The organism is Streptomyces sp. NPDC048481, from assembly GCF_043200075.1.
Lineage (GTDB): Bacteria > Actinomycetota > Actinomycetes > Streptomycetales > Streptomycetaceae > Streptomyces.
The window spans coordinates 706890-753438 of the sequence record NZ_JBICXC010000003.1 but is presented as its reverse complement, the minus strand read 5'-3'; the positions used below and the strand labels follow the sequence as shown (position 1 = coordinate 753438).

Sequence of the window (46549 nt, the reverse complement as noted above, 5' to 3'; positions counted from 1 at the left end):
GAACGGACGCTTCCTTTGTACTCACCCGAACTTCTCGGGCTTTCCTCCGGGCGCTTCCCTTCGGTCTTGCGTTTCCGACTCTATCAGATCTTTTCTCGATCCGATTTCCTCGGTGCTTTCCAGGTTCCCGCTTTTGTTTCGCGGTTTCCCTTTCCGGCGGTTCCGACTCTATCAGATCCTTTCGGGCCTGATTCCCAGTCAGAGTGGGCTTGTCTTCCCGGCTGTTGGGCCGTTCCGACGTCTCAAACCTTAGCGGATCCGTTCGGCAGTTCCTAATCGGGCTGCCGACCCCTATTCGAATTGAATTCGGGCACGCCCAAATACAACCCCGTCGGGAGATCCTGCTGTGGTTTGTGTGCCGCTGCTGCGGCGGAGGCGCTGCGAAGAACCGTTACGGCTCCGTGGCAACCCGAAGAACTCTACTGACCCTGCCAGGCAGTGTCAAGCACCCCCTGTCAAGATCTTTTCCTGCTGGTCAGTCGAGGTCGCTGAGCCTGCCGCCGGCGTCAGGCTGGGCGTGTTCCACCCGGCGCAGCAGCCTGGTCAGGACCTCGCCGAGGGCGGTGCGCTCGTCGGCGGTGAGGTCCTGGAGGAGGTCCTCCTCGAAGACCGTCGCCATCCGCATCGCCTGCAGCCACTTCTCGCGGCCCTCGCTCGTCAGCTCCACGATCACGCGCACCCGGTTGGTCTCGTCCCTCTCCCGGGTCACCAGTCCCTCACCGACCATGCGGTCGATCCGGTGGGTCATCGCGGCCGGCGTCAGGCCGAGGCGCTTGGCCAGGTCGCTGGGGCCCAGGCGATAGGGGGCGCCGGAGAGGACGAGGGCCTTGAGGACCTCCCACTCGGCGTTGCTGATGCCGAGGTCGGCGGTCTGGCGGCCGTACGCGACGTTCATGCGGCGGTTGAGGCGGGAGAGCGCCGAGACGATCTTCTCGACCTGCGGGTCGAGGTCCTGGAACTCGCGCTGATAGGCGGCGATCTGCTCTTCCAGGGTCGGCTCGCCGCCGAGGCCGGTGCCGGTCGTGCCGGGGGTGTCGCCCATGGGCGCAAGTATCGCACGCGGTCCATTCGCATTGAAGTGCTTCGAGGTGTACTGTTCAACCTCGAACTTTAGCTTTGAAGTCTTCGGTGCTAAGTCCTGAGGACGTAGAAGCATCACATCGAGGGCCGCGCGCCGGGCGTGCGTCGGCGCCGTCTGAGAGAGGTGAACGTGACCAGGGCGATGGGCGCAGCGATGCGCCGGATCCACGTGGGCAACGCGCTCAGCGCGTTCGGGCTGGGCTTCACGGTCCCCTACCTGTACGTCTATGTGGCGCAGGTGCGGGATCTGGGGTCCATGACGGCGGGGCTCGTCCTCGCCGTCTTCGCCGTGGCCGCGCTGATCGTGCTGCCGTTCGCCGGCCGCGCGATCGTGTGGCGCGGTCCGCTGCCGGTCCTGCTCGCCGCCCTGGTCACCGCCGCCGTCGGCTCGCTGGGCCTGGGGCTCGCCGGGAACGCCGCCGCCGTCCTGACGGCCGCGGCCGGTCTCGGCGCCGGACAGGCCGTGATGCAGCCGGCGCTGGCGACGATGATCGTGGACAGCTCGACGTCGGAGACCCGCTCGCGGGCGTTCGCCACGCAGTTCTTCCTTCAGAACCTGGGGCTCGGCGTGGGCGGGCTGATCGGCGGGCACCTCGTCGACGCCACGCGCGTGTCCTCCTTCACCCTGCTGTTCGCCATCGAGGCGGCGATGTTCCTGCTGCTGGCCGTGGTGATGTCCACGGTGCGGCTGCCGCACGCCCCGCGTGTGGGGGACGTCCGGCGGTCCGCTCGGGGCAGCTGGAAGCAGATGCTGCACAACCGGGCCATGGTGCAGCTGTGCGTGCTCGGGTTCGTGCTCTTCTTCGCCTGTTACGGACAGTTCGAGTCGGGGCTGAGCGCGTACGGGGTCGAGGCCGCCGGGATCTCGACGTCCGCCCTCGGGACCGCGCTGGCCGCCAACACGGCGATGATCGTGGTCGCGCAGTTCGCGGTGCTGAAGTTCGTCGAGCGGCAGAAGCGGTCGCGGGTGATCGCGGCGGTCGGGCTGATCTGGGCGGTGGCCTGGGTCGTGGCCGGTTACGCCGGGCTCGGACACGGCAGCCGGACGATGGCGACGGCCGCGTTCGTGTCCACGTACGCCCTGTTCGGGCTGGGTGAGGCGATGCTGTCGCCGACCGTCGCCCCGCTGGTGGCGGATCTCGCGCCGGACGGTCTGGCAGGTCAGTACAACTCGGCGTTCGCCCTGGTGAAGCAGCTCGCGCTGGCCGTCGGTCCGGCGGTGGGCGGGCCGTTGGCGGCTTCCCTGGCCGCCCCGTACATCGTGACGTTCCTGCTGTTCTCGCTCGGGATCACCTACCTGGCGCTGCGGCTGGGGCGGCGGCTCACCGCCGTCCAGGATCAGCCGTGGCTGGTGCGGAACCGGGTCGTGGCCCGGGGCGGGACCCCCGTGGAGCCGGTGGCGGCCGAGGTCTGAGGTCCAGGGCCCGCGGTCTGAGGTCTGGCGCCTCCGGGGTCTGGGGGCAGTCCACTGGCCCCCGTGGAGAGGCGGCCGTCGTTCTCAGGAACGACGGCCGCCTCTCCGTGCCGTGGGTCAGCGGGTCGCGGTCACGAGGGTCGAGGTGAAGGGGAACGTCGTCGTCGATGCGGGGAGGTGGGCGCGGATCGTCGCGGCTGCCCGGTCGAGTGCCTCGTCGCCGCCGTTGTCGATGAGCGAGCGTCCCCAGGGGATGGCGGAGAGATGGCCGGCGACGTACTCCTCCAGGGGCGGGAGGTCGATGGCGAAGGTGAGGTCGCGGCGGGTCGTGGAGTGGAAGCCGGCACGGTCGAGGGCGGCGGTCAGGCGGTCGGCGGCGTCGAAGGCGGCCCGGAAGGTCGCGGCCGCGTCGGGGCCGTCGAACTGTTCGAGGGCGCGGAGCTGGGCGAGGAAGTACGGGGAGTCGTCGAGGCGGGCCCAGAGGGTGGCGGCGAAGCGGCCTCCGGGGCGGGTCACGCGGGCGGTCTCCGCCATGGCCGCGTCGAGGTCGGGGAAGAACTGGACGCCCTGCTGGCAGAGGACGGCGTCGAAGGCGGCGTCGGGGTAGGGGAGGTCGTCGGCGGGGGCGGGGGTGAACTCGATGTCCGGGTAGAGGCGTGGGTGGCATGCCTCGGCGATCTTGAGCATGCCCTCGTTGAGGTCCGTGCCGGCGACCCGGCCGGCGGGGCCGGCCTGTGCGGCGGCGGCGCGTGCCGCGAAGCCCGTGCCGCAGGCGAGGTCGAGGACGGTGGCGCCGGGACAGAGGTCCACGGAGTCCACGAGTGCGGTGACGAAGGGCGCCATGAGGGGCGCGACGTAGTGTTCGTAGCGCTCGGGAGCGCTTCCCTTGAGGTCAAAGCCCGTTGCGTCTGCCATGGGGAGCTACTAGCACCGGGGGGCGGGTTCGCCTAGGTGCCGCGCGCGGGGGAATGGACGTTCGGGGCTGTTCCCGGCCCTTTTTCGCTCCCCTCGGACCGGTCGCTGTCCGGTCCGGCCGGCCGTGCCCGGCCTGGCGGTCGGCGGGCGGTCTCAGTCGGCCGGTTTCGGCAGGACGAATTCGCACCACACGGCCTTTCCGCCGCCCGGGGTGCTTCTGCTGCCCCAGTTCGAGGCGATCGTGGCGACGATGGCGATGCCCCGGCCGGACTCGTCGCCCGGTTCCGCCCGGCGGCGGCGCGGGAGGTGGTCGTCGCCGTCGGTGACCTCGATGATCAGGCGGCGGTCGGTGCGGCGCAGGCGCAGCCGCATCGGCGGGACGCCGTGCTGGAGCGAGTTGGCGACGAGTTCACTGGCGGCGAGGACGCCGAGGTCGTGCAGGTCGGCCGGGAAGCGCCAGCTGGTCAGGACGCCGGAGGCGAAGGCACGCGCGCGGGGGGCGGCTTCCACCCCGCCGAGGAGGTCGAGGGCCGCGTTGCGGAACAGCTCGCCGTCGGGGCCGGTGCGGGCCGGGTGCTGCAGGACGAGGACGGCGACGTCGTCGTCGTGGTCGGCGGTGACGCCGGCCGAGCGGACCAGGCGGTCGCAGACGACCTGGGGGGTGCCGGTCGCGCCGGCCAGGGCGCGTTCGAGGGCGGCGATGCCCTCGTCGAGGTCCTCGTTCCGGCGCTCGACGAGGCCGTCGGTGTAGAGGACGGCCGTCGAGCCGGGACCGAGGGGGATCGAGCCGGAGGCGTGCATCCAGCCGCCGGTGCCGAGCGGGGGGCCGGTGGGCTCATCGGCGCGCAGGACGGTGCCGTTGTCGTCGCGGACGAGGATGGGCAGGTGGCCCGCGGACGCGTACACCAGGCGGCCCTCGTTGGGGTCGTGGATGGCGTACACGCAGGTGGCGATCTGGTTGGCGTCGATCTCCGTGGCGAGGCCGTCGAGGAGCTGGAGGACCTCGTGCGGGGGCAGGTCGAGGCGGGCGTAGGCCCGTACGGCCGTGCGGAGCTGGCCCATGACGGCGGCGGCGCGGACGCCTCGTCCCATGACGTCGCCGATGACGAGGGCGGTGCGGCCGCCGCCCAGGGTGATGACGTCGTACCAGTCGCCGCCGACGGCGGCCTCGGTGCCGCCGGGCTGGTAGGTGGCGGCGATGCGCAGGTCGTCGGGCTCCTCGAGCTCCTGGGGCAGCAGGGAGCGCTGGAGGGTGACGGCGGTCTCGCGTTGGCGTCGTTCGCTGGTTCTGAGGCGTTCGGCGGCCTCGGCGTGGTCGGTGACGTCGGTGGCGAAGATCAGGACGGCGCCCTTGCCGTTGTCCTCGGCGGCCGGGGTGCAGGTGAACGTGTAGTGGCGGCCGTCGGGGGCCTTGCGGGACTTCAGGGTGCGGGGCCTGCCGCTGCGCAGGGCCTGGTCGAGGAGGGGCAGCAGGCCGAGGTCGCGGAGTTCGGGGAGGGCGTCGGCGGCGGGCTCGCCGCAGGGGCGGGCGCCGAAGGCCGCGGTGTAGGCGTCGTTGACGTAGGCGAGGCGGTGGTCGGGGCCGTGGACGAGCGCGACGAGGGCCGGGACGCGGTCGAGGACCTCACGGACGGGGAGTTCGTCGACGGCGGGCACCGGGGGCGGTTCGTCGCCGAGTCGTTCGGCGCGGGCCGCCGGCACGGAGCCCTCGCTCCGCCGGTCCGTGGTGGTGACCGGGTGCTCGGCTCGCGCTGCGGCGCGGCGCTGCGTTCCGGGGAGCCGGGCGCTCCAGCGCGTGAAGTTCACGGATCCTTGCCTCGTGTAGTCGTCGTCGGCCGGCTCCGGGCCCGGCCTGGGCTCCGGGGGCCGCGCGGCGGTGGCCGCACATTGTTGCAGCACCCGGGGTGTGGGGCACGTGGGGACGGCTCGGTGGGTCTGGCGGGGACGGGTGGTGGTCCGCCCCGGCTCGGGAGGGGGCTCGGGAGGGGCTGTGAGCAGGGAGCAGTCTGGCAGGGTGGCCGCCGTCCGGGCCGACATTCGTCAGACGTGGGAGCGGCCGGTGGAGTTCCTGGATCGGGTCAGGACGACCCCTTCGGGTCGCCGGAAGACTCGTCAGAAGGCTTTCCACCGGCAGCGAGTTCGAACTCCGCGCGAGGATGTTCGAGTGATCCCAGGGAGACGATCTCCCGTTTGAAGAGGCCGGAGAGGGTCCATTCGGCGAGCACGCGCGCCTTGCGGTTGAAGGTGGGCACGCGGCTGAGGTGGTAGGCGCGGTGCATGAACCAGGCGGGGTAGCCCTTGAGCTTGCGTCCGTAGACGTGGGCGACGCCCTTGTGCAGGCCGAGCGAGGCGACCGAGCCGGCGTACTTGTGGGAGTACGTCTGCAGGGGTTCGCCGCGCAGGGAGCGGACGATGTTGTCGGCGAGCACCTTGGCCTGGCGGACGGCGTGCTGGGCGTTGGGGGCGGTCTGGCTGCCGGGTTCGGCGGCCGTGACGTCGGGGACGGCCGCCGCGTCTCCGGCCGCCCACGCGTGCGTGACGCCGTCGACGGTCAGCTCGGGGGTGCATTTCAGCCGGCCTCGTCCGGTGAGCGGGAGGTCGGTGGCGGCGAGCAGCGGGTGGGGTTTGACGCCGGCGGTCCACACGACCGTGCGGGTCGGGAAGCGGGCGCCGTCGCTGAGGACGGCGACGCGGTCGGCGCAGGACTCCAGGCGGGTGTTCAGGCGGACGTCGATGTTGCGGCGGCGCAGCTCGCTGACGGTGTAGCGGCCCAGGTCGGGGCCGACCTCGGGCAGGATCCGGTCGGAGGCCTCGACGAGGATCCACTTCAGGTCGTCGGCCTGGATGTTGTGGTAGTAGCGGGTGGTGTAGCGGGCCATGTCCTCCAGCTCGCCGAGGGCCTCCACGCCCGCGTAGCCGCCGCCGACGAAGACGAAGGTGAGGGCGGCGTCGCGGATGGCGGGGTCGCGGGTGGAGGAGGCGATGTCCATCTGCTCGATGACGTGGTTGCGCAGTCCGATGGCCTCTTCGACGGTCTTGAAGCCGATGGCGAAGTCGGCGAGGCCCGGGACGGGCAGGGTGCGGGAGATCGAGCCGGGCGCGAGGACGAGTTCGTCGTACGTGAGCTGCCGGGGGCCGGTGCCCTCCTCCTCGGTGGCGAGGGTGGTGAGGGTGGCGGTGCGTTTTGCGTGGTCGACGGCGGAGACCTCGCCGACCACGATCCGGCAGTGGGGCAGGACGCGGCGCAGTGGCACGACGACGTGCCGGGGGGAGATGTTCCCCGCGGCCGCCTCGGGCAGGAAGGGCTGGTAGGTCATGTACGGGTCGGGAGAGACGACGGTGATCTCGGCCTCGCCCCGGCCGAGTTCCTGTCTGAGCTGCCGCTGGAGCCGCAGCGCCGTGTACATCCCGACGTAGCCGCCGCCGACAACGAGAATGCGCGCACGTTCCTTCACCATCCCATGACGCACCGGGCGACGGAGTTTGTCCACAGCCTCGACAATTTGTGTGACCGCGAGTCGCGGGGGACCGGTGTTGGCCGAAACTCCGGAACGAGGGGCGTTTTAGCAGATCAGAGGGCGTGCGCCGGGGTGCGGGAAGGGGCGCAATCGGGACGTATGCGACCCGTACTCCGATCGGGGGGCGCTCCGTGCGGAACGTGCCCCTTCTGAATTGACTCCCACTCAACTATGTTCGTGTGTCGACGGGGTGTCAGGGGGAAGCGCTCCGCGGGTCTGCGACGGGCGGGTCCACGGAGACCGTCCCCTGTGCTGTACGCCCCGGCTTTCGATTGCGGGGAGAGTCTCCGGGGGGAGACGTCATTACCGGGGGATCAATCATGACGGTTCAGAACTCGCATTGGTCGACAGCGTCGGCCCTCGCACCGAGTGGCGCGATCGGCGCCGCGGTGGGCGGCGCACGAGGAGACAGCGCGCGGACGGCACCGCTGCGCGTGGACGCACAGCGCAATCTGGAGCACGTGCTGCGAGCGGCACGTGAGGTGTTCGGCGAGCTGGGTTACGGCGCGCCGATGGAGGACGTGGCGCGGCGCGCGCGGGTCGGCGTCGGCACCGTGTACCGGCGCTTCCCGAGCAAGGACGTCCTGGTGCGCCGGATAGCCGAGGAGGAGACCTCCCGGCTGACCGACCAGGCGCGGGCGGCGCTGGGCCAGGAGGACGAGCCGTGGTCGGCGCTGTCGCGCTTCCTGCGCACGTCCGTGGCGTCCGGCGCCGGGCGGCTGCTGCCGCCGCAGGTGCTGCGCGTCGGGGTCGCCGAGGACGACGCCGAGGCGGCGCGGACGGACGAGGCGAGGGTGCCGCAGCAGCGGACCCAGCCGGGCGGCGGCGAACTGCGGCTCGTCCCGGAAGAGGGCGCCACGGCCGCCGTCGACGACGCGGGGGCCGCTGCGCTGCTCGACGTCGTGGGCCGGCTCGTGGAGCGGGCGCGGGAGGCGGGCGAGCTGCGCGCCGACGTGTCGGTGTCCGACGTGCTGTTGGTCATCGCGACGGCGGCGCCCTCGCTGCCCGATCCGGCGCAGCAGGCGGCGGCTTCGGCCCGGCTGCTGGACATCCTGCTGGAGGGCCTGCGCTCACGGTCCTCCTGACCGGAGCCGCCACGGCCCTCCTGACCCGAGCCGCCCAGGAACGCGTCCTGAGGGGCGCGTTCCGTGCGGGCGCACCTCGTGAGGGCGCGTCTCACAGGGGTGGGTCTCGTACGGGTGGGTCTCTTGAGGGTGAGTGGGGGTGTGGGGCCGTGGGGCTCTCGTCCCCGCTCTGCCGCGTCGGACATAGGCGGCGTGGCGGCTATCGTCGCCAACTCCGCCCAGCGGAACGGAGGTTGATGCTCACTCGATGAGGTGAGCATGGGTACTGGCTTGCGAGCGCTCCCCACGGACGAGTGGACGGCCCGTCGCACGGGGTCCTGGACAAAAGCCAATATGGCACTCTGACCCGGTGGTCGGGACTGGTGGGGCAGGCGGGGGCTTTCCGCGATGAGCGTTGACGGTCGGGACGAACAGGTGCCGAGCCAGGGCGGCCGCGCCCGAGGTCCGGCCGGCGAGCCGGTCGCCCCTTGGCCGGGCGGGCCGCCGCACGAGACCGTTCCGGCACAGCGCGAAGGCCGACGCGGGAGCCGGGCAGACGACTGGGCCGAAATCCGGGGCGAAAGCCGGGGTGAGAGCCCGGGCGACGGCATCCTGCCGCCGTCGCGCGAGGTGCCGCCCGCGGACACCGAGCTGATCGGCCGGATGCGCTCGGGCGACGACACGGCGTACGAGGAGCTGTACCGGCGCCACGCCGACGCCGTGCGCCGCTACGCCCGCACCTGCTGCCGGGACGCGCACACCGCCGACGATCTCACCGCCGAGGTGTTCGCCCGCATGCTTCAGGCGGTGCGCGGCGGCGCCGGCCCCGAGTACGCCGTCCGCGCCTACCTCCTCACCTGCGTGCGGCGGGTGGCCGCCGACTGGACCCGGTCGGCGAAACGGGAACAGCTGGTCGACGACTTCGCGGTGTTCGCCGCGCAGTCCGCCCGCTCCTCGGACACCGCCGACGACACCGCGTCCTCCGGATCCTTCGGGGCGGGGCTTGAGCTGGGCGCCGACGTACGCGCGATGCACGAGGCCGAGCAGTCGATGGCCATGCAGGCCTTCCGCTCGCTGCCCGAGCGCTGGCAGGCGGTCCTGTGGCACACCGAGGTCGAGGACGAGTCGCCCAGCGAGGTCGCCATGCTCTTCGGCCTCGACGCCAACGGCACACGCGTGCTGGCCAGCCGGGCTCGCGAGGGTCTCAAGCAGGCCTACCTCCAGGCACACGTCAGCGCCGCCCTCACCGGCGACGAGGACTGCGCCCGCTACGCCGACCAGCTCGGCACCTACGCCCGTCGCCGGCTGCGCACCCGTGCCGAACGGGGGCTGCGCAAGCATCTGGAGGAGTGCGCCAAGTGCCGGCTGGCCGCCCTGCAGATCGAGGAGGTGGCCGGCAGCATCCCGGCCGTCGTGCCGGTCGCGGTCATCGGCTGGTTCGGCGCCGCCGGGTACGCCAAGGCGCTCGCGCTCCTCGCGGGCGGCACGGGAGCGGGCGCCGCGGGTGCGGCCGCCGCGGCGAGCGGTTCCTCCGGCGGGACCGGCGCCGGGAGCGGTGCGGCGGCCTCGGAAGGGCTGGGCGCGCCGCTGAAGGCCGGCATCGCGGCCGGGGTGGTCGCGGTGGCGGCGGCCGCGGTCGCCCTGGCGCTGGTCGGCCACGACCGGCCCGCCGCGCCGCCCGTGGCGAGACCCTCGGCCTCCGCACCGGCGCCGGTCGCGCGGCCCGAGGAGCCGACGCCCACGCCCACACCCCCGCCGGCCGCGGAACCCGGACCACGGCCCCCGGAGATCATGCCCGTGGCGGCGCCCACGACCCCGGCTCCCGCACCCCGCCCGACTCCCCCGCCCACGCCGCCTGCCACGCCCCCAGGCCCCCCGCCCACGGCTGCTCCGAACCCGACGCCCAAGCCCGCCCCGACGCCCACGCCCCCTCCGCCGCCCGCGCCGGTCGTCCACCGGCTGGACGAGCTGCCCTTCGACGTCACCGGCGACGGAACCGGGCCCGAGATCCGGCTCCGCGGCAGCAGCTGGGTGTGGCAGCGCTCCGCCGTGTCCATCGCCGGACGGCGCCACGAGCGCGCGGTGACCGTGCACGGCCGGTCCTCCGTCACCGTCGACCTCAACCGCCGGTGCACCTCCTACGATGCGGTCGTCGGCGTGGACGATCTGACGCTGAGGCTCGGCAAGGTCTCCTTCGCCGTCTACGCCGGCGCGAACCGGCTCTGGTCGTCCGAGGTACTCGCCGACGGCGACCCGGCCGTGCCCGTCCATGTGGACCTCGCGGGCCTCACCCGAGTGCGGCTGGTCGTCGAACCCCACGGGCCCTTCGGCTCGGTGGCGCTCGCCGACTGGGCGGATTCCGGCTTCACCTGCTCCTAGCCGCCCGGGACGGCGGCGGGTCCGGGTGGACGCGCACGGCCTGCGTCAGCTCCTCCAGCGCGTCCGCCACCGTCGGGAGCGAGACCCGGGCGCGCTCGGCCGCGTAACGCCGCTCGCCGAGGGCCTCGCGGACCGCGCCCTCGGCCCGCTCGGCCCAGCCGCGCTGCGGGACCGGCCGCGGGTGGGGGCCGCGCAGCCCGTCGGCGGCGGCCAGGAGCCGTGCGGCACGCGTGAAGTCCCCGATCTCCGCCAGGAGGAGCGCCGCGCTGTCCACGATCGAGGAGGTGACCGCCTCGGCGCACTGGTCGGCCACCGCCTGGCCGAGCGTGGCGGCGAGCATCGGCAGACCGCGCTCCGGCGCGGTCTCGGCCACCGTGACGTGCGCGTCCAGAACCCCCACGAACGCCGCGACCTGCGGCGGCGGTGTGTCCTGTGCCATCGCCGTCCGGGTCTCGTCGCACAACGCCCGCGCGCGGCCGACCTCGCCCCGGTCCAGCGCGATGTGGGCGCGCAGCAGCAAGGCCAACGCCCGAGCGTCGACGACCCCGTAGCGGTCGGCGGCGTCGTTCGCCTCGTCCAGCGCGGCCGTGGCCCCGTCGAGGTCTCCCGAGCGGTAGGCGATCTCCGCGAGCCGCACGATGAGGAACGGCGACTCGGCGTACGCCCCGACCTCGTGGGCGAGCCGCAGCGCCTCGCGGAACTCCCGCTCCGCGTCCCCGAAGCGCCCGCGCGTCAGGTCGGCCTCGCCCGCCAACCCGCACACCTGGGCCCGCATCCAGCGGTCTCCGACACGGCGGCTGATCGCCCGCAGCTCCTCCACTTCGTCGTCCAGGCCGTCCAGCCCGCCGGGCGAGTCGACGACCATGTGCGTGCGGAACAGCAGGGTGCAGCCGAGTTCCCAGTCACCGCCGTGCTCGCGGCAGTTGTCGAGGGCCGCGTCGAGCATCCTGCGGACGTCCACCGTGTCGCGCGCGGGAAACGCCGTCAGCGGCCAGATGAGGCCGGGCATCCTGGCCGACTGCGGGCCTCCGGGCTCGTAGGCGGCCCGCAGCCGGGCCAGGTACTCCTGACGGCGCTCGTTCACCGTCCGGTCCGACGGCTCGGATTCCGACAGCAGGAACATGTGCTGCATCCGCAGGTTCATCCGCAGCCGGCCCGCACGGCGCCGGTCGTCCTCGGGGCTCTGTCCGTCGAGGAAGTCGGCGACGGGGTCGACGGCGGCCATCCGGGCGTCCAGGTCGGCGGGGACCGACTCGTTCCCGGAGCGCCGTTCGGCGTCCAGCACCGCGCCGAGGCGCAGGGCGCGGTCGGTCCACTCGGCGCCCTCCCGACGGTGGTTGCGCAGCCACCAGAACCACCCCGCGCCGAGACAGACGGCCGCCGCCTCCTCCTCGTCGCCCGCCGTGATCGCGCGGTGCAGGCCCGTGCGGATGTTGTCCAGCTCCGACTCCAGGCGGGCGATCCAGGGGAGCTGCTCGGCGGAGCGCAGCAGCGGGTCGGCCCGCTCGACGAGGGCGCGCACCCACCCGCGATGCCGCCGCTCGGCCGCCGCCCGGCACCCCGGAAGCTCGGCGGCGCGTTCGACGGCGTACTCGTGGATAGTCTCCAGCATGCGGTAGCGCATGCCGACGCCGCCGGACCCCTCGCAAGGGGCCGCCACGATCAGGGACTTGTCGACGAGCGCGCCCAGGCCGTCGGCGACCGGACCGGTGCACACGGCTTCGGCCGCCTCCAGGTCCCAGCCGCCCGCGAACACGGACAGCTCGCGCAGCAGCATGCGCTCGGGTTCGTCGAGCAGGTCCCACGACCAGTCGACGACGGCCCGCAGGGTCTGCTGGCGGGGCAGGACCGTGCGGCTGCCGGAGGTGAGGAGGCGGAAGCGGTCGTCGAGGCGGTCGGCGATCTGGCGCGGGGTGAGCAGCCGCAGCCGGGCCGCGGCCAACTCGATGGCCAGCGGCAGCCCGTCCAGCCGCCGGCAGATCTCCGCGACCGCCTCCTCGTCCCGCGGTGCGGCGGCCGTGCCGGGGCGGACGGCGGCCGCGCGCTCGGTGAAGAGCCGGTGCGCCTGGTCGGGGAGGAGGGGGTCGACCGGGCGCACCGACTCGCCGGGCACGCCCAGAGGTTCACGGCTGGTGGCGAGGATCGTGAGCCCGGGGCAGCGGGTGAGGAGCGTCTCGGCGAGGGCGGCTGCCGCGCCGATGACATGTTCGCAGTTGTCAAGGATCAGGAGCCGGCTGCGCGCTGCGCAGTGCTCGACGAGCAGGGCGACGGGATCGTCCTGCGAGGCCGACAGTTCGGTGGTCAGCAGTGCGGTCTCGCGCAGACCGAGGGCACTGACCACCGCGTCGGGCACCGCCTCCGGCCGGTCGAGCGGCGCCAGCTCGACCAGCCACGCCTGCGGCAGCCCGGCGGCGGCTTCCTCGGCGAGACGGGTCTTCCCGGAGCCCCCCGGTCCGGTGAGCGTGACCAGTCGGGCCCTGTGCAATTCGGAACGGATGGCGTCGAGTTCTGGTTCCCGGCCCACGAAAGAGGTAAGGCGCGGACGGATGTTGCCGGTGCGTTCGGGCCGCCGCGCCGGCGCGAGGGGATCGGACGGGCGGATCGCCGCCGGGCTGCCGGAGGAGAAGCGGCCCGCGTCGCCGTCGGGCACGGGATCGCGGCGGAGATGTTCCGGGCGTACCTCTCCCGTGAGGGGACTCGCCGGGGGGGGCTCTTGCTGGCCGGCACCTCGCGCGAGGGGACTCACGGGGTCGACGCCCTCCGCGTGGGGCTCCTCCGGGCGGCGGTTTTCCGGGCGGCGGTCCTCCGGGGGCGTCGGCGTCGGGCCGATCGGCCCTGGGCCCTTCGGTGCCCGGCCCCCGTCTTCCAGCCCCCTCGCTTCCAGACTCCTCGCTTCCAGACTCCCGTCTTCCAGACCCCTCGCTTCCAAACTGCCGTCTTCCAGACCCCTCGCTTCCGGGTCCCCCGGTTTCGGGGCCGTGTGTGTCAGGAGCTCGGCGTGCAGGGCCCTCAGCCGGGGGCCGGGGTCGGCGCCGAGGCCGTCGGCGAGGGTGCGGCGGGCGGACTCGTACACGGCGAGGGCGTCGGCGTCGCGGCCGGTGTCGCGCAGGGCGCGGATGAGCAGCGCGTGCAGCGGCTCGTCGTAGGGGTGCGCGGCGGTCAGTTCCGTCAGGCGCGGGACGGCTTCGCGCGCCCGTCCGAGGAGCAGGTCGGCCTCGACGCGGACCCGGACCGCCTCCAGGTGCAGCGCCTCGGGGCGTACGGCCGCGGTGCGGTCGGGAAGGTCGACGAGGGCGGGCCCGCGCCACAGGGCGAGCGCGTCGTCCAGGGTGCGCGCGGCGGCCTGGGCGTCATGGTGCCGCAGCGCCTCGACGCCACGGCGTACGAGGCGTTCGAAGACGAAGAGATCGACGTCGTCCTCGGTCGCGGCGAGCCGGTAGCCGCCGGGCGCGGAGACGACGGCGTCCCTGCCGACGGCGCGGCGCAGCCGGCCGACGAGGGCCTGGAGGGCGGCGGGGGCGTCCTGGGGCCGGGTCTCGGCCCAGACCTCGTCGATCAGGGTCTCCGGGGCCGTGAGCCGCCCGGGGCGCAGGGCCAGGGCCGTGAGCAGGGCCCGCAGCCGGGGGCCGGGAAGGGATACGGCACTGCCCTGGTCGTCCTCTGTCTGGGTGACGCCCAGGATTCTGTACCGCACCGGATCATTGTCGCCCGGCGGCGGACGGGGGGCACGGGATTTCGGCGTCGGGCCCCGACCGCCGCGGCCGCCGAGGACGTGCCCGTACGCGCGCGTCGTGTTCCTGTGCTCCCTTCCGCCGGCCTCCGCCCGCTCACACACCCGTGCCCTCACGCGCGCGTGCGGCGCACGGGCCGACCGTCAGGGCCCCTGCCCCGCCACACACACCGCGTGAAGCCGGCGCCTCACCCCCGGTGTCTCACCCCCCGGAGGAGACCGCCCGGCGTTGCGGGGCGATGCCTGCCGGTACCGCGCGGGCGCGTGCCGGGGTGCCGGTCCAGCAGGTGCCTCTGCGGGACAGGAGGCGGCGCAGCCAGAGTTCGAGGGAGACGAGGTCGGCGAGTCCGTCCAGGGGGAGGGGTTCGCCCGAGGCGGCGGCCCGCAGGGCCTTGCGGACCACTCTTGCCTCGACGAGGCCGGCCTCGGCCAGGAGCGGGGCCTCGAACAGGCTGAGGAGGGGGTCCATGGCCATGCGCAGTCCGGCACGGGCCGCCGCGGTGGCGGAGGCCTGGGAGGGCGCGCCCCAGCCGTGCGGGAGGTCGGTGACGCCGGCGCCCTTGAGGACGGTGCGCAGGATTGCGGCGCGCGCCCCGGGTTGCACGCGGAGGGTCTCCGGGAGGGCGCGGCAGGCCCGTACGACCTGGTTGTCGAGGAAGGGGGCGTGCAGGCGCTGGGAGCGGATCTCGGCGGCCTGCTCCAGGACGCGCAGGTCCATGGCGTGCCGGGTGAGGGCCGCACGCGCGCGGTAGTCGCCCGGACGCTGACCGGGGCCCACTCCCGTGCGGAGGGCCGCGCCTTGTAGGCGAACCGATACTTCAGCGAGCGCCTCCCCGGTCAGCCAGCGGGCGGCCGGACCGGCGCCACCCCAGGTCAGCGCGGCCAGCGAGGCGCCGACGGCGCCGGAGGGGTCGTCGAAACTGAAGCTGCGGTGCAGCAGCCGGTCGGCGAGTCCCTCCAAACCGGCGCGGTACGGGGTGCGGGCCAGCCGGCGGGCCGCGCCGTACACGCGCGCGGGGACGAGCACGGAGCCGTCCGCCTTGGTGAGGGCGGCGACCGGGCGCACGAGGTGGCGGCGCTTGCGGTCCATCAACAGGTCCGCCAGGCGGGCCGGGTGGGCGTCCAGGACCTGGCGGGCGCCGTGTCCCGTGAAGTGGTCGGCGCTGCCCGAGGCGAGGCGGGCGCGGTGGCGGGCGGCCGTGACCAGGCTCTGGCCGGGCTCGTCGGTGAGCGGGCCGTCGAGGTCGGCGTAGGGCAGGGTCTCCTCGCCGCCCGCCACGACGACGTGGTGCAGGCGCGGGTTGGCCGCGAGGACGCCGGCGCGTTCCAGTTCGGCCTCGCGTCCGCCCACGGCCAGGTCGTTGAAGGTGACGGCCAGCAGGCGCTCCCCCGCGCCGGTTCCGTGGCCGAGGAGTGTGCCGGGTCTGCCGGGCAGGCCGGCCGCGAGGAGGGCGAGGGTGCCGGAGGCGGGGCCGCCGGAGAGGTCCGCGCCGATGCCGGGAACGGGCATCCCGCGCGCGGCGCGCCGCTCGGCGGGTCCCATGCCGGGGACGGGGCCGGGGTCGATGTCGGGGACGTGCCGGGGCGCGGACAGGCGTGCGCGCACCGCCTCGACGAGCGCGTCGCGTACGGCGTCGACGGCGCGGTCGGGGTCGGCCGGGGGCGCGGCCACGGCGAGGGAGGCGACCGGCTCGTACCCGGCGATCTCGCGCGCCCCGGCGCGCAGGATCAGGGCATGCCCGGGCGGAATGCGGCGCACGCCGTCGTACGGGGTGGAGTCGTGCAGGGCCGCCGGTACGTCGGGAGCGGCGAGCAGGGCCGCGAGGTGGCCGAAGTCGAGGTTGGCCTCGATGAGGTCGGCGAGCGGCAGCGCGGCCGTCGCGTAGGCCGTGCCTCCCGCCCAGGGGGTGTGGAACACCGGGCGCGCGCCCGCGAGATCGCCGCAGACGGTGATGCGCCGGCCGACCTGGACGATCGCGGTGTAGCTGCCCGCCCAGGCCGTCAGGTGCCGAAGTGCGCCTCCGCGCGCGGCGAACAGCCCGATGCGCAGCTGTTCGTCGGTCGCGCCGCAGGTGCCGAGGACGGCGATGCGGGTCTGCGGGTCGACGCCGACCACCCGCACCTCGTCGGGCCGCCAGTCGCCGACCGCCCACAGCGGATCGGGGTCGCCCCACAGGAGTTGGGAGCCCACTGGCTGCAAGGTCTCGCCGTCGTGGCCGACCCGGCCCCCGTAGGACGTGCCGTCGCCCTGGCGGCCGTCGTGGCCGACGGGCCCGCCGAGCGCACCCGCGGCGGCGCTGCTCCACCCCACCAACCACCGCATCGACGCCTCCACGGGCTGTGGACAACCGAGTGCACCGTACGAACGGTTCACCATGCTGCCACGAAGAGCGCGCCACAGAGGGAGGCGGCACCGCTTGTGATCCGGGAAGCGCGCACGTGCGAACACGGCGGCGCGGAACGGTGCGACCGCGCGCACCCCGGTGTCCACGACCTGAATGCGCCCCCGGTACGCTCCCCCAGAACGCCCTGCGCGCCCTCGATTTCCGTGGTGAGAGGCGTAGTCACCCACGGAACGCAGGGTCGCTTTTCGGCCAAATCCCGGGCGTACGTCCGGCGTCGGGAACGCGCCGCGCAGGCTTCGCACACGCTCCGTACACACGCGTATGCCCCGAAGGCCCGCGCCGGCCCGGGAGGCGGAGTCCGCCCCCCGGACCGCTCCGCCGCCCGCGGGGATGAAGGCGGCGGCGTCCCCCAGCCCACTGGATCCAGTACAGCGGGCCGACCCACGCACGGCCCATGGAACCGCCCCGCCGATGGCCGGAGAAGAGCGCACGGCCGGGCGCACGGCCACACGGGCGGGAGCACACCGCGACGGTCCGTACCTGCGCCCGTACTTCCGTACGGACCACAATCCCGCCAACCGGAAGAATGCCCCTTAACGCTTGGGATGCGGCGAACTACGCTGGGTTTACGAATGCCGCATGGTTATGCCAGCGCGGCAGCCGTCTGTGTCGAGGGGTGGCGCAATGTCCAGGGAGCAACGCGGGCCGAACGAGAAACTCGGCGCCGTTCTCGCCCTCGCGGGAATCAGCAACGCAGGACTCGCGCGACGCGTCAACGACCTCGGCGCCCAGCGCGGGTTGACGCTTCGCTACGACAAGACGTCCGTGGCGCGCTGGGTGTCGAAGGGCATGGTGCCGCAGGGCGCCGCGCCCCACCTCATCGCGGCCGCCATCGGCCAGAAGCTCGGCCGTCCGGTGCCGCTCCACGAGATCGGCCTGGCGGACGCGGATCCCGCGCCCGAAGTGGGCCTCGCCTTCCCCAGGGACGTCGGCCAGGCCGTGCGCTCCGCCACCGACCTCTACCGCCTCGACCTCGCGGGCCGCCGGGCCGGCTCCGGAGGCATCTGGCAGTCACTGGCCGGATCGTTCGCAGTAAGCGCGTACGCCACGCCCGCGTCACGGTGGCTGATAACCCCGGCCGACAGTTCGGTGGCCCGCGACGTCCACCACGTGGAGGAGTCCGGCGCACCGCTCAAAGTCGGCCACAGCGACGTGCAGAAGCTGCGGGAGGCCGCCGAGGACGCCAGGCGCTGGGACTCCAAGTACGGGGGCGGCGACTGGCGTTCGTCCATGGTCCCGGAGTGCCTGCGCGTGGAGGCGGCCCCGTTGCTGCTCGGCTCCTACTCCGACGAGGTGGGCCGCGCGCTGTTCGGGGCGAGCGCCGAACTGACCCGGCTGGCGGGGTGGATGGCCTTCGACACCGGCCAGCAGGAGGCCGCCCAGCGGTACTACATCCAGGCGCTGCGGCTGGCCCGCGCGGCGGCGGACGTCCCCCTCGGGGGCTATGTGCTGGCGTCCATGTCGTTGCAGGCCACCTACCGCGGCTTCGGCGACGAGGGCGTCGACCTCGCCCAGGCCGCCCTGGAACGCAACAGGGGGCTGGCCACCGCGCGCACCATGAGCTTCTTCCGGCTGGTCGAGGCACGCGCCCACGCGCGCGCCGGGGACGCGCACGCCGCCGGCGCGGCGCTCAAGGCCTCCGAAGGCTGGCTGGAGCGCTCCCGTGAGGGCGACCACGACCCGTCCTGGCTCGGCTTCTACTCCTACGACCGCTTCGCCGCCGACGCCGCCGAGTGCTACCGCGACCTGAAGGCGCCGCGCCAGGTCCGCAGGTTCACCGAGCAGGCGCTGTCGCGGCCTACGGAGGAGTTCGTGCGGTCGCACGGGTTACGGCTCGTGGTCTCGGCGGTCGCCGAGCTGGAGTCGGGCAACCTGGACGCGGCCTGCGAGCAGGGGGTGCGGGCGGTGGAGGTCGCCGGGCGCATCTCGTCCGCGCGGACCACGGAGTACGTCAAGGACCTGCTGCACCGGCTGGAGCCCTACGGCGACGAGCCGCGCGTGGTGGAGCTGCGGGAGCGGGCCCGTCCGCTCCTCATGACCCCGGCGTGAGCCGCTGCGGGCCGCACGGAGGCCGGCGCCGGAGGGCGGCGGACCGGCCCGCGCCCGCGGATCGCGGGAGGCCCCGCCCCGGCGGGCCGCGCGCAGGCCCGCCACGGGGTTTGAAGGCCATGTCAGTGGCGCAGTGCACTATCGATGCCGGGAGGTGGTGTGCACGTGGCGAAGACCGCTCACGACTGTGACGTGCTCGTGGTCGGCGGGGGCATCGTCGGGCTGTCGACGGCGTACGCGATCACGCGGGCCGCGCCCGGCACGCGGGTGATGGTGCTGGAGAAGGAGCCGGGAGCCGCCCGGCACCAGACAGGGCGCAACAGCGGCGTCATCCACAGCGGGATCTACTACCGGCCCGGCTCGCTCAAGGCCCGGTACGCGGTGCGGGGCGCCGCCGAGATGACGAAGTTCTGCGCGGAGTACGGCATCCCGCACGCCGTGACCGGCAAGCTCATCGTCGCCACGGAGCGCGAGGAGCTGCCCCGGCTGCACGCGCTGGCGCAGCGCGGCCGGGAGAACGGGATCCCGGTGCGGGAACTGGGCGCCGCCCAGATCGCGGAGTACGAGCCCGAGGTGCGCGGGCTCGCCGCGCTGCACGTGGGCACCACCGGGATCTGCGACTACTCGGCCGTGGCACAGCAGCTGGGCGCGGCGTCCGGGGCGGAGATCCGCTACGGCGCGCAGGTCGTGCGCATCGACCGGCGGCCCGAGCGCGGGGTGGCCGTGCTCACCGCGCGCGGGGACGTCGTACGGGGCCGGGTCCTGGTGAACTGCGCCGGTCTGTACTGCGACGAGATCGCCCGGCTGACGGGTGACGAGCCCGAGGTGCGGATCGTGCCGTTCCGGGGTGAGTACTACGAGCTGACCCGGCCCGGCCTGGTGCGCGGACTGGTCTACCCGGTGCCCGATCCCGCCTTCCCCTTCCTCGGGGTGCATCTGACCAGGGGCATCGACGGCGGTGTGCACGTCGGCCCCAATGCCGTGCCGGCGCTGGCCCGCGAGGGTTACGGGTGGGGCGTCGTACGGCCGCGGGAGGCCATGGGGACGGCGGCCTGGCCCGGGGTGTGGCGGATGGGCCGCCGGCACTGGCGCTACGGGCTGGGCGAGCTGCGGCGGTCGGTGTCCAAGGCGGCGTTCGTCGACGCGGTGCGCCGGCTGCTGCCGGCGGTCGAGGAGGACGACCTGGTGCGGACGGCGGCCGGCGTGCGCGCGCAGGCCGTGCTCCGCAACGGCGGTCTGGTCGACGACTTCCTCATCCGGGAGGGCCGCCGGGCCGTCCACGTGCTGAACGCCCCCTCCCCGGCGGCGACGGCCTCGCTGCCCATCGGCCGGGAGGTGGCCCGCAGAGCACTGCTCGCCCTGAACGGCACATGAGCCGCGACAGGCGCCGTCGCCGCGCCGCCAGGTCGCGCACCGCCCCGTCGTGCGCACCGCCCGGCCGTGCGCACCGCCCTGCTCGCCCGGACCGGCCCGCCCGAGCGCGCGGCCGGCAGGCCCCGGTGACCCACAGGGCCCGCTCGCCCCGCGCGAGGCGCGTGACGCGCTCGGTGCGCGGGACGCACTCGCGCGCGGGGCGGCCCCGCACCCCGGCGGCTCCGCGCCGCAGCCACTCGCCCCGCCCCCGTAAAATCGTCCCCACTGTGTCTGATTCCGTGAACACCCCCGCAGCCCCTCAGCCCTCCCCCGGCGACGAGCACCACCACCCGGGTGAGTCCGTCCGGCACACCCGCGCCAAGGGGGAGCCCCGCTTCCCCGACGGGCCGAAGGCCGACCCCGCCGGGTCGCACTTCGAGCGGCGGATCCGCAGCTTCCAGCCCCGCCGCAGCCGGGTGACGGCCGGGCAGGCGGACGCGCTGCAACGGCTGTGGGCCAAGTGGGGGCTGGACATCGACGGGCACCCCGTCGACCTCGCCGCCCTGTTCGGCGCGGGCGACCGACCGGTCGTGCTGGAGATCGGCTTCGGCATGGGCGAGGCGACCGCGCAGATGGCGGCCGCCGATCCGGGGACCGACATCCTCGCCGTGGACGTGCACACGCCCGGCCAGGGCAATCTGCTCAACCTCGCGGACCATCACGGACTCACCAACATCCGGGTCGCCAACGGCGACGCGATCATCCTGCTGCGCGAGATGCTGCCGGAGGACTCGCTCGACGGGCTGCGCGTCTACTTCCCCGACCCCTGGCCCAAGAAGCGCCACCACAAGCGGCGTCTCATCCAGCCGGAGTTCCTCGACCTGGCCGCGACGCGGCTCAGGCCGGGCGCGATCGTGCACTGCGCCACGGACTGGGAACCGTACGCGGAACAGATGCTCGAGGTGCTCACCGCGCACCCCGCCTTCGAGAACACCCGGCCCGAGGGCGGATTCGCGCCCCGGCCCGAGTTCCGTCCGCTCACCCGTTTCGAGGGCCAGGGGCTGGACAAGGGTCACGTGGTGAACGATCTGCTCTTCCGTCGCGTACAGCATCGCGTCCGGGCCGGGGACCGCTGACCGGTCAAGGGCCGCCGACCGACCGCCCCCGCACCACAGTCCCCTCCCTCGTTAGGGTCGATGCCGTGGCCATCAGTCCGTTTCCGCCCTACCCGCCGCATCCGCCCGGCGGAGCCCCCGAGGACGGTGTGCTCAGGCACGCGCACTGGTGGCAGCGCAGGTGGGTGCGGTACGGCGCGCTGATCACCCTGCTCACCCTGTCCGGGCTGGTGATCCTCGCCCTGGTGCGCGAACAGACCGGGACCGAGGGCTTCCTCGTGGGACTGGGCCTCGCGGTGCTGCCCGTGCCGCTGCTCGTCGCCGCGTTCCGCTGGCTCGACCGGGTCGAGCCGGGCCCCTGGCGGAACCTGGTCTTCGCCTTCGCCTGGGGCGCGTGCGCGGCGGCGCTGATAGCCATCGTCGCCAACAGCTTCGCCACCCGGTGGATAGCCACCGCCACGGCCGATCCGTCCGGCGCGGACACGCTCGGGGCGACCGTCATAGCGCCGATCGTCGAGGAGTCCGCCAAAGCGGCGGCCGTGCTGCTCGTGTTCCTCTTCCGCAGACGGGACTTCACCGGCGTCGTCGACGGAGTCGTCATAGCCGGGACCACCGCCACCGGCTTCGCGTTCACCGAGAACATCCTCTACCTGGGCACCGCCTTCGGCACCGACCAGCTCACGGGCGACACCGGCATCGCCTCCGTCACCGCCGCGACCTTCTTCGTCCGCGTCATCATGTCGCCGTTCGCGCACCCCCTGTTCACCGTGCTCACCGGGCTCGGCTTCGGCGTCGCCGCGCAGTCCGGGGCCCGCCGGCACGTACGGCGCGTGCTGCTCCCGCTGGGCGGACTGCTGCTCGCGATGGGCATGCACGCCCTGTGGAACGGCTCCTCCACGTTCGGCGAGTTCGGGTTCTTCGCGGTGTACGCGGCGTTCATGCTGCCCGCGCTCGGGCTGCTGACCTGGCTGGTGGTGTGGACCCGGCAGCGGGAGCTGCGCACCGTGCGCGAGGAGCTGCCCGCCTACGCGGCCGCCGGCTGGCTCGCACCGGCGGAGCCGTTCGCCCTCGGCTCGATGCGGGCCCGGCGGCTGGCCAGGGAACACGCGGGCCGCCATCTGGGCAAGGCGGCGGCACGGGAGGTCGCCAGGTACGAGGCGTACGCGACGTCGCTCGCGTTCCTGCGGCACCGGGGCCGGCGCGGGCGCGCCGACGCGGACTTCGTGGTCCGGGAGCGGGAGCTGCTGAACGAGCTGTGGCGGCGCAAGGACATCGCCCGGCCCGCGCTGGACCACGCGGCCCGCATGACGGCTCCTGCGGTGCCGGTGGCTGCGCCGCCCTGGCCGGTGTACGGGGCCTACGGGTACGGTCCGGGCCCCGGTCCGCTCCAGCCGTACGGCCAGGCCGCCGGCCCCGGACCGGGCTACGGGTACGGCTACGGGTATCCGCCGGGCGCGGGCTACGCGGGCCCGTCCGGCCCGGCCGGTCCGCCCCCCGGCCACGGCGGCCCCGGCCACCCCGCGGGCCCGAGCCCCTTCCCCTACCCGTACCGCTAGAGCACGGGCGCGAGCCGACGCCTGCTTCGGACCGAAGCCGCTTCACCGCAGCCCCTCAGCCCGAGGGCCGGGCCGGCCGCGACCCGCAGGGTCCCGGATCAGCCCGCAGGATCCCGGATCAGGCCGAGGCCCGCGTCAGCGCGTCGAGTTCCGTGGTCGTCAGTTCCAGGTCCGCCAGTGCCAGCAGCGCGGGCAGCTGCTCGGCCGTGCGGGCGGAGGCGATCGGCGCGGCCACCGTCGGCTGCGCGGCGAGCCAGGCCAGGGCGACCGTGGCGACCTCGGCGTCGTGGGCCGCGGCGACCTCGTCCAGGGCGCTCAGGACCCGGCGTCCCCGCTCCGTGTCGAGGTACTTGGCGGCGCCGCCGGAACGGGCGCTCCGCACGGTCGTGCCGGGCCGGTACTTGCCGGTGAGGAAGCCGGAGGCCAGCGCGTAGTACGGGACGGCGGCGAGGCCGAAGCGGGCGGCGACGTCCTGGAGGCGGCCCTCGTACGTGTCGCGCGAGACCAGGTTGTAGTGGGGCTGGAGGACGACGTACCGGGCCAGACCCTCGCGGTCGGAGAACTCCAGGGACTCCTGGAGGCGCTCGGGAGAGATGTTGGAGGCGGCGATGTGCCGCACCTTGCCCGCCCGCACCAGCTCGTCGAGCGCGCCGACGATCTCCTCGACCGGCACCTCGGTCTTGTCGAAGTGCGTGTAGTAGAGGTCGATGCGGTCGGTGCCCAGCCGACGGAGCGAGGCGTCGGCTGCGGCCTTGATGTTGTCGGCGGACAGGCCGGGGAACTCGGGGTGCTGGCTCACCTTGGTGGCGATGACCACGTCGTCGCGGTTGCCCCGCGCCTTCACCCACCTGCCGATGACGGTCTCCGACTCACCGCCCGAGTTGCCGTCGGCCCAGGCCGAGTAGGAGTCGGCGGTGTCGACGAAGTTGCCGCCCGCGGCCGCGTAGGCGTCGAGCACGGCGAAGGAGGCCGTCTCGTCCGCGGTCCAGCCGAAGACGTTGCCGCCGAGGGCGAGCGGGAAGACCTCGAGGTCGGAGGAGCCGAGAGTGCGCAGAACAGTCATGGTTCAACTCAACGGCCACGACGGCCGCGCCCATTCCGCCCGCACCGCGAACAACATGTGAACAACGGCACCGCACCCGGTACCCCAGGGCCTGCCCGGCGCGGCTTCCGGGGTGTCCACGACGGCGTCCCCCGCCGCGTGCTCCAGGGCGTCCTGCGGGACGTCCCCGACGGACGCCCCAGGGGGTGTCTCAGGGGTTGAGGCCCTTGCCGCGCAGCCAGGCCGCCGGGTCGATGCCGGTGGGGTTGCCGTCCGGGTGCACCTCGAGGTGGAGGTGGGCGCCGGTGACGTTGCCGGTCGCGCCCACGCGGCCGATCACGTCACCGGTGGCCACTTTCTGGCCGACGCTGACGTTGATCGACGACTGGTGGCAGAACCACAGCTCGGTGCCGTCGTCCAGAGTGAGGATGGTGCGGTAGCCGTAGGAACCGGCCCAGCCCGCCTCGGTGACGGTGCCGCTGTGGACGGCCTTGATGAGGGTGCCGGTGGGCGCGGCGAAGTCCAGACCGGTGTGGTAGCCGGAGGACCAGAGGGAGCCGGCCTGTCCGAAGGTCGAGGTGATCGTGTAGGAGGAGGTCGGCAGCGTGTACTGCTTGGCCAGTTCGGCGAGGCGCGCGGCCTCGGCCTTCTCGGCGGCTTCCTCGGCGGCCTTCTTCTTCGCGGCGGCGGCCTTGGCCCGCGCTTCCTTCTCGGCCTTGGCGACGGCGTCGGCCTCGGCCTTCTTCGCGGCGGCCGCCGCCTTGACCTCGTACTGGGTGTGCTGCGACTCGACCTGCGCCATGATCCGGCTGCGCAGGGCCTCGCCCGCGTCGGCGGCGCCGCTGTCGTAGGTGTCGGCGGCGGTCTCGGACCCGAAGGCGGTCAGGGCGGACGCGGTCTGCGGGGCGGGTTCGTCGTCGGAGATGAGGGAGCCGACGTTCGGCAGGTCCGGTATCGAGATGGAGACCGGGGCCTTGCCGGTGTTGGCGCTGGCCATCCCGCCCGCGCTGACCGCGGCTATGACGCCGACGCCGAGGACGGTGGAGCTGCGGGCGAACCCGCCGCCGCGCTGCTTGGCCACCCGGTGCTTGCCCCGGACCGGGCGGACGGAGTCCGCGGTGGGGTTCCACTCCTCCCAGGGGCCCTCGTCGGTGCGGTAGTCGCCGTAGCCGAAGGAGTCGGCGGACCGCTGGCTCGGCGCGTACGGGGCCTCGGGGGCAGGCGGGTTGGACGCCACGCGGGCGCGCTCCTTTCCTTCCGTCGCCTACCGGGTTAGCTGACGGGTTCGGAGCGGGAAGGTCTCCTACGCGCGTATACCGGCCGTGGACTCTACGAGTTCACGACGGCTTCCGCGTGATTCACCCCAAGGTGGTGGTTCCCCGGTTCCCTTGCGGGATTCGGCGCGTGCGCACGGAGCCGGCTCTGGTGCCGGCTGGGACGGCCGCGCTGCGTTATCGAACGTTAATAGACCCGGGGGTGGGTTTCCAAGCTCTTCTGCTTGATCAACAACATTTCCGACCTGGACTTTCAGGCCATCAGCGGCCGAAAACGGGCGAGTTGACCCCGTCCTCGTACGCCCCCGTGGCCACAGGCGTTCTGACGGCGACTCAGCGCCCGCGCACAGGGCGGCCGTACGCTCACGGACCGTGAGGGGAAGCTCGGGGGGGGAACGCACCGAGGGCCGGAACCCTTTCGGATTCCGGCCCTCGGCCTTCAGTAGCGGGGACAGGATTTGAACCTGCGACCTCTGGGTTATGAGCCCAGCGAGCTACCGAGCTGCTCCACCCCGCGTCGTTGTGACTCCAGTCTACGCTACTTCCGGGGCCCCGATGACCACGCTCCCCGGACGCCTGGCACCAGGACGCCTCGCACCCGGACGCCTCACACCAGGTGCCGGTTGGGGGCCTTCGCCCGCTCCTCGTACTCCGGCAGGAGGAGGACGTCGACGCCCGCGGCCGTCAGCAGACCGGCGCCGTCCGCCTCGGTCACGAAGGTGTCCGGTTCCCGCCAGGCCGTGACCACCCGGCGCACGCCCGCGTCGAGGATGAGCCGGGCGCAGGGGGCGGGGCGGGAGGAGCGGCGGGCGCAGGGTTCGAGGCTGCTGTAGACGGTGGCCGTGCGCAGGCGCGGGTCGGCGGGGCCGATCTTGGCGAGGGCGGCCTCCTCGGCGTGCGCGAGCGGGTCGCCGGCCTCGCGGGAGTGCCCGCGGGCGAGTTCCGTCCCGTCGGCGGCGACGATCACCGCGCCGACGCTGAACGCCGTGTCCGAGGGCGGGCACTGGGCGGCCAGCTCGCAGGCCAGGGCGAGCCAGTGCCGGTCGGCCGCGGCGGCGAGCGGTCCGGCGCCGGGGGCGGTGGGCTCGTAGCGGTGCAGGACGACGTCCTCGATGCGCCGGGTCTCCACCAGGCGCAGGCGTCCGCCCTGGTAGCCGCCGGGTCCGAAGAGGCGGGGCGCGTCCGGGTCGCCCACGAACAGCGGGGCGAGGACGAGCTGGAGTTCGTCGGCCAGCCCTTGCCGGAGCAGCTGGGTGTGGACGGTTCCGCCGCCTTCGACCATGAGGCGTCGCACGCCGAGTTCGTCGTGGAGGTGGGTGAGGAGGCGGCGCCAGTCCAGGTCGGGACCGAGCGGGACGACGTCGGCGGCGATGCCGAGCGCGCGGGCCCGTTCGGCGCCCTTGTCCGTCGTGTACAGGGCCTTCGCGCCGCCCGTGTGCCAGAAGTTCGCGTCGGGGTCCAGGTCGCCGGAGCCGCTGACGGTGACCTTGAGGGGGTACGGCGGCCGTCCGGCGGCGACGCGGGCGGCGCGGCGCTCGGGGGAGTTCACGAGGAGCCGGGGGTTGTCGGCGCGGATCGTGCCGGCGCCGATCAGGATGGCGTCCACGGAGGCCCGTACGGCGTCGACGCGGTCGAAGTCGGCGGGGCTCGAGAGCAGCAGCCGCTCGGGGCCGGTGTCGTCCAGGTAGCCGTCGAGGGAGACGGCGGCGGACAGCAGGACGTACGGGTACGGCATCTACGTGCTCCCGGGCTGGTGTCTTCCGACGGCGATCTTGGTTCAAGTTTGAAACAAACCTACACTGGGGGCATGACGACCCGCTGGCTCACCCCCGAGGAGCAGCGCGCCTGGCGCGCGTACGTTGCCGGCTACCTCCTGCTGGAGGACGCGATCGACCGGCAGCTCCAGCAGGACGCGGGCATGCCCCATCCGTACTACTCCATCCTCGCCAACCTCTCCGAGACCCCGGAGCGGCGGCTGCGGATGACCGACCTCGCGGAGCGGCTGAAGATCACCCGCAGCCGGCTGACCTACGCGGTGTCCCGGCTGGAGAAGGACGGACTGGTGCGGCGCGAGGAGTGCCGGTGGGACAAGCGCGGCAGCGTCGCGGCGCTGACCGACGAGGGCATGGCGGTGCTGCGGGACGCGGCCCCCGGCCATGTCGCGACCGTCCGGGCCGCCCTGTTCGACCGGCTCACCCCCGAGCAGGTGGGGCAGCTGGAGGAGATCTTCACGCAGATCGCCCGGGGGTTCCAGGGCGACGGGGAGAACGAGGGGGCGCCCGAGGACCTCCCCTGGCGCCGGCGTTCGACGCCCTGCTCCGGGACGCAGTGAGCCCCGTCACCCGCTAGTTGCTTCAAATTTCAAGCATGAGGTAGGGTCACCTCTCGTCGGATGTGCTTCAAATCTGAAGCAGTAGCCGGCACGGCACCACCGCGCCACCACGTCATTCGCCCCCGGACCCGGGAGACCCGCATGCCCGACACCCCCGCCGCCACCCCGCGCGCCCGCGTCCGGGTTCCGCTGCGCTTCCACGACGGCTACTCGGTCGACGCCGAACTCGTCACCTTCCACGGGCTGACCGACGGCCTGGAGCACGTCGCCGTCGTGCTCGGCGAACCCGCGCCGGGCGCCACCCCGCTGGTCCGGCTGCACTCCGAATGCCTCACCGGCGACGCGTTCGGCTCCGCCCGCTGCGACTGCGGACCGCAGCTGCGCGAGGCGGTCGAGCGCATAGCCGTGACGGGCGGGGTGCTGCTCTACCTCCGCCAGGAGGGCCGCGGCATCGGCCTCTACAACAAGCTCGACGCGTACGCCCTCCAGGACCAGGGCCTGGACACCTACGCCGCGAACGCGGCCCTCGGCCTGCCCGAGGACGACCGCGACTACACGGCCGCCGCCCAGATGCTGCGCGCCCTCGGCATCACCGGCCTGGACCTGCTGTCCAACAACCCCGACAAGGCGGAGCAGTTGCGGGGCCTGGGCATCGAGGTCCACGACCGCGTGCCCACCGGCGTGTTCACCACCCCGCACAACGTGCGCTACCTGCGCGCGAAGGTCCTCCAGACCCAGCACACTCTGCCGCTGGCCTCCCTCACCGGCCTCAGCGCGGTCTGACGCCTCCCGCCTCCGGCGCGGGCAGGCGCGAACCCCGGGACTCCGCGACGCGCAGGGCGTCGGCCAGGCACTCCGCGAGCCGCAGACCGGCGTACCGCACCTCGGTGTACGGCGACGCGGGGTCGTCCAGCAGCGGGCGGGCGAGGCCGAGCACCTCGACGGCCGTGGCGAGCTGCGCGGCCTCCAGCTCGTCGGCGAGCCGGGACAGGCGGCTGCCCTGGTCGTCGGTCACCAGGCAACAGGGCTTGCCGTCGGGGACGACCAGGGCAACAGCCGCGGGGGCGAGGAGGACGCCGGCTTCGTCACGCGGCCACCTCCTGCGCGCCGATCAGGCGACGACGCTGCTGAAACGCGGTTTCCCGGTCGTGCGCGGCGAGATAGGGGCGCACGAGAGCGGAGTCCGCGCCGTCGAGTGAGCCCACGAGCCCGTACGGCGACCGGTGGAGAGGGAGCTGCGCAGCCACAGGGGCCGGGTCGTGCCATACGGCGGTGAAGTGCAGGCAGACCCGGGCCCGCTGACGCTGCGTGCGACGCCGTTTCCCGGTGCCGGGGCGCGAGAAGAAGACGCGTCCCTTCGAGGGTGCGACGGATAAGGTCGTGCATGTCGACGCTCCTTGAGGCGTTGGCCACGCCCCGGGAGGTCTTGCTCACCTCGCCGGGGTCCTGTCATTTCGACCATACCGGTAACTGCGTCCCCCTGCACCCCACTGAGCGACACTGCGTCCCACCGCGTCGGGACGCGTGCCAACTCTGCGTCAAGCGTTGGGCTGCGGCACGGTGGGAGGATGAGTGAGCTTCCGCGCTACGAGTACGTGAAACTCGCCGACGCCATCGCGGCGGACATCGCGGTCGGCAAGTTGCCGCAGGGGGCCGCCCTGCCGGGCGAGCGAGCCATGACGGACCTGCACGGCGTGAGCATCGGCACCGTGCGTCGTGCCATCGTCGAACTCCGCAAGCGTGGGCTGGTCGCTACGCTGCCCGCGAAGGGGACGTACGTCATCGGCACGCCACAGCCGTCCGGCGACGACCCCGAAGAGCGCGAACCGGACGCCTGACGGCACCGGCGGCGGGCGGGTCCGCCCCGGCACGCGCGACTGACCGTCATCGGAGTCGAGTCCGCAGCAGACGGGCCGTCCGGTCCGCCTCGTCGGCCGTCACCCACTCCGTCTCCGGCCGCCGGAGCAACTCGAAGACTCCCGGCCCACGGTGTTCCGGCGGCAGGTCCGCCATGCGCGGGACGATGTGGAAGTGGACGTGCGCGAAGCCCTCGGCTTCGGCGAACTGGACGACGTACGTCTTGGCGCACCCCGTCGTCTCGCGGAGCGCCCGGGAGAGCCTGACCTGCCACGTTCCCAGGGTGGACGCCTCGGCGTCGGTGAGGTCGTGGACCGCGGCGACGTGCCGCCGGGGCAGCAGCACCAGCCAGCCGGGGACCGCCGTGCCGAGGGCGTGGGCCACCCGCCAGTGCCGGTCGTGCGCGATGCGCTCGCGGGGAGGAAGGTCGCCGAACTCTTCTTCCTTGCGGCAGGCGTAGCAGTCGGAAGCCGTCATGGGCCGAGAGCGTAGGGCCGTCGGGCTGTCGCCTGCCCGGAGCGGACGGTGCGACGGCGCCCGAGTCGGTGAAGGCCGGCTCGGGCGCCGTTTCGCGGGCCGGAGGGGAAACCCCTCTTCCGCACCGGTAGGCCGTGTGGGACTCGAACCCACAACCAATGGATTAAAAGTCCACTGCTCTGCCAATTGAGCTAACGGCCCAGGCGATGGTGCGCGATGTTGCCTCCCCGAGCATAGCCGGACGCGGCCGGGTCTCCGATCGGGTATCGGGGACACGGCCGCGTCGAAGGACGGGAAGCGACCAGGAAGGGTCACAGATCGGGCAGTTCCACGGGCGCGGCGGCCCGTGACGCCTCCCTGGCGAGGGTCTTCTCGTGCGCGGGGTCGAGGAACCACTTCCGCGCCGAGACCTGCCACCACCCGCCCGCGAAGCCCAGGACGACGAGGACGGCGACCGGGGCGTAGTTGAAGGTCTCCCAGGTGACCGGGGAGACCTGCGGCAGCATGAACAGGACGGTGATGACGGCCACCCAGCCGACGGCCACCACGCCGACGGCACGGGACCAGCGGCCCAGGTGCCAGGGCCCGCGCTCGAACGCCTCGCCCTTGCGCAGGCGCAGCAGCGTCGGGATGACGTAGGCGATGTAGAGGCCGATGACGGCGATGGAGGTGACGGCCGCGTACGCGGTCACGTTGATCAGGTACGGCAGTCCGAGCAGCAGCGCGCCGCCGGCCGCCAGCCAGACCGCCGCGACGGGCGTGCGGGTGCGGGGGCTGACCGTGTGCCAGATGTGGGAGAACGGCAGTGCGCCGTCCCGGGAGAACGCGTAGATCATGCGGCTGTTGGCGGTGACCGACGCCATGCCGCAGAACAGCTGGGCGCCGATGACGACGAGCAGCAGCAGCTTGCCGGCGGTCGCGCCGAGGGCGTCGAGCAGGATCTGCGCGGGGGGCGCGCCGGTCGGGGAGCCGAGCGCGGCGTCGTAGGACTGGATGGCGTACGTGAAGCCGAGCAGGAGGACGAAGCCGGCGATCCACGAGGTCCAGATGGAGCGCACGATGCCCTTGGGGCCGGCCGTGGACGCGTCGTGCGTCTCCTCCGTCATGTGGGCGGAGGCGTCGTAGCCGGTGAACGTGTACTGGGCCATGAGCAGACCGAGCAGGACGACGTAGACGCCGCTGCCCCAGCCCGTGTTGTTGACGAACTCGCCGAACACGAAGGACGTCGACTGGTGGGTGTCGGGGACGAAGGCCAGCGCGCCGACGATGACGCCGACGCCGAGCACGTGCCACCACACGCTCACGCTGTTGAGGAGCGCGACGATCCGCACCCCGAAGGTGTTCAGCAGGCCGTGCAGCACCAGGATGGCCGCGAAGAGCAGCACCGTGCGGCCCGGCGTCACCTCGAAGCCGAACTGAAGGTTCAGGTACGCGCCGAGGAAGGACGCGGCGCCGAAGTCGATGCCGGCGGTCACCGCGACCTGGCCCAGCACGTTGAACCAGCCCGTGAACCAGGCCCAGGCCGCGGCCGATCGCGGGGGTGCGAGCCGGTGGGCCCAGAAGTACAGGCCGGCCGAGGTCGGGTAGGCCGAGCAGATCTCGGCCATGGCGAGGCCCACGAAGAGCGTCATCAGGCCGACGGCGACCCAGCCCCAGGTGATCACCGCCGGGCCGCCGGTGTTCATCCCGAACAGGTACAGCGTCAGGCAGCCCGACAGGACCGAGATGATCGTGAAGGAGACCGCGTAGTTGGAGAACGCCGACATGCGGCGGGCGAGGACCTGGGTGTAGCCGAGCTCGGCCAGCCGCTGTTCGTCCGAGAGACTCCCGGTGGACCGCTGACCCGGTGTGCCGTCATCTGTCATGCCCCCAGCAATTCCCCTCCCGAAGGCGTGACACACGTCACAACTTGGCCAGAAACCGCCCACGGCGGCGGAGGGAGGCGGCACGGGAACGCGAGAACGCCGTGGCCCCCACCGGTGTTCGGTGGGGGCCACGGCGTTCACGTCACTCGGGCGACTCGGCGTCAGCCGTTGCGCTTCCAGCGCGGCTTGTCGTCACGACGACCGGTCGTGCCGGAGCCGGTGCCGGTGCCGCGGTGGTCGTCACGGCGGCCGTACGGGCGCTCGTGGCCGCCGGACCGGAAGCCCGGACGGTCGTCACGGCGGTCACGGTTGAACGGACGGTCGCTGCCCCGGTGGCCACCGCGCTCGTCCCGGCGGAAGCCGCCGCGGTCGCCGCGGCTGTCGTCACGGCGCTCGAACGAGCGGCCGCCACGGTCGTCACGGTTGAAACCACCGCGGTCGCCGCGGCTGTTGTCGCGGTCGCGGTTGAAGCCCCCGCGCTCGCCGCGGTTGTCGTCACGGCGCTCGAAGGAACGGCCGCCACGGTCGTCGCGGTTGAACGAACGGCCACCGCGGTCGTCGCGGTCGCGGTTGAAACCGCGGCTGTTGTCGCGGTCGCGGTTGAAGCCGCCGCGGTCGTCACGGTTGAAACCGCCCCGGTCACCGCGGCTGTCGTCACGGCGCTCGAAGGAACGGCCGCCACGGTCGTCACGACGGTCGTCACGGCGGAACCCGCCGCGGTCGCCGTCACGGCGGTCGCGGTTGAAGCCACCACGGTCGTCACGGTTGAAACCGCCCCGGTCACCGCGGCTGTCGTCACGGCGCTCGAAGGAACGGCCGCCACGGTCGTCACGGCGCTCGTAGTTGCCCCGCTCGTCACGGCGCTGACGCGGCTGCTCGTACGCGGGACGCTCGGCCGGCTGCTCGGGGGCCACGGCGGCCTGGACCGGCGCCTCGGCAACGGCGTCCTGCTCCACGACCGTCTCGACGGCCGCGGCGACGGCCGCCTGCGGGTCCTCGCCGCGCTCACGCGCCGCACGGGCCACCAGACGGTCGGCCTCCTCGCGCAGCTCGGTCGCCCGGCGCTGCGCGCGCTCCAGCTCCCTGGTCAGCTCGGAGACCTCGCGCTCGGCCTGCTGCGCCGCGTTGCCCGCGGACTCGGCCTGGACCTCCGTCATCGAGCGGGCGCCGGTGATCTCGGCGACCTCCGGGTCGAAGGCGGCGCCGCCCTGGATGATGTGCCGTCCGGCGTCGACGCCCGCGTCCTCCATCAGACGGAAGATCTGACGGCGCTGGTGCGGAAGCGACAGGGAGACGACGGTGCCGGTGCGGCCGGCGCGCGCCGTGCGGCCCGCGCGGTGCAGGTAGTCCTTGTGGTCGCCGGCCGGGTCCACGTTCAGGACCAGGTCGATGCCGTCCACGTGGATGCCGCGGGCGGCGACGTCGGTGGCGACGAGCGCGTTGACGTAGCCGTCCTTGAAGTCGGCCAGCGTGCGGGTGCGCGCACCCTGGGTCATGCCGCCGTGCAGCGCGTCGGCCTTCACGCCGGACTCGCGCAGCTGCTCGGCGATCCGGTCCGCGCCGAGCTGGGTGCGGACGAAGATGATGGTGCGGCCCTTGCGGGAGGCGATCGCGGCGGTGACCGGCGCCTTGTCCTTGGGCTTCACGATCAGGATGTGGTGCGACATGGTCGTGACGTTGCCCTGGGCGCTGTCGACCTCGTGGGTGACCGGGTTGCTCAGGTAGCGCTTGACCAGCGTGGAGATCTCGTTCTCCATCGTGGCGGAGAACAGCATCCGCTGGCCGCCGGCCGGGATCTGGTCGAGCAGCTCGGTGACCTCGGGCAGGAAGCCCAGGTCCGACATCTGGTCGGCCTCGTCGAGGACGGCGATCCGCACGTTCTCCAGGGAGCAGGCGCCGCGGTTGATGATGTCGCGCAGCCGGCCCGGGGTGGCGACGAGGACGTCGACGCCGCGTTCCAGGGCGTAGATCTGGTTGCTCATCGACGTACCGCCGCAGACGACCTTCATCTTCAGGCCGAGGACGTCGCCGTAGGGCTGGAGCGCGTCCGCGACCTGCATCGCCAGCTCACGCGTCGGCGTGAGGATGACGGCGCGCGGCTTGCGCTTCTCGGTGTGCCCGCCGGCCAGCGTGGCCAGGGTGGGCAGACCGAAGGAGAGGGTCTTGCCGGAGCCGGTGCGGCCGCGGCCCAGGATGTCCTTGCCGGCCAGGGCGTCCGGGATGGTCGCGGCCTGGATCGGGAAGGGGCTGGTCACGCCGTTCTGCGCGAGCTTGCGCACGACGCCCTCGGGCAGCCCGAGGTCGGCGAAGGTGAGTTCGGGGGTCTCGGGCTCGGAGGCCTCGGCGGACTCGTCGACGGCCTCGACCGCGGCCTCGACGGCCTCGGCGATCTCAGCGGTCTCGACGGTCTGCGTGACCTCGACGGCCTCGAGGGTGATCGGCTCGTCGTTGTTCTCGGACACGACAGAGTGATCAGTACTGAAAATGGACATGCGAATGCGAAACCTTCCGGAGTCTCCTCGGCACGCGCCCGTCAACTCCGTGTTCGCATTGCATTACGACCGCCTCGATGCGGTCAGCCACGGCAAGGGAGAGTACGCGCCACACGGCGCGCTCTGTGGTGGCGCCGGGCAAATGGGATCAAACGATCTACTACCATACGCACCCTGTCCGGGGAAGGCAAACTCGGCTCATCGTCGCAGCTCAGCAGCCTGCCGCCCGGCCGCGGGGCGCCGTCACCCGGCCGGCAGGCCCGCCTCCGGCGCCGGCTCCCGGTCCGCGAGCTGCGGCACGGTCCCGCCGTCGTCGTGCGCGGACGCCGACGGCTCGGCGACCGTCGGCTCCGCCGACGGCGACGGCGGGTCCGGCGAGGGCACGGGGGGCGCGGGGTCCGGCGAGCGGGTGGGCGCGGCGGTCGGGCCCCCGGCCGGCGCCGACGCCCCCGGCCCGGCCGTCCGGCCCGGCTTCGCCGGTCCCCTCGGGGCCGGCGCGGACCCGCCCGCCGACGGCGACGCGGAGGCGGCCGCCGAGGCGCTCTCCCCCTTCCGGGCGCCCTTGCCGGACCCGTGCTTGCCGTCGCCGCCCGCCGGGCCCATCCCGAGCCCGCCGCCCGCGCCCGCCGAACCCCCCTCGGGCGCCTCACCGGGGTGTCGGCCGGCCGAGTGCGAGGGCCGGGCCCGGCCGCCGTCCTCGTCCCCCACGCTCATACAGCCGGAGGCCGCGGCGACGGCCAGGACCGCCGCGACCAGACGAACGGGTACGTACAAGGGGCGCACGGGCCACCTCCGGGGCAGACGCAAGAGTCGACGTGCCCAACTCCCGCCGCCCGCAAGAGGACACGCGCGGCTCGCGCGCCCCCCGCCGGACGGCTCAGCCGTAGCCGAGCGCGTGCAGGCGCGCGTCGTCGATGCCGAAGTGGTGGGCGATCTCGTGCACCACCGTGACCTCGGTCTCGGCGACGACCTCCTCGCGCGAGGCGCACATCCGCAGCGTCGGCCCCCGGTAGACCGTGATCCGGTCGGGCAGCACCCCGGCGTACCACTCGCCGCGGTCGGTCAGCGGCGTCCCCTCGTACAGCCCGAGCAGCTCGGGATCGTCCGCCGGCGGCTCGTCCTCGACGAACACCGCCACGTTGTCCATCAACCGCGTCAGCTCCGGCGGAATCCGGTCCAGCGCCTCGGCCACCAGTTCCTCGAACTCCTCGCGCGTCATCTCCAGCACAGGCCTCATTGTCCGGCAAGAAGCCGTCCGGGGGAGGGCGCGAACCGACCGCATACCGGTGCCGGGACCGGGGCATAGGGCACCAATGGCCCGTGCCCGTGTCCCCGCCGCAGCCCTGAACCGCCTCAAGCCCGCCCGCCGCAACCCGCCCGCGGACCGCACTCGCCACGTCCCCGAACTCGCCACCCGGCCCAACCCCTGGATCCGCGCCCTCGGACTGACCGCCGTCGTCCTGCTCGGCGCCTGGCTCGGCCTGCTGGTGGTCGGCGACGTGCGCGTCCCCGTCGGTCCCATGGACACGACCATGACCCTGCGGCCGTCCGTCACCGGCGGAACGAAGATCAACGTCTCCCCGCTCGGCGCGCTCACCCTGGACAGCCACCACGCGCCGGTCCGCCTGGACGTCAACGTCGACCAGCTCGACCCGGTCCGCTCCCAGGCCCTCGTCGACCACCCCGAGCGCCTCTCCGGCCTCCAGGACGAGGTCGCCCGCGACGTCGAGCACGGCACCCTCGACCTCGCGGTGCGCTCCTGCGTCGCCGTCGTCACCGGCGCGACCGCGCTCGGGCTCGCCGTCTACCGCCGCCCGCGCCGGGCGCTCGCGGCCGGCGGTCTGGCCCTGACCCTGCTGGCCGCCTCGGGCGCGACCGCGTTCGCCACCTGGAACCCCAACTCGGTGCTGGAACCGAGGTTCTCCGGGCTGCTGTCCTCGGCGCCCTCGCTCGTCGGCAACGCCCGCAGCATCGTCACCGAGTTCGACGTCTACCAGCGGGAACTCGCCCGCCTGGTCACCAACGTGACCAAGCTCTACGACGTCACCTCCACGCTGCCCGCCTACCAGCCGGACCCGACGACCGTCCGCGTCCTGCACGTGTCCGACATCCACCTCAACCCCGCGAGCTGGAAGATCATCGCCTCGCTGGTGGAGCAGTACAAGGTCGACGTGATCGTGGACTCCGGCGACACCATGGACCACGGCACGGCCGCCGAGAACGGCTTCCTGGACCCCATCGCCACGCTGGGCGCGCCGTACGTGTGGGTCAGGGGCAACCACGACTCCCGCATCACCCAGCGCTACCTGGAGGGGATGAAGAACGTGCACGTCCTCGACGACGGCCGCGCGGTCACCGTCGCCGGGGTCCGCTTCGCCGGCATCGGCGACCCCCAGTTCACCCCCGACCGCTCCGGGGCGCCGGGCGCACAGCGGAGCGAGGAGGGGGCGGGCGCCCGTCTGGCGGAGGCGCTGCGCGGGCAGAAGGCGGCCGGCGCGCCGGTCGACGTGGCCCTCGCCCACGAACCCTCCGCCGCCCGCGGCACGGACGGCGAGGTGCCCCTCGTCCTGGCGGGGCACCTCCACCACGAGGGGATGGAGGTCATGAAGAAGGGCACCCGGCTGCGGATCGAGGGCTCCACGGGCGGCAGCGGCCTGCGCGCCGTCGAGGGCAAGTACCCCGACCCCATCCAGGCGTCGATCCTCTACCTCGACCGCGACACCCGCCGGCTCCAGGCCTGGGACGAGATCAAGCTCGGCGGGCTGGGCCTGACGACGGCCGAGGTCAGCCGCCACCTGCCCAAGGAGAACCAGCCGGGCGCCGCCCCGTCGCCGAGCCCCTCCCCCGTCCCGACGGACGGCCCGTCCGCCGGATCACCCGCCGCGTCCGGCACCGGATCGCCCACCGGGTCCCCGGGCGGATCCCCCGGCGGCCCGTCCGCGAGTCCGTCCGCCGGCCCCTTTGGGACCGCCTCCAGGAGGGCCCCGTAAACCGTTTTGGCGATACCCCCCGCCATCCCATATGCTCATGACGTCCCCGACGCGCTGAGAAGCGCCCAGGCGGGCCGATAGCCCTCATCGTCTAGCGGCCTAGGACGCCGCCCTTTCAAGGCGGTAGCACGGGTTCGAATCCCGTTGGGGGCACGCAACACCGTGTGCGACACTGTCGTACACACAGCTTGGTCCTGTGGAGCAGTTTGGAGTGCTCGCCACCCTGTCAAGGTGGAGGCCGCGGGTTCAAATCCCGTCAGGACCGCTGGAGTTCGTCGAGGACTCCTCGGCTGGGTAGCTCAGTTGGTACGAGCGACCGCCTGAAAAGCGGTAGGTCGCCGGTTCGACCCCGGCCCCAGCCACAGCACAGGCCCCGATCTCCGGATCGGGGCCTTGTTGTATGCCGTGGCACGCCCGGTGCCGTATGCCCGCCGCAAATCGGTTCGCCACGGATTTCGCCGAGGTGCGATCCTGGTTCCCGTATGTCTACGCACCCTGCCCCCGCCCCCGGCGCCCTCGCCCCCCGTCTGGCCGAGCTGTCCCTGCGCGACGCCCACCGGCTCGGGCGCCGGCTCGAAGGCGCGCGCAAGATCCGCAAGCCGGAGGCCCGCGCCGCCGTCCTCGCCGAGATCGAGGCGGAGGTCGCGAAGGCCGAGGAGCGGATGGCCGTCCGGCGCGGCCGTGTGCCCGCCGTCTCCTACCCCGAGCAGCTCCCGGTCAGCCAGAAGAAGGACGAGATCGCGGCCGCCATCCGTGATCACCAGGTCGTCATCGTCGCCGGTGAGACCGGGTCCGGCAAGACCACCCAGATCCCCAAGATCTGCCTGGAGCTGGGCCGCGGCGTCCGCGGCATGATCGGCCACACCCAGCCCCGCCGCATCGCCGCCCGCACCGTCGCCGAGCGCGTCGCGGAGGAGCTGCGCTCGCCGCTGGGCGAGGCCGTCGGCTGGAAGGTGCGCTTCACCGACCAGGTGAACCAGGACGCCACCTTCGTGAAGCTGATGACGGACGGCATCCTCCTCGCGGAGATCCAGACCGACCGCGACCTGCGCGCCTACGACACGATCATCATCGACGAGGCCCACGAGCGGTCCCTCAACATCGACTTCCTGCTCGGCTACCTCGCCCAGCTCCTCCCGCGCCGCCCCGACCTCAAGGTCGTCATCACCTCCGCCACCATCGACCCGGAGCGCTTCTCCCGGCACTTCGGCGACGCCCCGATCGTCGAGGTCAGCGGGCGGACCTATCCCGTCGAGGTGCGCTACCGGCCGCTCCTCGAAGAGGACTCCGAGGACGCTGACCGCGACCAGATCACCGCGATCACCGACGCGGTGGAGGAACTCATGGGCGAGGGGAAGGGCGACATCCTCGTCTTCCTCTCCGGCGAGCGGGAGATCCGCGACACGGCGGACGCGCTGGAGAAGAAGAAGTACCGGTTCACCGAAGTGCTGCCCCTCTACGCCCGGCTCTCGCACGCCGAGCAGCACCGGGTGTTCCAGCAGCACACGGGCCGCAGGATCGTTCTGGCGACGAACGTGGCCGAGACGTCCCTCACCGTCCCCGGCATCAAGTACGTCATCGACCCCGGCTTCGCCCGCATCAGCCGCTACAGCCACCGCACCAAGGTGCAGCGGCTGCCCATCGAGCCGGTCTCGCAGGCCAGCGCCAACCAGCGCAAGGGCCGCTGCGGCCGCACCAGCGACGGCATCTGCATCCGGCTGTACGCCGAGGACGACTTCCTGGCCCGCCCGGAGTTCACCGACGCGGAGATCCTGCGCACCAACCTGGCCAGCGTCATCCTTCAGATGACCGCGGCCGGCCTCGGCGACATCGAGAAGTTCCCCTTCATCGACCCGCCGGACCACCGCAACATCCGCGACGGTGTCCAGCTGCTCCAGGAGCTGAACGCGCTGGACCCGGCCGAGAAGGACCCGCGCAAGCGGCTCACCGACACCGGCCGCAAGCTGGCCCAGCTGCCGGTCGACCCGCGGCTCGCCCGCATGGTCCTGGAGGCCGACAAGAACGGCTGCGTCCGCGAGGTCATGGTCATAGCCGCCGCACTGTCCATCCAGGACCCGCGTGAGCGGCCGGCCGACAAGCAGACGCAGGCCGACCAGCAGCACGCCCGCTTCAAGGACGAGACCAGCGACTTCCTCGCCTACCTCAACCTGTGGCGCTACATCCGCGGACAGCAGAAGGAGCGCGGCTCCTCCTCCTTCCGGCGGATGTGCAAGCAGGAGTACCTGAACTTCCTGCGCATCCGGGAGTGGCAGGACATCTACACACAGCTGCGCACGGTCGCCAAGCAGATGGGCATCCATCTCAACGAGGACGACGCGCCCGAGCAGAGCGTCCACGTGTCCCTGCTCGCCGGACTCCTCTCCCACGTCGGCATGAAGGACGTGAAGGACGGCAACAAGAACGAGTACCTGGGCGCGCGCAGCGCCAAGTTCGCGATCTTCCCGGGCTCGTCCCTGTTCAAGAAGCAGCCCCGGTTCGTGATGTCCGCCGAGCTGGTGGAGACGAGCCGCCTGTGGGCGCGCGTCAACGCGAAGATCGAGCCGGAGTGGGTCGAGCCGCTCGCCGGGCATTTGCTGAAGCGGACGTACAGCGAGCCGCGCTGGGAGAAGGACCAGGCGGCCGTGATGGCCGACGAGAAGGTGACGTTGTACGGCGTGCCGATCGTCGCCCAGCGGAAGGTGAACTACGGCCGGATCGACCCGGAGACCTGCCGCGACCTGTTCATCCGCAACGCGCTGGTCGAGGGCGACTGGCGCACGCACCACAAGTTCTTCGCCGACAACCGCCGCCTCCTCAGCGAGGTCGAGGAGCTGGAGCACCGCGCCCGCCGCCGGGACATCGTCGTCGACGACGAGACGCTGTTCGACTTCTACGACCAGCGGGTGCCCGACCACGTCGTATCGGGCGCGCACTTCGACTCCTGGTGGAAGCACAAGCGGCACGAGCAGCCCGACTTCCTCGACTTCGAGCGCGAGATGCTCATCCGGGAGTCGGCGGAGGCGGTCACCAAGGCCGACTACCCGGACACCTGGCGGCAGGGCCCGCTGAAGTTCCGCGTGACGTACCAGTTCGAGCCGGGCGCGGACGCCGACGGCGTGACCGTCCACATCCCCCTCCAGGTGCTCAACCAGGTCACCGACGAGGGCTTCGACTGGCAGATCCCGGGCCTGCGGCAGGAGGTCGTCACCGAGCTGATCCGCTCCCTGCCGAAGCCGATCCGCCGCAACTACGTGCCGGCCCCGAACTTCGCCCAGCGCTTCCTCGACCGGGCGACGCCGCTGCGGGAGCCGCTCACCACGGCCATGGCCCGTGAGCTGAAGCGGATGGTGGGCGTCCCCTTCGAGGCCGACGACTTCGACTGGTCACGCCTCCCCGACCACCTGAAGATCACCTTCCGGATCGTCGACGAGCGGCGGCGCAAGCTCGCCGAGGACAAGGACCTGGAGGCACTGAAGCTCCGGCTGCGGCCGAAGGCCCGGCAGGCCATCTCGCAGGCGGCCGCGGCCACCGCCGAACGGCAGGGCGGCGAGGCCCTGGAGCGTTCGGGCCTGACGGACTGGACGATCGGCACGCTCACCCGCGTCTTCGAGACCCGCCGGGCGGGACAGCCGGTGAAGGCGTATCCGGCGCTGGTCGACGACGGCGACACCGTGTCCGTACGCCTCTTCGACACGGAGGAAGAGCAGGCGGAGGCGATGTGGAAGGGCACCCGGCGGCTGATCCTGCGCAACATCCCGGTCAACCCGGCGAAGTTCGCATCCGAGAAGCTGACGAACGCCCAGAAGCTCGCGCTGTCCGCGAATCCGCACGGTTCGATCCAGGCGCTGTTCGACGACTGCGCGATGGCCGCGGCGGACCGGCTCATCGCCGACTTCGGCGGCCCGGCGTGGGACGAGGAGTCGTACCGCAAGCTCTACGAGAAGGTGCGCGCGGAGATCGTCGACACGACGGTGCGCACGGTCGCCCAGGTGCAGCAGGTGCTGGCCGCCTGGCAGGCCTGTGAACGCCGGTTCAAGGGCGTGCGCAGCCCGGTGCTGCTGGCGAACCTGGCGGACGTGCGGGCGCAGCTGGACGCCCTCGTGAAGCCCGGCTTCGTGACCTGGGCGGGGCTGCGGCGGCTGCCCGACCTGATGCGCTACCTGGTGGCCGCGGACCGGCGGCTTCAGCAGATGCCGACCGGCGTGCAGCGCGACACCAGCCGCATGGAGAAGGTCCACGAGATGCAGGACGAGTACGCGTGGCTGCTGGAGCAACTGCCGCCCGGCCGGCCGGTGCCCCGCCAGGTCCTGGACGTCCGCTGGATGATCGAGGAGCTCCGGGTCAGCTACTTCGCCCACGCGCTGGGCACGGCGTACCCGGTCTCCGACAAGCGGATCGTGAAGGCGATCGACGCGCTCGCTCCGTGACGGGACCCACACACAGGGTGAGTTCGACCAGCGGGCTCACCCTCCTGTATTGTCCTTCTCGCAGCACAACGCAACATCAAGTGCCGCGAAAACCTGGTCCTGTGGAGCAGTTTGGAGTGCTCGCCACCCTGTCAAGGTGGAGGCCGCGGGTTCAAATCCCGTCAGGACCGCAGTGAAGACCGAAGGCCCGCATCCCGCGAGGGACGCGGGCCTTCGGCGTATCGCGGACGCACACGAAGGGGCCCGGATCGCAGGATCGGGTCCCTCGGCATTCCCCCGGCGCAGGCCGCCGCCCCTTCGGCGTCCCCTCGCGGGGCGTCCGGGGCCCCGCGGCACTCTTGACGGCGTCCTCCGGGGCCGGTACCCCAGAACCCAGGGCCCGTTGCACGCGGCGCCCGGGCGGAGGTGGGGCATGACGGCACCGGTCAGGCACGAGACGCGGGCACTGCTCCGCGCGCACCTGTCGGCCGCGTCGTCCTATCGGCACCTGACCCGCCACTGCCCGATCTGCCACCGTCTGCAGCGGCTGGCGATGGACAGCGGCACACGGGCCGCACAGGCCCCCAAAACGGCCGTGGAGGCCTTGGAGGACGAGAGCCGCGCCGACGGCCTGACGGCCTGACAGACGCCGCCCGCCGGCCGCCGCCCGGCGGACGCCCGCGGCGCGCACGACGGGACGGCGGGACGGTGGAACGGCCGGACGGCGGGACGGCCGGACGGCCGGACTCGGGACAACGGGACGGTCGGCCCCCGACGGCGGGAGCGGGACGGGCGGCGCGGAACGGGAGCTTCCTCTAGTGCACGCGAAGCGACGGCAACAAGGGCCCGGCCGTGTGACGGGTGTCACGGCATGAGTTTTGGAAAAGCAGGTTCTTACCCCGCTCCTACAACTGGTCAATTTAATATGTGCAATTGCACCACTCCGGAGGATGCCTCCCAGAACCCTCCCAGAGCCTCCCCAGACTCCGACAAGGGCGCTCACAGAGCCACCTGATACCGCCCCCGAGGCGGCCCCTAGCGCACAAAAAAGATCGCGCCGGACTCGGCGGAGTCCAGCGCGATCGACGACGTTCCCTGGTGGCGAGGGCCTGTTGGGGCAGGACCCACGTCGTTCGGAGCTAGGTTTCGGGCGTCCGCACAGATGGGGGAACCTGACGTGTTGCCCGGTTATTCACTTGTTCAGGCCTCGCTGCGCTGCTGCGGGATGCCCGCGAGCAGTGCGCGGACCTCAGCCTCGCGATAACGGCGGTGTCCGCCGAGCGTGCGGATCGACGTGAGCTTGCCGGCCTTCGCCCACCGCGTGACCGTCTTCGGGTCGACGCGGAACATCGTGGCAACCTCAGCCGGGGTCAGCAGCGGCTCAGCATCAGGGGTGCGAGCGGTCATGAGCGGCCTCCTCGGGAGAACCGAACCTTCTCGGTTCTTTCCTCTAAATTCTGCACCTTGACCCGCGTTGCCCGAAATGGCGGACGCGAGTCGAGTCGGTTATAGGACGAACGGCTTGTCCTCGGCACTACAACTACACCATCTGTCCAGCCGCGTCGGCCAAACCGATGGAATTGCCCCCCAGGTGTTCATCGGCGACGGAAGCCGATGGACCATGCCATAGCGGACAGTCACGCCCCTGTGACGATCAGTCACAGGGGCGCTCAGGAGTCACGAGAACCCCCAAAGCAGTGCAATACCGAGATTCCCCCCACCATGGAGCATAAGTAGGCGGACGGAGCCCTCCCCGGACTCCTTGTCCTATTTTGGCACGAGGAGGGGCAAGCGACGCAAGGGCCGCGTACGTGCGGTCCGTCACCCTTGAGACATAAGCCCGGATCGGGACCTACGTCCCGTGAGTTCCGTGAAGTGCCGCTGACCGTACGCTGTTCGAGCCGTTCATGGCCGTGACGCACATCACTTCGGCAAGCGCTGTCGTATCTGTCACATCGTCAGTTCACCGTGCGTCCGACGTCAGGACGGTCCCGCGGGCCCGCGCCTCAGTTCGCCGAACGCCGTTCCCGGACCGAACGCCACCGCTCCACGAGCCGCCCGTACGCCTCCGCCGCCGCCTCGCCGTCGCCCGCCCGCAGCGCCTCGACGCTGTCGGCCACGTCCTTCGCCGAGCGGTCGGCCTCCAGATCACCGGCCGGCAGCACGTGCGCCAGCCCGCCGTAGTCCAGTTCCACCAGCGAACGCGGATGGAACTCCTCCAGCCAGCGGCCGACGTCCAGCAGCCCGTCGGCGAGCGGCCCCTCCTCGCCGGCGTCCTTCAGCGCCCGCAGCGACCGGGCCACCCGGCGGCGCGCCTGCACCATCGGCGTGCGGTAGCGCAGCACGGGCGCCGCCCGCTCCGTCCCCTTCTCGTACTCCCGCTCCTCGTCGGCGACCAGCACGAACCAGTTCAGGGGCACCTGCCAGACCGCGGTGCGGATCCATGGGCGGGCGTCGGGGTTGCGCTCCAGCCACCGCTCGTGGTCCTTGGCGGCCTGGATCCGCACGACCTCGGGGAGCGCCGCCTCCAGGACCGGTCCGGGCAGTTCGTCGTCCAGCTCGGCCAGGGCGAGCCAGCCGCGCAGCCGCGTGCGCCACGGGCAGACGCAGAGCACGCCGTCCACCTCGGTCACGAACGCGTCGCCGCTCTCCTGCACCGGCACCGCGACCGGCGGGGTGGGCAACAGGTCGGCCAGTGAGCGGCGCAGCTCGTCCTGGTAGGAGGGCAGGTCGGGGCGTCGCGCGTAGCGCGCCCAGTGGGACCGCTCGGGCTCCGGGAAGGCGGCCAGCGGCTCGTACACCCGCAGATAGACCGCGTACGGGACGATCACCGAGGACACCTTGGGCACCCCTGCTCCCTCCCCCTTCGGCCGGCCGGGAAACCCTGCGATCGTCCCACGGCAGTACTCCACCGGGGGGTGATCCCCGACACTGCGGGATCAGCGGGCCGTCCAGGCTCTACGCTCGTGCCACAGGCTCCGCCACCCTTACGGCGCCTGCGCCCCGACCGCCGCTAGACCCTGGAGTCACCACAGTGACCGACGTATCCGGCGTACCTGCTGACGTCCTGCACACCCTGTTCCACTCGGACCAGGGCGGCCATGAGCAGGTCGTGCTCTGCCAGGACCGCGCGACCGGCCTCAAGGCCGTCATCGCCCTGCACTCCACCGCTCTGGGCCCCGCCCTCGGCGGTACCCGCTTCTACCCGTACGCGACCGAGGCGGAGGCCGTCGCCGACGCGCTGAACCTCGCGCGCGGGATGTCGTACAAGAACGCCATGGCCGGGCTCGACCACGGCGGCGGCAAGGCCGTGATCATCGGGGACCCCGAGGTGATCAAGACCGAGGAGCTGCTGCTCGCGTACGGCCGGTTCGTGGCCTCGCTGGGCGGGCGGTACGTGACCGCCTGCGACGTCGGCACCTATGTGGCCGACATGGACGTCGTGGCGCGCGAGTGCCGCTGGACGACCGGGCGCTCGCCGGAGAACGGCGGCGCGGGCGACTCCTCGGTGCTGACCGCCTTCGGCGTCTACCAGGGCATGCGGGCCTCCGCGCAGCACCTGTGGGGCGACCCCTCGCTGCGCGACCGCACGGTCGGCGTCGCGGGTGTGGGCAAAGTCGGACACCACCTGGTGGAGCATCTGCTGGCGGAGGGCGCCCGCGTGGTGATCACGGACGTCCGCCAGGAGGCGGTGCGCCGGATCGCCGAACGGCACCCCGCGGTGGAGGTCGTCGCCGACACCGAGCGCCTGATCACGCTGGACGGACTCGACGTCTACGCCCCCTGCGCGCTCGGCGGGGCGCTGAACGACGACTCCGTGCCGGTGCTGACCGCCGCCGTCGTCTGCGGCGCGGCCAACAACCAGCTCGCCCACCCGGGCGTGGAGAAGGACCTCGCCGACCGCGGGATCCTCTACGCGCCGGACTACGTGGTGAACGCCGGCGGCGTCATCCAGGTCGCCGACGAACTGCACGGCTTCGACTTCGACCGGTGCAGGGCGAAGGCGGCGAAGATCTTCGACACCACCCTCGCGATCTTCGCACGTGCGAAGGCGGACGGGATTCCGCCGGCCGCGGCGGCCGACCGGATCGCCGAGCAGCGGATGCACGAGGCGGCCCGGGCGCACGCGGGCTGACGGCCGGACGGGGGCTCGGTGAGAGCTCCGTGAAGACCCTGTGGCACCCCGTCCCCGGGTTTCGGCGGTACCGGCCGGTGGAAAGTTGGAGAGAACTCTCACTCCTCCGGGCGGGTCGCCCGCCGATAAGTGGTTAAAATCGCCACTGACCAGCGAGGACGGGGCATGCCCAAGGGGCTGTGCACACGCGCGTGGTACGGGCGACGTACCGTACGGGCGTGGGCTCAGGTACCGTGGGAGCCCTACGACGGGCTCTCCACGGAGAGGCCGTCCTGGATCATGAACGCGTGTCAACCTGGGGCCGTCGAGCCCCGTCGTTGAGGGGGTCGAGCCATGGGGCGCGGCCGGGCCAAGGCCAAGCAAGCGAAGGTCGCCCGCCAGCTGAAGTACAACAGCGGCGGGACTGATCTCTCACGCCTGGCCGAAGAGCTGGGCGCATCGCCATCGAACATTCCGCCGAACGGGCAACCGTTCGAGGATGATGACGATGAGCAGGACGACGACCCGTACGCACGGTACGCCGAGCTGTACGGGGACGACGACGAGGATGACGGCGAGGACTCCTCGCAACACCGTCGCGGCGCTTGACCTTGTACTGAGCACTCACCCGGTCGGTGACTCCGGTCACCGACCGGGTCTTGTGCTGCCCGGCCGGCCCGGCGGTCCGCCGGACCGGTCCGACCGGCCGTCTCAGCTCGCGTAGTCGCCGACCAGCTCGGCTCCCGCGGCGTGCTCGCCGCGCTCGGCGATCTCGCCGGCGACCCAGGCCTCGACGCCGCGGTCCGCCAGGGTCGTCAGGGCGACGTCCGCCGAATCCGCGGGCACGATCGCCATCATGCCGACGCCCATGTTGAGCGTCTTCTCCAGCTCCAGGCGCTCGACCGATCCGGTCCTGCCGACCAGGTCGAAGATCGGCCCCGGCGTCCAGGTGGAGCGGTCCACACGCGCGTGCAGCCCGTCCGGGATCACCCGGGCCAGGTTGGCCGCCAGGCCGCCGCCGGTGATGTGCGAGAAGGCGTGGACGTCCGCCGTACGGGTGAGCGCGAGGCAGTCCAGCGAATAGATCTTGGTGGGCTCCAGGAGCTCCTCGCCGAGCGTGCG

Annotated in this window: 34 protein-coding genes, 6 tRNA genes and 1 riboswitch (1 of these 41 running past the window's edge); of the genes, 19 read left to right on the top strand and 21 right to left on the bottom strand. The window is 72.7% G+C overall.

Going from position 1 to position 46549, the window contains the following annotated elements; all coding sequences use genetic code 11:
- Positions 1 to 475 precede the first annotated feature (475 nt).
- Positions 476 to 1042, bottom strand: a complete 567-nt coding sequence (locus ACGFSH_RS14075) for a MarR family winged helix-turn-helix transcriptional regulator (RefSeq protein WP_393348078.1) — start codon at positions 1040 to 1042, stop codon at positions 476 to 478.
- Positions 1043 to 1222: 180 nt separating this feature from the next.
- Here ACGFSH_RS14075 and ACGFSH_RS14070 point away from each other — a divergent pair, with 180 nt between their 5' ends.
- Positions 1223 to 2494, top strand: coding sequence for an MFS transporter (locus ACGFSH_RS14070; RefSeq protein ID WP_393348149.1), 1272 nt, complete (start codon positions 1223 to 1225; stop codon positions 2492 to 2494).
- Between the two features lie 117 nt (positions 2495 to 2611).
- Here the strand turns inward: ACGFSH_RS14070 and ACGFSH_RS14065 are convergent, their stop codons facing one another.
- The 3 genes from ACGFSH_RS14065 to ACGFSH_RS14055 all read right to left on the bottom strand — a co-directional run bounded on the left by ACGFSH_RS14065 (position 2612) and on the right by ACGFSH_RS14055 (position 6867).
- Positions 2612 to 3409, bottom strand: coding sequence for a class I SAM-dependent methyltransferase (locus tag ACGFSH_RS14065; RefSeq protein WP_393348076.1), 798 nt, complete (start codon positions 3407 to 3409; stop codon positions 2612 to 2614).
- A 153-nt stretch (positions 3410 to 3562) separates the two neighbouring features.
- Positions 3563 to 5215 carry a SpoIIE family protein phosphatase gene (locus ACGFSH_RS14060; RefSeq protein ID WP_393348074.1) on the bottom strand — a complete coding sequence of 551 codons (1653 nt, stop codon included), beginning with the start codon at positions 5213 to 5215 and terminating at the stop codon, positions 3563 to 3565.
- Between the two features lie 272 nt (positions 5216 to 5487).
- The gene (locus ACGFSH_RS14055; RefSeq protein WP_393348072.1) at positions 5488 to 6867 is read right to left on the bottom strand and encodes an NAD(P)/FAD-dependent oxidoreductase; all 1380 of its coding nucleotides are present in this window, start codon (positions 6865 to 6867) and stop codon (positions 5488 to 5490) included.
- Positions 6868 to 7247: 380 nt separating this feature from the next.
- Here ACGFSH_RS14055 and ACGFSH_RS14050 point away from each other — a divergent pair, with 380 nt between their 5' ends.
- Both ACGFSH_RS14050 and ACGFSH_RS14045 read left to right on the top strand, forming a co-directional pair.
- A complete protein-coding gene (locus ACGFSH_RS14050; protein WP_393348070.1) occupies positions 7248 to 8012 on the top strand; it encodes a TetR/AcrR family transcriptional regulator in 765 nt (254 codons plus the stop codon).
- 387 nt (positions 8013 to 8399) lie between these two features.
- Positions 8400 to 10370 carry a sigma-70 family RNA polymerase sigma factor gene (locus tag ACGFSH_RS14045; RefSeq protein WP_393348068.1) on the top strand — a complete coding sequence of 657 codons (1971 nt, stop codon included), beginning with the start codon at positions 8400 to 8402 and terminating at the stop codon, positions 10368 to 10370.
- Here ACGFSH_RS14045 and ACGFSH_RS14040 read toward each other — a convergent pair.
- Both ACGFSH_RS14040 and ACGFSH_RS14035 read right to left on the bottom strand, forming a co-directional pair.
- Positions 10357 to 14064 (bottom strand): BTAD domain-containing putative transcriptional regulator, encoded by a 3708-nt coding sequence (locus tag ACGFSH_RS14040; RefSeq protein WP_393348066.1) that lies wholly within the window; start codon positions 14062 to 14064, stop codon positions 10357 to 10359. The two genes, ACGFSH_RS14045 and ACGFSH_RS14040, sit on opposite strands and share 14 nt — an antisense overlap.
- Positions 14065 to 14302: 238 nt before the next feature.
- The gene (locus tag ACGFSH_RS14035; protein WP_393348064.1) at positions 14303 to 16423 is read right to left on the bottom strand and encodes an asparagine synthase-related protein; all 2121 of its coding nucleotides are present in this window, start codon (positions 16421 to 16423) and stop codon (positions 14303 to 14305) included.
- Positions 16424 to 17129: 706 nt separating this feature from the next.
- On the opposite strand from ACGFSH_RS14035, the gene ACGFSH_RS14030 reads away from it, so the two are divergent.
- The 4 genes from ACGFSH_RS14030 to ACGFSH_RS14015 all read left to right on the top strand — a co-directional run bounded on the left by ACGFSH_RS14030 (position 17130) and on the right by ACGFSH_RS14015 (position 22578).
- Positions 17130 to 18554, top strand: coding sequence for an MFS transporter (locus ACGFSH_RS14030; RefSeq protein ID WP_393348062.1), 1425 nt, complete (start codon positions 17130 to 17132; stop codon positions 18552 to 18554).
- A gap of 144 nt (positions 18555 to 18698) precedes the next feature.
- Positions 18699 to 19928, top strand: a complete 1230-nt coding sequence (lhgO, locus tag ACGFSH_RS14025) for an L-2-hydroxyglutarate oxidase (protein ID WP_393348060.1) — start codon at positions 18699 to 18701, stop codon at positions 19926 to 19928.
- A gap of 266 nt (positions 19929 to 20194) precedes the next feature.
- Positions 20195 to 21043, top strand: a complete 849-nt coding sequence (trmB, locus tag ACGFSH_RS14020; protein WP_393348058.1) for a tRNA (guanosine(46)-N7)-methyltransferase TrmB — start codon at positions 20195 to 20197, stop codon at positions 21041 to 21043.
- 71 nt (positions 21044 to 21114) lie between these two features.
- Positions 21115 to 22578, top strand: a complete 1464-nt coding sequence (locus tag ACGFSH_RS14015) for a PrsW family intramembrane metalloprotease (protein ID WP_393348147.1) — start codon at positions 21115 to 21117, stop codon at positions 22576 to 22578.
- Positions 22579 to 22696: 118 nt separating this feature from the next.
- On the opposite strand, the gene ACGFSH_RS14010 is transcribed toward ACGFSH_RS14015, so the two are convergent.
- The 4 genes from ACGFSH_RS14010 to ACGFSH_RS13995 all read right to left on the bottom strand — a co-directional run bounded on the left by ACGFSH_RS14010 (position 22697) and on the right by ACGFSH_RS13995 (position 26629).
- The gene (locus tag ACGFSH_RS14010) at positions 22697 to 23641 is read right to left on the bottom strand and encodes an aldo/keto reductase (protein ID WP_393348056.1); all 945 of its coding nucleotides are present in this window, start codon (positions 23639 to 23641) and stop codon (positions 22697 to 22699) included.
- Between the two features lie 190 nt (positions 23642 to 23831).
- The gene (locus ACGFSH_RS14005) at positions 23832 to 24857 is read right to left on the bottom strand and encodes a M23 family metallopeptidase (RefSeq protein ID WP_393348054.1); all 1026 of its coding nucleotides are present in this window, start codon (positions 24855 to 24857) and stop codon (positions 23832 to 23834) included.
- A 9-nt stretch (positions 24858 to 24866) separates the two neighbouring features.
- A riboswitch (cyclic di-AMP (ydaO/yuaA leader) is annotated at positions 24867 to 25033 on the bottom strand.
- A 304-nt stretch (positions 25034 to 25337) separates the two neighbouring features.
- Positions 25338 to 25411: transfer RNA gene (locus tag ACGFSH_RS14000), tRNA-Met, on the bottom strand.
- A 90-nt stretch (positions 25412 to 25501) separates the two neighbouring features.
- Positions 25502 to 26629 (bottom strand): dihydrofolate reductase family protein, encoded by a 1128-nt coding sequence (locus ACGFSH_RS13995; protein WP_393348052.1) that lies wholly within the window; start codon positions 26627 to 26629, stop codon positions 25502 to 25504.
- 72 nt (positions 26630 to 26701) lie between these two features.
- Here ACGFSH_RS13995 and ACGFSH_RS13990 point away from each other — a divergent pair, with 72 nt between their 5' ends.
- Both ACGFSH_RS13990 and ribA read left to right on the top strand, forming a co-directional pair.
- Positions 26702 to 27226 carry a MarR family winged helix-turn-helix transcriptional regulator gene (locus tag ACGFSH_RS13990; protein WP_393348050.1) on the top strand — a complete coding sequence of 175 codons (525 nt, stop codon included), beginning with the start codon at positions 26702 to 26704 and terminating at the stop codon, positions 27224 to 27226.
- Between the two features lie 141 nt (positions 27227 to 27367).
- Complete coding sequence (gene ribA, locus ACGFSH_RS13985) at positions 27368 to 28009, top strand: GTP cyclohydrolase II (RefSeq protein WP_393348047.1); 642 nt, start codon at positions 27368 to 27370, stop codon at positions 28007 to 28009.
- On the opposite strand, the gene ACGFSH_RS13980 is transcribed toward ribA, so the two are convergent.
- Both ACGFSH_RS13980 and ACGFSH_RS13975 read right to left on the bottom strand, forming a co-directional pair.
- Entirely contained in the window at positions 27996 to 28241 is a 246-nt protein-coding gene (locus tag ACGFSH_RS13980; protein ID WP_393348045.1) for a hypothetical protein, read from the bottom strand. The genes ribA and ACGFSH_RS13980 overlap by 14 nt on opposite strands.
- A gap of 70 nt (positions 28242 to 28311) precedes the next feature.
- Positions 28312 to 28473, bottom strand: a complete 162-nt coding sequence (locus tag ACGFSH_RS13975) for a hypothetical protein (RefSeq protein ID WP_393348043.1) — start codon at positions 28471 to 28473, stop codon at positions 28312 to 28314.
- Between the two features lie 321 nt (positions 28474 to 28794).
- Between ACGFSH_RS13975 and ACGFSH_RS13970 the strand changes: the two genes are divergently transcribed.
- Positions 28795 to 29064, top strand: a complete 270-nt coding sequence (locus ACGFSH_RS13970) for a GntR family transcriptional regulator (protein ID WP_393348041.1) — start codon at positions 28795 to 28797, stop codon at positions 29062 to 29064.
- A 46-nt stretch (positions 29065 to 29110) separates the two neighbouring features.
- On the opposite strand, the gene ACGFSH_RS13965 is transcribed toward ACGFSH_RS13970, so the two are convergent.
- From ACGFSH_RS13965 to ACGFSH_RS13940, 6 genes are all read right to left on the bottom strand, one after another.
- On the bottom strand, positions 29111 to 29560 hold the full coding sequence (locus tag ACGFSH_RS13965) for an HIT family protein (protein ID WP_393348039.1): 450 nt from the start codon (positions 29558 to 29560) through the stop codon (positions 29111 to 29113).
- Positions 29561 to 29688: 128 nt separating this feature from the next.
- Positions 29689 to 29761: transfer RNA gene (locus ACGFSH_RS13960), tRNA-Lys, on the bottom strand.
- 110 nt (positions 29762 to 29871) lie between these two features.
- The gene (locus ACGFSH_RS13955; protein ID WP_393348037.1) at positions 29872 to 31425 is read right to left on the bottom strand and encodes an amino acid permease; all 1554 of its coding nucleotides are present in this window, start codon (positions 31423 to 31425) and stop codon (positions 29872 to 29874) included.
- Positions 31426 to 31586: 161 nt separating this feature from the next.
- Entirely contained in the window at positions 31587 to 33917 is a 2331-nt protein-coding gene (locus tag ACGFSH_RS13950; RefSeq protein ID WP_393348035.1) for a DEAD/DEAH box helicase, read from the bottom strand.
- Positions 33918 to 34160: 243 nt separating this feature from the next.
- Positions 34161 to 34700 carry a hypothetical protein gene (locus tag ACGFSH_RS13945; RefSeq protein WP_393348033.1) on the bottom strand — a complete coding sequence of 180 codons (540 nt, stop codon included), beginning with the start codon at positions 34698 to 34700 and terminating at the stop codon, positions 34161 to 34163.
- 94 nt (positions 34701 to 34794) lie between these two features.
- Positions 34795 to 35145, bottom strand: a complete 351-nt coding sequence (locus ACGFSH_RS13940) for a metallopeptidase family protein (RefSeq protein WP_256919038.1) — start codon at positions 35143 to 35145, stop codon at positions 34795 to 34797.
- A gap of 85 nt (positions 35146 to 35230) precedes the next feature.
- Between ACGFSH_RS13940 and ACGFSH_RS13935 the strand changes: the two genes are divergently transcribed.
- The 7 genes from ACGFSH_RS13935 (at position 35231) to ACGFSH_RS13905 (ending at position 41956) form a co-directional block, all read left to right on the top strand.
- Complete coding sequence (locus ACGFSH_RS13935) at positions 35231 to 36907, top strand: metallophosphoesterase (protein WP_393348031.1); 1677 nt, start codon at positions 35231 to 35233, stop codon at positions 36905 to 36907.
- 80 nt (positions 36908 to 36987) lie between these two features.
- Positions 36988 to 37060, top strand: a tRNA-Glu gene (locus tag ACGFSH_RS13930).
- A gap of 37 nt (positions 37061 to 37097) precedes the next feature.
- Positions 37098 to 37172 (top strand) — tRNA-Asp (locus tag ACGFSH_RS13925).
- A gap of 23 nt (positions 37173 to 37195) precedes the next feature.
- Positions 37196 to 37269 (top strand) — tRNA-Phe (locus tag ACGFSH_RS13920).
- A 120-nt stretch (positions 37270 to 37389) separates the two neighbouring features.
- Complete coding sequence (gene hrpA / locus ACGFSH_RS13915; RefSeq protein WP_393348029.1) at positions 37390 to 41334, top strand: ATP-dependent RNA helicase HrpA; 3945 nt, start codon at positions 37390 to 37392, stop codon at positions 41332 to 41334.
- Between the two features lie 95 nt (positions 41335 to 41429).
- Positions 41430 to 41504 (top strand) — tRNA-Asp (locus ACGFSH_RS13910).
- Between the two features lie 242 nt (positions 41505 to 41746).
- Positions 41747 to 41956 carry a DUF6274 family protein gene (locus ACGFSH_RS13905; RefSeq protein WP_393348027.1) on the top strand — a complete coding sequence of 70 codons (210 nt, stop codon included), beginning with the start codon at positions 41747 to 41749 and terminating at the stop codon, positions 41954 to 41956.
- Positions 41957 to 42513: 557 nt separating this feature from the next.
- On the opposite strand, the gene bldC is transcribed toward ACGFSH_RS13905, so the two are convergent.
- Positions 42514 to 42720 (bottom strand): developmental transcriptional regulator BldC, encoded by a 207-nt coding sequence (gene bldC / locus ACGFSH_RS13900; RefSeq protein ID WP_003949541.1) that lies wholly within the window; start codon positions 42718 to 42720, stop codon positions 42514 to 42516.
- 599 nt (positions 42721 to 43319) lie between these two features.
- Entirely contained in the window at positions 43320 to 44162 is an 843-nt protein-coding gene (locus tag ACGFSH_RS13895; RefSeq protein ID WP_393348025.1) for a hypothetical protein, read from the bottom strand.
- A 185-nt stretch (positions 44163 to 44347) separates the two neighbouring features.
- Here ACGFSH_RS13895 and ACGFSH_RS13890 point away from each other — a divergent pair, with 185 nt between their 5' ends.
- Complete coding sequence (locus ACGFSH_RS13890) at positions 44348 to 45448, top strand: Leu/Phe/Val dehydrogenase (RefSeq protein ID WP_393348023.1); 1101 nt, start codon at positions 44348 to 44350, stop codon at positions 45446 to 45448.
- A gap of 333 nt (positions 45449 to 45781) precedes the next feature.
- Positions 45782 to 46036, top strand: a complete 255-nt coding sequence (locus ACGFSH_RS13885; RefSeq protein WP_057576334.1) for a DUF3073 domain-containing protein — start codon at positions 45782 to 45784, stop codon at positions 46034 to 46036.
- A 102-nt stretch (positions 46037 to 46138) separates the two neighbouring features.
- Here ACGFSH_RS13885 and purM read toward each other — a convergent pair whose 3' ends face one another.
- Positions 46139 to 46549 carry the 3' portion of a phosphoribosylformylglycinamidine cyclo-ligase gene (gene purM, locus ACGFSH_RS13880; protein WP_393348021.1) on the bottom strand. 657 nt of this gene lie beyond the right edge of the window, so only the last 411 of its 1068 coding nucleotides appear in the window; the start codon falls outside the window, past its right edge; it ends in the stop codon at positions 46139 to 46141.

Coding starts and splice junctions, on each gene's coding strand:
- ACGFSH_RS14075 (WP_393348078.1), bottom strand. CDS start 1,042: ATGGGCGACACCCCCGGCACGACCGGCACCGGCCTCGGCGGCGAGCCG.
- ACGFSH_RS14070 (WP_393348149.1), top strand. CDS start 1,223: ATGGGCGCAGCGATGCGCCGGATCCACGTGGGCAACGCGCTCAGCGCG.
- ACGFSH_RS14065 (WP_393348076.1), bottom strand. CDS start 3,409: ATGGCAGACGCAACGGGCTTTGACCTCAAGGGAAGCGCTCCCGAGCGC.
- ACGFSH_RS14055 (WP_393348072.1), bottom strand. CDS start 6,867: ATGGTGAAGGAACGTGCGCGCATTCTCGTTGTCGGCGGCGGCTACGTC.
- ACGFSH_RS14050 (WP_393348070.1), top strand. CDS start 7,248: ATGACGGTTCAGAACTCGCATTGGTCGACAGCGTCGGCCCTCGCACCG.
- ACGFSH_RS14045 (WP_393348068.1), top strand. CDS start 8,400: ATGAGCGTTGACGGTCGGGACGAACAGGTGCCGAGCCAGGGCGGCCGC.
- ACGFSH_RS14035 (WP_393348064.1), bottom strand. CDS start 16,423: ATGCGGTGGTTGGTGGGGTGGAGCAGCGCCGCCGCGGGTGCGCTCGGC.
- ACGFSH_RS14030 (WP_393348062.1), top strand. CDS start 17,130: ATGTCCAGGGAGCAACGCGGGCCGAACGAGAAACTCGGCGCCGTTCTC.
- lhgO (WP_393348060.1), top strand. CDS start 18,699: ATGCCGGGAGGTGGTGTGCACGTGGCGAAGACCGCTCACGACTGTGAC.
- ACGFSH_RS14010 (WP_393348056.1), bottom strand. CDS start 23,641: ATGACTGTTCTGCGCACTCTCGGCTCCTCCGACCTCGAGGTCTTCCCG.
- ACGFSH_RS13995 (WP_393348052.1), bottom strand. CDS start 26,629: ATGCCGTACCCGTACGTCCTGCTGTCCGCCGCCGTCTCCCTCGACGGC.
- ACGFSH_RS13990 (WP_393348050.1), top strand. CDS start 26,702: ATGACGACCCGCTGGCTCACCCCCGAGGAGCAGCGCGCCTGGCGCGCG.
- ribA (WP_393348047.1), top strand. CDS start 27,368: ATGCCCGACACCCCCGCCGCCACCCCGCGCGCCCGCGTCCGGGTTCCG.
- ACGFSH_RS13970 (WP_393348041.1), top strand. CDS start 28,795: ATGAGTGAGCTTCCGCGCTACGAGTACGTGAAACTCGCCGACGCCATC.
- ACGFSH_RS13965 (WP_393348039.1), bottom strand. CDS start 29,560: ATGACGGCTTCCGACTGCTACGCCTGCCGCAAGGAAGAAGAGTTCGGC.
- ACGFSH_RS13955 (WP_393348037.1), bottom strand. CDS start 31,425: ATGACAGATGACGGCACACCGGGTCAGCGGTCCACCGGGAGTCTCTCG.
- ACGFSH_RS13950 (WP_393348035.1), bottom strand. CDS start 33,917: ATGTCCATTTTCAGTACTGATCACTCTGTCGTGTCCGAGAACAACGAC.
- ACGFSH_RS13935 (WP_393348031.1), top strand. CDS start 35,231: ATGGCCCGTGCCCGTGTCCCCGCCGCAGCCCTGAACCGCCTCAAGCCC.
- hrpA (WP_393348029.1), top strand. CDS start 37,390: ATGTCTACGCACCCTGCCCCCGCCCCCGGCGCCCTCGCCCCCCGTCTG.
- ACGFSH_RS13905 (WP_393348027.1), top strand. CDS start 41,747: ATGACGGCACCGGTCAGGCACGAGACGCGGGCACTGCTCCGCGCGCAC.
- bldC (WP_003949541.1), bottom strand. CDS start 42,720: ATGACCGCTCGCACCCCTGATGCTGAGCCGCTGCTGACCCCGGCTGAG.
- ACGFSH_RS13885 (WP_057576334.1), top strand. CDS start 45,782: ATGGGGCGCGGCCGGGCCAAGGCCAAGCAAGCGAAGGTCGCCCGCCAG.